This is a genomic window from Thauera sp. 63 (assembly GCF_000310165.2).
GTDB classification, from domain to species: domain Bacteria; phylum Pseudomonadota; class Gammaproteobacteria; order Burkholderiales; family Rhodocyclaceae; genus Thauera; species Thauera humireducens.
Genome location: NZ_AMXC01000019.1, coordinates 1 through 56,526, shown reverse-complemented (window position 1 = coordinate 56,526; position 56,526 = coordinate 1). Strand labels below are relative to the sequence as shown.

The 56,526-nt window shown below is 67.3% G+C and carries 52 protein-coding genes and 1 tRNA gene (1 of these 53 only partly in view); 25 read left to right on the top strand and 28 right to left on the bottom strand.

Annotated elements, in window-relative coordinates:
* Positions 1-931, top strand: the final stretch of a protein-coding gene (locus C664_RS14605) for an ATP-binding cassette domain-containing protein (protein WP_004262841.1). The gene continues 989 nt to the left of window position 1, outside the view; 931 of the gene's 1,920 nt are visible here — the last part of the coding sequence; the start codon falls outside the window, past its left edge; its stop codon occupies positions 929-931.
* A gap of 6 nt (positions 932-937) precedes the next feature.
* Here the strand turns inward: C664_RS14605 and C664_RS14600 are convergent, their stop codons facing one another.
* From C664_RS14600 to C664_RS14590, 3 genes are all read right to left on the bottom strand, one after another.
* A complete protein-coding gene (locus tag C664_RS14600) occupies positions 938-1,840 on the bottom strand; it encodes a hypothetical protein (protein WP_004262837.1) in 903 nt (300 codons plus the stop codon).
* Positions 1,841-1,868: 28 nt separating this feature from the next.
* A complete protein-coding gene (locus tag C664_RS14595) occupies positions 1,869-2,444 on the bottom strand; it encodes a LemA family protein (RefSeq protein WP_004262833.1) in 576 nt (191 codons plus the stop codon).
* A 94-nt stretch (positions 2,445-2,538) separates the two neighbouring features.
* Positions 2,539-3,402: an HDOD domain-containing protein gene (locus C664_RS14590; protein ID WP_004262829.1), complete on the bottom strand. Its 864-nt coding sequence runs from the start codon at positions 3,400-3,402 to the stop codon at positions 2,539-2,541.
* Positions 3,403-3,564: 162 nt separating this feature from the next.
* Here C664_RS14590 and C664_RS14585 point away from each other — a divergent pair, with 162 nt between their 5' ends.
* The 3 genes from C664_RS14585 to C664_RS14575 all read left to right on the top strand — a co-directional run bounded on the left by C664_RS14585 (position 3,565) and on the right by C664_RS14575 (position 7,762).
* Positions 3,565-4,560, top strand: coding sequence for an oxidoreductase (locus C664_RS14585; protein ID WP_004262825.1), 996 nt, complete (start codon positions 3,565-3,567; stop codon positions 4,558-4,560).
* A gap of 12 nt (positions 4,561-4,572) precedes the next feature.
* A complete protein-coding gene (locus C664_RS14580) occupies positions 4,573-5,772 on the top strand; it encodes a GGDEF domain-containing response regulator (RefSeq protein WP_004262821.1) in 1,200 nt (399 codons plus the stop codon).
* A 97-nt stretch (positions 5,773-5,869) separates the two neighbouring features.
* On the top strand, positions 5,870-7,762 hold the full coding sequence (locus C664_RS14575) for a propionate--CoA ligase (RefSeq protein ID WP_004262817.1): 1,893 nt from the start codon (positions 5,870-5,872) through the stop codon (positions 7,760-7,762).
* Between the two features lie 119 nt (positions 7,763-7,881).
* Here the strand turns inward: C664_RS14575 and C664_RS14570 are convergent, their stop codons facing one another.
* The 4 genes from C664_RS14570 to C664_RS14555 all read right to left on the bottom strand — a co-directional run bounded on the left by C664_RS14570 (position 7,882) and on the right by C664_RS14555 (position 13,966).
* Positions 7,882-9,684: an SLC13 family permease gene (locus C664_RS14570; protein WP_004262813.1), complete on the bottom strand. Its 1,803-nt coding sequence runs from the start codon at positions 9,682-9,684 to the stop codon at positions 7,882-7,884.
* A gap of 160 nt (positions 9,685-9,844) precedes the next feature.
* The gene (locus C664_RS14565; RefSeq protein WP_004262810.1) at positions 9,845-10,174 is read right to left on the bottom strand and encodes a YMGG-like glycine zipper-containing protein; all 330 of its coding nucleotides are present in this window, start codon (positions 10,172-10,174) and stop codon (positions 9,845-9,847) included.
* Positions 10,175-10,246: 72 nt separating this feature from the next.
* The gene (locus C664_RS14560) at positions 10,247-12,679 is read right to left on the bottom strand and encodes a Lon protease family protein (protein ID WP_004262797.1); all 2,433 of its coding nucleotides are present in this window, start codon (positions 12,677-12,679) and stop codon (positions 10,247-10,249) included.
* A 69-nt stretch (positions 12,680-12,748) separates the two neighbouring features.
* The gene (locus C664_RS14555) at positions 12,749-13,966 is read right to left on the bottom strand and encodes a glycoside hydrolase family 2 TIM barrel-domain containing protein (protein WP_004262794.1); all 1,218 of its coding nucleotides are present in this window, start codon (positions 13,964-13,966) and stop codon (positions 12,749-12,751) included.
* Positions 13,967-14,138: 172 nt separating this feature from the next.
* Between C664_RS14555 and groES the strand changes: the two genes are divergently transcribed.
* From groES to C664_RS14525, 6 genes are all read left to right on the top strand, one after another.
* A complete protein-coding gene (gene groES, locus C664_RS14550; protein ID WP_004262792.1) occupies positions 14,139-14,429 on the top strand; it encodes a co-chaperone GroES in 291 nt (96 codons plus the stop codon).
* 52 nt (positions 14,430-14,481) lie between these two features.
* The gene (gene groL / locus C664_RS14545) at positions 14,482-16,131 is read left to right on the top strand and encodes a chaperonin GroEL (RefSeq protein ID WP_004262789.1); all 1,650 of its coding nucleotides are present in this window, start codon (positions 14,482-14,484) and stop codon (positions 16,129-16,131) included.
* Positions 16,132-16,508: 377 nt separating this feature from the next.
* Entirely contained in the window at positions 16,509-17,195 is a 687-nt protein-coding gene (locus tag C664_RS14540; protein WP_004262786.1) for a response regulator transcription factor, read from the top strand.
* Positions 17,170-18,654: a sensor histidine kinase gene (locus C664_RS14535; RefSeq protein WP_038011974.1), complete on the top strand. Its 1,485-nt coding sequence runs from the start codon at positions 17,170-17,172 to the stop codon at positions 18,652-18,654. Before C664_RS14540 ends, C664_RS14535 begins: the two co-directional genes overlap by 26 nt.
* 148 nt (positions 18,655-18,802) lie before the next feature.
* On the top strand, positions 18,803-19,111 hold the full coding sequence (locus C664_RS14530) for a DUF485 domain-containing protein (RefSeq protein ID WP_004262781.1): 309 nt from the start codon (positions 18,803-18,805) through the stop codon (positions 19,109-19,111).
* On the top strand, positions 19,108-20,826 hold the full coding sequence (locus tag C664_RS14525) for a cation acetate symporter (RefSeq protein WP_004262779.1): 1,719 nt from the start codon (positions 19,108-19,110) through the stop codon (positions 20,824-20,826). The genes C664_RS14530 and C664_RS14525 overlap by 4 nt, the downstream gene beginning before the upstream one ends.
* A 75-nt stretch (positions 20,827-20,901) precedes the next feature.
* Here C664_RS14525 and C664_RS14520 read toward each other — a convergent pair whose 3' ends face one another.
* Both C664_RS14520 and C664_RS14515 read right to left on the bottom strand, forming a co-directional pair.
* The gene (locus tag C664_RS14520; RefSeq protein WP_004262777.1) at positions 20,902-22,341 is read right to left on the bottom strand and encodes a sensor histidine kinase; all 1,440 of its coding nucleotides are present in this window, start codon (positions 22,339-22,341) and stop codon (positions 20,902-20,904) included.
* On the bottom strand, positions 22,331-22,999 hold the full coding sequence (locus C664_RS14515) for a response regulator transcription factor (protein ID WP_004262774.1): 669 nt from the start codon (positions 22,997-22,999) through the stop codon (positions 22,331-22,333). The genes C664_RS14520 and C664_RS14515 overlap by 11 nt, the downstream gene beginning before the upstream one ends.
* Before the next feature lie 170 nt (positions 23,000-23,169).
* On the opposite strand from C664_RS14515, the gene C664_RS14510 reads away from it, so the two are divergent.
* The 5 genes from C664_RS14510 (at position 23,170) to grxD (ending at position 27,072) form a co-directional block, all read left to right on the top strand.
* Positions 23,170-23,245, top strand: a tRNA-Phe gene (locus C664_RS14510).
* Between the two features lie 159 nt (positions 23,246-23,404).
* Positions 23,405-24,658 (top strand): glutamyl-tRNA reductase, encoded by a 1,254-nt coding sequence (hemA, locus tag C664_RS14505; RefSeq protein ID WP_004262771.1) that lies wholly within the window; start codon positions 23,405-23,407, stop codon positions 24,656-24,658.
* Between the two features lie 54 nt (positions 24,659-24,712).
* The gene (gene prfA / locus C664_RS14500; protein ID WP_004262764.1) at positions 24,713-25,792 is read left to right on the top strand and encodes a peptide chain release factor 1; all 1,080 of its coding nucleotides are present in this window, start codon (positions 24,713-24,715) and stop codon (positions 25,790-25,792) included.
* Positions 25,789-26,652: a peptide chain release factor N(5)-glutamine methyltransferase gene (prmC, locus tag C664_RS14495; RefSeq protein ID WP_004262763.1), complete on the top strand. Its 864-nt coding sequence runs from the start codon at positions 25,789-25,791 to the stop codon at positions 26,650-26,652. The genes prfA and prmC overlap by 4 nt, the downstream gene beginning before the upstream one ends.
* A gap of 90 nt (positions 26,653-26,742) precedes the next feature.
* Positions 26,743-27,072 carry a Grx4 family monothiol glutaredoxin gene (gene grxD / locus C664_RS14490; RefSeq protein WP_004262761.1) on the top strand — a complete coding sequence of 110 codons (330 nt, stop codon included), beginning with the start codon at positions 26,743-26,745 and terminating at the stop codon, positions 27,070-27,072.
* A 64-nt stretch (positions 27,073-27,136) separates the two neighbouring features.
* Here grxD and C664_RS14485 read toward each other — a convergent pair whose 3' ends face one another.
* The 7 genes from C664_RS14485 to argH form a co-directional block, all read right to left on the bottom strand.
* Positions 27,137-28,240, bottom strand: coding sequence for a nucleotidyltransferase domain-containing protein (locus C664_RS14485; protein ID WP_004262760.1), 1,104 nt, complete (start codon positions 28,238-28,240; stop codon positions 27,137-27,139).
* Positions 28,237-29,106, bottom strand: coding sequence for an HprK-related kinase A (locus C664_RS14480; protein ID WP_232435112.1), 870 nt, complete (start codon positions 29,104-29,106; stop codon positions 28,237-28,239). Before C664_RS14480 ends, C664_RS14485 begins: the two co-directional genes overlap by 4 nt.
* Positions 29,103-29,384: a hypothetical protein gene (locus tag C664_RS14475; RefSeq protein WP_038011969.1), complete on the bottom strand. Its 282-nt coding sequence runs from the start codon at positions 29,382-29,384 to the stop codon at positions 29,103-29,105. The genes C664_RS14480 and C664_RS14475 overlap by 4 nt, the downstream gene beginning before the upstream one ends.
* 11 nt (positions 29,385-29,395) lie before the next feature.
* Entirely contained in the window at positions 29,396-29,932 is a 537-nt protein-coding gene (locus C664_RS14470) for a hypothetical protein (protein WP_054963740.1), read from the bottom strand.
* Positions 29,933-30,150: 218 nt separating this feature from the next.
* Positions 30,151-31,056, bottom strand: coding sequence for a fructosamine kinase family protein (locus C664_RS14465; protein WP_004262754.1), 906 nt, complete (start codon positions 31,054-31,056; stop codon positions 30,151-30,153).
* Complete coding sequence (locus C664_RS14460) at positions 31,053-32,339, bottom strand: serine/threonine protein kinase (protein ID WP_004262743.1); 1,287 nt, start codon at positions 32,337-32,339, stop codon at positions 31,053-31,055. The genes C664_RS14465 and C664_RS14460 overlap by 4 nt, the downstream gene beginning before the upstream one ends.
* Positions 32,340-32,350: 11 nt before the next feature.
* Complete coding sequence (gene argH, locus C664_RS14455) at positions 32,351-33,784, bottom strand: argininosuccinate lyase (protein WP_004262742.1); 1,434 nt, start codon at positions 33,782-33,784, stop codon at positions 32,351-32,353.
* An 86-nt stretch (positions 33,785-33,870) separates the two neighbouring features.
* On the opposite strand from argH, the gene C664_RS14450 reads away from it, so the two are divergent.
* Together C664_RS14450 and C664_RS14445 are read left to right on the top strand one after the other, a co-directional pair.
* Positions 33,871-34,899, top strand: a complete 1,029-nt coding sequence (locus tag C664_RS14450) for a sensor histidine kinase (RefSeq protein ID WP_038011966.1) — start codon at positions 33,871-33,873, stop codon at positions 34,897-34,899.
* Entirely contained in the window at positions 34,896-35,669 is a 774-nt protein-coding gene (locus C664_RS14445; RefSeq protein WP_004262737.1) for a LytR/AlgR family response regulator transcription factor, read from the top strand. The genes C664_RS14450 and C664_RS14445 overlap by 4 nt, the downstream gene beginning before the upstream one ends.
* Here the strand turns inward: C664_RS14445 and ppc are convergent, their stop codons facing one another.
* Positions 35,670-38,420, bottom strand: a complete 2,751-nt coding sequence (gene ppc, locus C664_RS14440; RefSeq protein ID WP_004262735.1) for a phosphoenolpyruvate carboxylase — start codon at positions 38,418-38,420, stop codon at positions 35,670-35,672.
* Between the two features lie 60 nt (positions 38,421-38,480).
* Positions 38,481-38,936, bottom strand: a complete 456-nt coding sequence (locus tag C664_RS14435) for a thioredoxin fold domain-containing protein (protein WP_156480694.1) — start codon at positions 38,934-38,936, stop codon at positions 38,481-38,483.
* Between the two features lie 94 nt (positions 38,937-39,030).
* Here C664_RS14435 and hemC point away from each other — a divergent pair, with 94 nt between their 5' ends.
* The 4 genes from hemC to C664_RS14415 are packed head-to-tail and all read left to right on the top strand — an operon-like array spanning position 39,031 to position 43,251.
* On the top strand, positions 39,031-39,963 hold the full coding sequence (gene hemC, locus C664_RS14430; protein ID WP_038011964.1) for a hydroxymethylbilane synthase: 933 nt from the start codon (positions 39,031-39,033) through the stop codon (positions 39,961-39,963).
* A 20-nt stretch (positions 39,964-39,983) separates the two neighbouring features.
* Positions 39,984-40,787 (top strand): uroporphyrinogen-III synthase, encoded by an 804-nt coding sequence (locus C664_RS14425; RefSeq protein ID WP_004262728.1) that lies wholly within the window; start codon positions 39,984-39,986, stop codon positions 40,785-40,787.
* 9 nt (positions 40,788-40,796) lie between these two features.
* Positions 40,797-42,026, top strand: a complete 1,230-nt coding sequence (locus tag C664_RS14420) for a uroporphyrinogen-III C-methyltransferase (RefSeq protein ID WP_004262726.1) — start codon at positions 40,797-40,799, stop codon at positions 42,024-42,026.
* Positions 42,027-42,036: 10 nt separating this feature from the next.
* Complete coding sequence (locus C664_RS14415; protein ID WP_004262725.1) at positions 42,037-43,251, top strand: heme biosynthesis HemY N-terminal domain-containing protein; 1,215 nt, start codon at positions 42,037-42,039, stop codon at positions 43,249-43,251.
* A gap of 82 nt (positions 43,252-43,333) precedes the next feature.
* Here C664_RS14415 and hemF read toward each other — a convergent pair whose 3' ends face one another.
* From hemF to dusB, 6 genes are all read right to left on the bottom strand, one after another.
* On the bottom strand, positions 43,334-44,242 hold the full coding sequence (hemF, locus tag C664_RS14410; protein ID WP_004262722.1) for an oxygen-dependent coproporphyrinogen oxidase: 909 nt from the start codon (positions 44,240-44,242) through the stop codon (positions 43,334-43,336).
* Between the two features lie 6 nt (positions 44,243-44,248).
* The gene (locus tag C664_RS14405) at positions 44,249-44,581 is read right to left on the bottom strand and encodes a YegP family protein (protein ID WP_038011962.1); all 333 of its coding nucleotides are present in this window, start codon (positions 44,579-44,581) and stop codon (positions 44,249-44,251) included.
* Positions 44,582-44,712: 131 nt separating this feature from the next.
* Entirely contained in the window at positions 44,713-45,990 is a 1,278-nt protein-coding gene (gene purD, locus C664_RS14400) for a phosphoribosylamine--glycine ligase (protein WP_004262718.1), read from the bottom strand.
* Positions 45,991-46,021: 31 nt separating this feature from the next.
* Complete coding sequence (purH, locus tag C664_RS14395) at positions 46,022-47,611, bottom strand: bifunctional phosphoribosylaminoimidazolecarboxamide formyltransferase/IMP cyclohydrolase (protein ID WP_004262715.1); 1,590 nt, start codon at positions 47,609-47,611, stop codon at positions 46,022-46,024.
* Between the two features lie 112 nt (positions 47,612-47,723).
* Positions 47,724-47,963 (bottom strand): helix-turn-helix domain-containing protein, encoded by a 240-nt coding sequence (locus tag C664_RS14390; RefSeq protein ID WP_004262710.1) that lies wholly within the window; start codon positions 47,961-47,963, stop codon positions 47,724-47,726.
* Positions 47,960-48,994 (bottom strand): tRNA dihydrouridine synthase DusB, encoded by a 1,035-nt coding sequence (gene dusB / locus C664_RS14385; RefSeq protein WP_004262698.1) that lies wholly within the window; start codon positions 48,992-48,994, stop codon positions 47,960-47,962. Before dusB ends, C664_RS14390 begins: the two co-directional genes overlap by 4 nt.
* Positions 48,995-49,213: 219 nt before the next feature.
* Between dusB and C664_RS14380 the strand changes: the two genes are divergently transcribed.
* From C664_RS14380 to C664_RS14370, 3 genes are read left to right on the top strand one after another with little or no spacing between them, the layout of a single operon-like run.
* Entirely contained in the window at positions 49,214-50,242 is a 1,029-nt protein-coding gene (locus tag C664_RS14380; RefSeq protein ID WP_004262694.1) for a methionine ABC transporter ATP-binding protein, read from the top strand.
* Positions 50,242-50,901 (top strand): methionine ABC transporter permease, encoded by a 660-nt coding sequence (locus tag C664_RS14375; protein ID WP_004262690.1) that lies wholly within the window; start codon positions 50,242-50,244, stop codon positions 50,899-50,901. Before C664_RS14380 ends, C664_RS14375 begins: the two co-directional genes overlap by 1 nt.
* A gap of 23 nt (positions 50,902-50,924) precedes the next feature.
* Positions 50,925-51,725 (top strand): MetQ/NlpA family ABC transporter substrate-binding protein, encoded by an 801-nt coding sequence (locus C664_RS14370; protein WP_004262687.1) that lies wholly within the window; start codon positions 50,925-50,927, stop codon positions 51,723-51,725.
* Between the two features lie 104 nt (positions 51,726-51,829).
* On the opposite strand, the gene C664_RS14365 is transcribed toward C664_RS14370, so the two are convergent.
* From C664_RS14365 to C664_RS14350, 4 genes are all read right to left on the bottom strand, one after another.
* Entirely contained in the window at positions 51,830-53,041 is a 1,212-nt protein-coding gene (locus C664_RS14365) for an FAD-dependent monooxygenase (RefSeq protein WP_004262683.1), read from the bottom strand.
* Positions 53,034-54,389 carry an aminopeptidase P N-terminal domain-containing protein gene (locus tag C664_RS14360; protein WP_004262679.1) on the bottom strand — a complete coding sequence of 452 codons (1,356 nt, stop codon included), beginning with the start codon at positions 54,387-54,389 and terminating at the stop codon, positions 53,034-53,036. The genes C664_RS14365 and C664_RS14360 overlap by 8 nt, the downstream gene beginning before the upstream one ends.
* A gap of 92 nt (positions 54,390-54,481) precedes the next feature.
* The gene (gene murU, locus C664_RS14355) at positions 54,482-55,162 is read right to left on the bottom strand and encodes an N-acetylmuramate alpha-1-phosphate uridylyltransferase MurU (protein WP_038011978.1); all 681 of its coding nucleotides are present in this window, start codon (positions 55,160-55,162) and stop codon (positions 54,482-54,484) included.
* A 17-nt stretch (positions 55,163-55,179) separates the two neighbouring features.
* Complete coding sequence (locus tag C664_RS14350; RefSeq protein WP_004262671.1) at positions 55,180-56,208, bottom strand: aminoglycoside phosphotransferase family protein; 1,029 nt, start codon at positions 56,206-56,208, stop codon at positions 55,180-55,182.
* Between the two features lie 117 nt (positions 56,209-56,325).
* Here C664_RS14350 and C664_RS21020 point away from each other — a divergent pair.
* Positions 56,326-56,526 (top strand): hypothetical protein (locus tag C664_RS21020; RefSeq protein WP_232435110.1); only part of this gene is annotated, 201 nt, incomplete at its 3' end.

The following is a 56,526-nucleotide window of genomic DNA, read 5'->3' as shown; positions in this document are numbered from 1 at the left end:
TGACCGCACGGTGGTGCGGGACTTCTCCACCCGCATCCTGCGCGGCGACCGCATCGGCTTCATCGGCCCCAATGGCGCGGGCAAGACCACGCTGCTCAAGCTCATCCTCGGCGACATCGAGCCCGACGAGGGTTCGGTGCGGCGCGGCACGCGCCAGAGCGTGGCCTATTTCGACCAGCTCCGTGCCCAGCTCGATCCGGAACTGCCGCTGACCGAAGTGATCAGCCCGGGCTCGGATTTCGTCGAGATCGGAGGCGAGAAGAAGCACGTCATCGGCTACCTCGGCGACTTCCTGTTCGCGCCGCAGCGCGCGCGCTCGCCAGTCAAGTCGCTGTCCGGTGGCGAGCGCAACCGCCTCTTGCTGGCGCGGCTGTTCGCGCGGCCGGCCAACGTGATGGTGCTGGACGAGCCGACCAACGACCTCGACATCGAGACCCTCGACCTGCTCGAGGAATTGCTGGCGGGCTACGACGGCACGCTGTTCCTCGTCAGCCATGACCGCGCCTTCCTCGACAACGTCGTCACCCAGGTCATCGCCGCCGAGGGCGACGGTGTCTGGGGCGAGTACGCCGGCGGCTATGGCGACTGGCAGCGCGTGCAGGCGGCGCGCGCCGAGGAGGCCGCTGCGCGCGAAAGTGCCCGGCGCAGCCCGGCGCCGGTCGACAAGCCGCGCGCTGCCGAGGCGAAGACGGCCCGCCCCGCCAAGATGTCCTTCAACGACAAGCGCGAGCTCGAGGCCCTGCCCGACCGCATCGCGGCGCTGGAGGCGGAGCAGGGCGCGCTGCATGCGCGCATGGCCGATCCGGCCCTCTACCAGCAGGCACCGCAGGAAGTCGCGCAGGTCAAGGCCCGGCTGGAGGCGCTGGAGGCCGAGATCGAGGCGGCCATGCTGCGCTGGGAAGAGCTGGAGGCGCGCGCTGCGGCGTCCTGAGCCGGATCAGATGATCCCGGTCTGGCTGAACCAGGCCAGGCCCGCGATGGCCGCGAGGAACAGCACGATGTGGAAGAGCGCGAGCCAGCGATAGCGGCGGGCGATGCGCCCGGGGTCGAAATCCGAGATCAGGTAGAGGCGGCCAGCGCTGGGCCGGCGCACGAGGTGCGCTTCGGGCGCCGCCATGGCCTCGTCGCGCCGGCGCTCGACTTCGCGCCTGGCCTGCTGGCGGGCGAGCTCCCATTCCTGCAGGTCCAGTTCGCCATTGCCGTCGAGATCGAAGCGTTCGAGCAGGCGCGGGTGGTCCTTCTTCCAACTCGCGAGCAGTTCGCGCACCTGCTCGCGAACGTTGAAGTCCGGGTCGATGCTGCCGATCGTGGTGAAGTCGCCGAGCACGTAGACCGTGTCGTTGCGGATCAGCGCATGCTGGGTGTAGCGGGTGTCGCCGCGCAGGGTGACGTCGCGTCGCCCCACCATCATCTCCGCGCCTTCGGGATCGACGGCACACGTGCCGCTGCCGTCCTCGAGCAGGAAGGACGTGTCGCTCTCGTCGGTCGAGACGCGATGCCACTTGCCGTCGCTGCGCTTGCGCTCGGTCACCACCCGGTACCACAGCACCGGCAGGCCATCGACCGGCGACAGCAGCGGGGTGCCGTCCAGCGCTTGCGCACGGCCGCGCAACTCCACATAGCCTTGTGCGGCCGAAGCGATCCGCGACGTGGGCGTGTCGTCGATCAGGCGGGCGTGGCGGATGGCGCGCAGCCAGCCGAAGAACCCGGTCGCCAGCAGGACCGCCAGTGCCGCGACGCTGCCCCAGCCGGTGTCGGCATGGACTGCGAGCGCAATCGCGGCGAACTGGATCAGCGGCAGGACGGTTTCGAGCCGCCGCTGCCTGAGGCGAACCAGCATGCGTGTCGGGCCCTGGCGCCGGTGTCGGTCAGGCGTTGAAGAGCGCCTTCAGGTCCACGTCGGCCTTCTCGGCCGTTGCGAATTGCAGCAGGGCCTGCGCGTCGAACCCGAACATGCGCGCGATGATGAGATCGGGGAATTGCTCGATGCGCACGTTGTGCACATTGACCGCCTCGTTGTACCACTCGCGCCGGTCGGCGATGCCGTTCTCGAGCGCGGTGATGCGGGTCTGCAGTTGCATGAAGTGCTCGTTGGCCTTGAGCTCCGGGTAGGCCTCGGCAACGGCGAAGATCTGCCCCAGCCCGGCGCGCAGCAGTCCTTCGGCAGCGCCCAGCGCGGACACATCATGCGCCTCGCGCGCCTGGGCGACGCGGGCGCGGGCCTCGGTGACGCGGGTCAGCGTGGATTCCTCGAACTGCTTGTACTGGCGGCAGACCTCGACCAGCTTGGGCAGCTCGTCGTGGCGCTGCTTGAGCAGCACGTCGATGTTGGCCCACGCCTTGGCGACGTTGTGCTTGAGGCTCACGAGGCCGTTGTAGACCAGCACGCCATAGGCCAGGGCCACTGCGGCCAGGCCGAGAATGATTGCAGCGGTGATGCTCATCGAATGGGCTCCGGATTTGAGAGCGACATGCTACACGGGCTCACGTTCCACGACTGTTGCATGGCGCACGCTGCGGCGTGCGTGCGGTAACGCTTCAGTCGGGTTCGGGGGGCGCCAGCAGCCGTGCGCGCGCTTCCTCGGGCGCGCCCAGCCGTGCGAGCAGGCTCTCGCGCGGCACGCGCAGCAGCGCTTCGAGGTCGGCAAGGTCGTCGGGCAGGCCGGCGTCGTCCCAGCCACGGGCAAGGTGGCGGGCGGTGCGTGTGGCGAGCAAGACGGTGCGCACGCGCGGGTCGTCCTTGAGCGAGGGATCGAGGAGTTGCACCAGCAGCGCCGGCAGGCGCCAGGCGCGAATGAGCTCGAGCTGGATCTCGGCGGCGGTGACGCCGAACACCTGGCGCTGCGCGTCCCCCGAGCGCAGCGTGCGGTCGGCCAGCTGCAAGGCATAGACGCGCTCGGTGAGCGTGGGGGCGAAGATCCAGCACACGATCTCGGTCGCTTCGTGCAGCGCGGCGGCAACGGTGATCTCCTGCACGTCGAGATCATGACGGGCGATCGCGAACTCGCGCGCGAGATCGGCCGCGCGCCGGGCGCGCGCGATGACGCGCAGCACCTTCAAGAGTGCCTGCGGCGAAGCCTTCAGCGCGTCCTCGACGGTGGGGAGCTGATCGAAGAGACGGAAGAACGGATCCACGCCCAGCATCATCACGGCGCGTTCGATCGTCGTGATGTCGTGGTTCTGCGACTGACGGCGATGGGTCTCGAGATGGGTCAGCAGCCGCATCGTCATCAGCGGGTCGCTGAGGACCACGGCCGCGATCTGGCGGCCCCCCACCCGGTCCATGTCGGCGCGCAGCGCGTCGAGCTCGCGCACGGTCCGCCGCAGCACCGGCAGCGGCTGGTGCGAGAAGTGGGCGACATAGTCGTCGACGGTCGGCAGGGGCGATACCAGCTGGCTCATGTTCAGCGACCTGAGTGGATGGGTTGCGCGGATTATCGTCCAAACGCGCGCGAACTGAAGCGGCCCGCAGCGACACCACGGGGCATACCGGGGATGTGGCTATAATCATGCTGAATCGCAGCACAAGCAACGAATGCGTCACGCCACGAGGAGATTGCCTGCATGAGCCCGTTCAAGGCCTACCTGATCGACCAGGACGAGAACAGGAAGCTCGTCAGCCGCATGGTGACGCTTGCGCCCGAACAGCTGGACGAGGGCGAGGTCACGATTCGCGTGCATTACTCGAGCATCAACTACAAGGATGCGCTGGCGGCGACGGGGGCGGGCAAGATCATCCGGCGCTTCCCGTGCGTGGGTGGCATCGACCTGTCGGGCGAGGTGGTCGACAGCACGGACGCGCGCTTCAAGGCGGGCGACAAGGTCATTGCGACCAGCTTCGACATCGGCGTGGCGCATCACGGCGGCTATGCAGAGTACGCACGCGTGCCCGCCGGCTGGGTGGTGCCACTGCCCGCGGGGCTGGACCTGTTCGAGGCAATGGCGCTGGGTACGGCGGGCTTTACCGCCGCGCTGGGCGTGGTGCGGATGGAAGACAACGGCCTTGCGCCCGCGAACGGTCCGGTCATCGTCACGGGCGCGACCGGTGGTGTTGGCGGTCTTGCCATCGACATGCTGTCGCAACTCGGTTACCACGTGGTCGCTCTTACCGGAAAGGCGTCCGAGGCCGACTATCTGCGCGAACTGGGTGCAGCCGAGATCAAGCTGCGCGCCGAGATCGACTTCGACAAGGTGCGCCCGCTCGAGGCTGCGCAGTGGGCCGGGGCGGTCGACAACGTGGGCGGGCAGATCCTGCACTGGGTGCTGGCGACGATGAAGCAGGCCGGCACGGTTGCGAGCATCGGCAACGCCGCCAGCTTCAACATCAACACCACGGTATTTCCCTTCATCCTGCGCGGGGTCAGCCTGCTCGGCATCGATTCCGGCTACATGGGTTTCCCCACCCGCCAGCGCGTGTGGGACCGTCTGGCCTCCGACCTCAAGCCGCGCCACCTTGCAAAGGTCACGCGTGTGATCGACTTCGATGCGTTGCCGGGCGCTTTTGATGATTTCGTCCAGGGTCGCGTCAAGGGCCGTACGGTCGTGCGGATTGGTGCCTGAGGTGTTCGGGAGATGTGGCCAGTGACGACTGAAGACGACAAGGTGGCCCGCGTACTCGTCGTGGACGATTCGCGCATGGTGCGCGCATCGATCATCAAGCATATCCGCGGGCGCTTTGACGCGCGTGAGGAGCCGGACGGGGAGGCGGGCTGGGAGGCCTTGCTGGTCGATCCGGCGATCGACCTTGTCGTCACCGACATCGGCATGCCGCGTCTGGATGGTTTCGGCCTGCTGCAGCGCATTCGCGAATCCAAGGTCGCGCGGGTACGCAACCTGCCTGTCGTGATCATCTCGGGTGACGAGGACGAGAACGCTCGCGAGCGCGCGCTCAAACTGGGCGCGAACGGCTTCATTCCCAAGGGCGTGGGCACCGTCGAACTGCTGGCGACGCTGGATTCCCTGGTGCGACTGGCCAAGACGCAGAACGAACTTGAGGAGAGCCGGGCCGCGCTGGCGCGGCAAAGCCCGCAGGATCCGGAGACCGGGCTCGTCACCGGTGGCTATCTGGAGCATCGCGGGGAGCAGGCGCTCGCGGAGTCGCGTCGCCGTGAAACCGACATCGCGGCACTCGTCATCGAACTCGATCAGTTCGATCAGCTGGTCGAGCGGTATGGCCTGCATGTGGTCGAGCTGATCGGCCGCAAGATCTCGAAGATCGTGACCGGGCGCATCCGCGCCGAGGACAGCCTGTCCAAGCATTCGCCCTCGCAGTTCGCGCTGTTGTCGCCCGGCATCGACATGTTGTCGAGCTGTGCGTTCGCGCTGCGGCTTCGCGCCAGCCTCGAGAAGCTGGTCATGGCCTACCGCGAGGAGCGCATTCGGATCACCGTCACGATCGGGGTGGCCAACTCCGCCGTTGACGGCAAGGGCAAGGTCAGTGAGTTGCTCGCCGCGGCGCGCGCGCGCTTGCAGCAGGGGCAGCGTGTGGGTGGCAACTGCGTGGTGTCCGACCGCGGCCTGGTCGACCAGGCGACGCTGGCTGGAAACACGACGCGGCTGTGCAGCATCGACGCCGCCCTGCGTCACCTGCGTGCCGGTACGACCAAGGAGGTGGAGGCCCGCTTGCCCGACATCGTCGGTACGCTGATGCCGCTACTCGAGTTGATAGAATCACGCCTGCACTGCGGGTTGCCGCTGGAGCAGCTCGAACAATACCAATATAAGCCGGAAACCGGCAGTGACGAGATGGATGGCACACAGACCACCATCTGAGTCGAAATGGCTGCGCGTGGCGCAGGCGCTTTCCCGGCGCAGCGTCTCGGGCAGCACGTCATTTGCAAGACAGGGAATCGAAAAGGGAGAGGAAGCAATGACCGATTACCAGCAGTTTCACCGCCGCTCGATCGAGGACCGTGACGGGTTCTGGGCCGAGCAGGCGCAGCTCGTGCACTGGAACACGCCCGCCGAACAGATCTGCGACTTCTCGAAGCCGCCTTTCGTGAAGTGGTTCAAGGGCGGTGAAACCAACCTCTGCTACAACGCAGTGGACCGCCATGCCGCCAAGCGCCCCAATGACCGTGCGCTGGTGTACATCTCGACCGAGACCAACGAGGAGAAGGTCTATTCCTTCGCCGAGCTGCAGCGCGAAGTCGAGCGCATGGCGGCGATCTATCAGGATCTCGGCGTCAAGCGCGGCGATCGCGTGCTGATCTACATGCCGATGATTGCCGAGGCCGCGTTCGCGATGCTGGCCTGCGCGCGCATCGGCGCCATCCACTCGGTGGTGTTCGGCGGCTTCGCCGCCGGCTCCCTCGCCACCCGCATCGACGACGCCAAGCCGGTGCTGATGGTCAGCTCGGACGCCGGCATGCGCAACGGCAAGCCGGTGCCGTACAAGCACCTGGTGGACGAAGCCTGCAAGCTCGCCGAATTCCCGCCCGCCAAGGTGCTGATCGTCGATCGCGGCCTGGACAAGGGCTTCCCGCGTGTCGAAGGCCGTGACGTCGATTACGCCGAGCTGCGTGCCAAGCACATGGGCGCGAAGGTGCCGGTCGAGTGGCTGGAGTCCTCCGAGCCGAGCTACATCCTCTACACCTCCGGCACCACCGGCAAGCCCAAGGGTGTGCAGCGCGACACCGGCGGCTACACCGTGGCCCTGGCGGCGTCGATGAAGCACATCTTTACCGGTGGCGAAGGCGAGACCATGTTCTCGACCTCAGACATCGGCTGGGTGGTCGGGCACAGCTACATCATCTACGGGCCGCTGATCGCCGGCATGGCCACGATCATGTATGAAGGCACGCCGCTGCGCCCGGATGCCGGCATCTGGTGGCAGATCGTCGAGAAGTACAAGGTCAGCGTGATGTTCTCTGCGCCGACCGCGGTGCGCGTGCTGAAGAAGCAGGACCCGGCCTTCCTCAAGAAGTACGACCTGTCCTCGCTCAAGCACCTGTTCCTGGCCGGCGAGCCGTTGGACGAGACCTCGCACCAGTGGATCATGAGCGAGCTGGGCATCCCGGTGATCGACAACTACTGGCAGACCGAGACCGGCTGGCCGATGCTCGCCATCTGCCGCGGTGTCGAGGACAGCCCGATCAAGCTCGGTTCGCCCGCCTTCCCGGTCTATGGCTACGACCTGCGCATCTTCCGCGAGGACGGCACCGAGTGCGGCGCCAACGAGAAGGGCATTGTCGGCATCATGCCGCCGCTGCCGCCGGGCTGCCTGTCGACCGTGTGGGGCCAGGACGAGCGCTTCGTCAGCACCTATTTCAGCCTGTTCACCGAGCCGGTCGTCTATTCGTCGTCCGACTGGGGCATCAAGGACGAGAAGGGCTACCACACCATCCTCGGCCGCATGGACGACGTGATCAACGTCGCCGGCCACCGTCTCGGGACCCGCGAGATCGAGGAAGCGGTGCAGACCCACCCGGCGATCGCCGAAGTGGCCGTGGTGGGCGTGGCCGACGAGCTCAAGGGCCAGATGCCGATGGCCTTCGCGGTGGTCAAGAATGCCGCCGATGTCGACACCGCCGAGAAGCGTGCCGCGCTCGAGAAGGAGGTGATGAAGAAGGTCGACGAAAGCCTGGGGGCGATCGCCCGTCCGGCCCGCGTGCACTTCATCAACGGGCTGCCCAAGACGCGCTCGGGCAAGATGCTGCGGCGCTCGATCCAGGCGCTGGCCGAGGGCCGCGATGCCGGCGACCTGACCACGATCGACGATCCGAGCACGCTGGAGCAGATCAAGTCGGTGCTGAAGGGCTGATCGCAGGCGGGCGCCAGCTCTGGCTGGCGCCTTGCGCGACGGGCATCAGATGAAGACGGGGGCACATGTGCCCCCGTCTTGTTTTTCGAGCGCCGGGTTGCCGCCGTCGCGTGCCGGTCTCAGGGCTGGAACGGCCAGAACAGCGGAATCAGGACGCTGCACAGCAGCCAGGTGATGATGTTCATCGGTACGCCGAGGCGTGCGAAGTCGCTGAAGCGGTAGTTGCCGGCGCTATAGACGAGCGTATTGGTCTGGTAGCCGATCGGCGTGGCGAAGCTGCAGCTGGCGGCAAACATGACGCCGACGACGAAAGGGCGCGGATCGACCCCCATGTGCTGGGCGAGGCCGATCACGACCGGTGTGAACAGCACCGCGATCGCGTTGTTGCTGAGGGCCTCGGTGGCGAGCGAGGTGATCAGGATCACCAGCGACAGCATCATCCACGGCGACAGGCCGTCGCCAAGGCTTGCGAGCTGCCCGGCGAGCAGGATGTCCAGCCCCGAATTGCGCATGCCGACGCTGATCGCGAGCATCGCGAAGATCAGGGTCAGGATCGGCCACTCGATCGACTTGTAGGCCTCGTCGCTGGTAATGCAGCCGGTGACGATGACGGCGACGGCGCCGATCAGTGCCAGTCCTTCGATCGGCATCAGGTCGAGGGCGGCAAGCAGCATCACGCCCACGATGGTGCCGAGCGCGACGGGCGCCTTGTGGCGCCGGCTGGTGAGCTGGCGCCCCTCGGTGATCGCGAACAGGTCGCCGTTGTCGCAGAAGCGCTTGATCTGCGCCGGCGTGCCCTCGACCAGCAGCACGTCGCCGCCCAGCAACTGGAAGTCGTCGCCGATCTGCGAGAAGGACGCGTCCCGCCGATGTACCGCGATCAGGTGAATGCCGTAGCGTGCGAGCAGGTCGAGGTCGCAGATCGGCCGCTGGATGTAGCGCGAGGTCTGGCCGACGATCGCCTCCACCATGACGACGTCGCGCCGCCGGAGGGTCTCGAGTTCGTGCGGGTCGGTGCCGGGCTGGGCCTGCAGGCCGACGAGGTCGGTGCTGCGCAGTTCCATCATTGCCTTGCTGCGGCTGCGCACGACGATGCGGTCGCCGACCTCGATCCGGGTCGCGGGATCGGGCGAGTGAAGCTCGGTTTCGCCGCGCACCAGGTTCAGCACCTGGATGGTGCCATTGCTCAGGCGGGCCTCGCGCAGCGACTTGCCGGGCAGGTGCGAGCCTTCGGGCACGAACAGCTCGGTCATGAACCAGCGGTCGCCGCTGCCGGTGAACTGCTGGGTCAGCGTCTCGCGCACCGGCAGCAGGCGCGGCGCGAAGATGAGCATGAAGGCACTGCTGACCAAGGCCATCAACATGGCCGGCAGGCTGATCTCGAACATCGTGAACGGCGTGAGGCCCTGGGCGCGGGCAACGCCGTCGACGAGGATGTTGGTCGAGGTGCCGACCAGGGTCACCAGGCCGCCCATGATCGTGGCGTAGGAGAGCGGGATCAGCAGGCGCGAGGGCGCAAGGCCGTTGCGGCTGGCGACGGCGATGACGGCCGGGATCATCACCATCACGACCGGCGTGTTGTTGATGAAGGGCGAGACGAGCAGGCTGGTGGCGATCAGTGCAAACAACAGCTTGCGTTCGCTGCCGCCCGCGGCCGCGGACAGCCATTCGCCCAGGGTGTCTACGCAGCCGGTGCGCGACAGTGCGCCGCTGATGATGAACAGGCAGGCAATGGTGATGGGGGCGCTGTTGCCGAATACGCCCACGACGTCACGGGCGCTGAGCACACCGCCTGCCAGCAACACGGCGACGGCCGCCATCGCCGCAACGTCGGGCTTGAGCCATTCGCGCACGAAGGTGACGAACAGCACGACGAGGACGAGGCCGACGAAAGGCGCGGCGAGGGTTTCCGGCAGGAGCATGGTGGCGGTAAGGCACGACAGAGCGCCGAAGCTTACCGCCAGGCTTATGACTGTTTTAGATTAAAAAGTGGATTGCTTATTCATTCGAGTGCAATGCGCCACCCGTTTCGGCTGACTCGGCAAATGAGCGCGACGACGGCGAATCGACGCGGAAAGGGGCTCAGCAGTGCCCTTTCTTGGCCTGTCCCGGCGGGCAGAAGTGGCCGCGATTCGGAGCGTGGCGGCGGTCCTCGTAATAACGGCGCTCTTCGTGTCGCACTGGCTCGCGTACGCGGCGCTCTTCATTGTCGTAGCCGACCGCAGCACCCACGCCGCCGCCTACGGCACCGCCAATGATGGCGCCTTCGCGTCCGCCAATCGCCTCGCCGATCACGGCGCCGGCGCCACCACCGATCGCGCCGCCGAGCGCGGTCGAACCGCCGGCCTGGGCCGTGCCGGCGATCAGGAGCGAGAAAAGGGCTGGCAGCAGGGGCTTGAGGCGGGTGAGCATGGCGATTCCAATCAGGTTGTGATGATGCGTGGATGTTACTGGGCGCGTGACCGGGCTGTCGATTGCCCGGTGTCAGGAAATGTTGCGTTTGTCACTGCGGCGGCCTGCGAGCGATGCGTTGAATTCGCGTCGCAACTGCGCAAGCTTCTTCAGGCCCCCGGCCACGCGGCCATTGACCGAATCCTCGGGTTCCATCCGGCCGTTCGCGTCCGGCGCGCCAGCGGGCAGGCCAGTCAGGCGTTCCAGCGCCTCATCCACGTCGGTCACGGCCCAGATCCGGAAGCGGCCGTCGCGCACGGCGACGACGACGTCCTCTCGCAGCATCCGGTGGCACACGTTGGCGTGCGGAATCAGCACGCCCTGCTCGCCGGTCAGGCCGCGCGCCGCGCACAGGTCGAAGAAGCCTTCGATCTTCTCGTTGATGCCGCCCACCGGTTGCACGATACCGAACTGGTTGATTGATCCGGTGACGGCGATCGACTGACGGACCGGCACGCCGGCCAGTGCCGACAGCAGTGCGGCGAGTTCGGCCAGCGAGGCGCTGTCGCCCTCGATGCCGCCGTAGGATTGCTCGAACACCAGGCTCGCCTTGAGCGACAGCGGCAGGGTCATGCCGAAACGCGAGGCGACGAAGGACGACAGGATCAACACGCCCTTGGCGTGGATCGGGCCGCCAAGCTTGACCTCGCGCTCGATGTCGATCACTTCGCCTTCGCCCACGCGCACCGTGGCCGTGATGCGCACCGGATGGGCGAAGCTGTCTTCGCCCAGCGGTATCACCGCCAGGCCATTGACCTGGCCGACGTGCTCGCCGTCGGTGTCGACCAGCAGTTGGCCGCGCTGGATCTCCTGCTGGTAGTGCAGGCGGATGCGCTCGTGGCGCTGGCGGTGTGCGGTGAGGGCGGCCTCCACGTGTTCGCGCTCGATCTGCGGGCTGCCCGCCGCGGTGGCGAAATGCGCCGCTTCGCGCAGGCGGTCGTCGAGGGCCTGGGTGCGCGCGCTCAGGCGCTCGGCGTCGCCCGCCTGGCGCGCGGCATCGTCGATCAGCCGCGCCACGGCGGCGGCCGACAGCGGGGGCAGGGCCTCGTGCCGGGCGCGGCCGGCGATCAGGCGCGCATAGGCTGCGGTGTTCTCCTGCGTGCGCACGATCTCGCTTTCCATGTCGGCATTGATGCGGAACAGTGGCGCGAACTCCGGATCGTACTGGGTGAGCAGGTAGTAGATCAGGCGCTCGCCGATCAGGATGACCTTCAGGTCCAGCGGCAGCGGTTCGGGCTCCAGTTGCACCGAGCCGGTGACGCCGATCAGCTCGGACAGGGACTCGATGCGCAGCCGCCCCGACTTCAGCGCGCGCTTCAGGCCTTCCCAGGCGAAGGGCTGGGACAGCAGCTTGACGGCGTCCACCACCAGGAAGCCGCCGTTGGCGCGGTGCAGGGCGCCGGCCCTGATCAGCGTGAAGTTGCTGACCAGCGTGCCCATGTGCACGAGGTGGTCGATGCGGCCGACGAGGTTCTGCAAGGTCGGATGGTCCTCGCACACGACCGGTCGCGTGCCGTCGGCGGGGTTCTCGACGAGCAGGTTCACCAGATAGCGCTGCACGGTGATCGTGCCGGAGTAGGTGACGGTGTCCGCATCCTCGTCGGCGTGCGGGGCGGCGTGGAGCGACTCGCCGCTGGCGATGATGTCCTGCAGGACCGCGTCGAGGTGGGCGCTGACCTCGGGGAGGTCGGCATAGGCGGGTTTGAGCTCCTCGATCATGTGCCGCACCGTCACGCCGAGCGCGTCGCGTCCGGCGTCGCGGATGCGGTTCTGCAGCTCCCGCCGCCAGCGCGGGAAGTCACCGCCCATCAGGCGATGCATGCGTTCGTGCAGCAGCTTGATGTTGTCGCCCAGTTCCTTCTGCCGCGCCTCGGGCAGTTTCTCGAACTCATCCTGCGACAGCGTGCTCTCGGCGTCCTTCATCGGAAGGAAAGCGAAGCCGTGCGGCGTGCGCAGCAGGGCAATGCCGAGTTTCTGCGCTTCGTCGCCGAGTGTGCGCAGGGCGGCCTCCTCGCGCTGCTTGGCGTCTTCCTGCAAGGCCTCGATGCGGTTGCGGTAGTCGTCGCTCTCGAACACCGCGCCGATCGCAGGCATCAGTTCTTCGACGAAGCGCTCCATGTCGCTGCGAAAGCCCGCGCCGCGCCCACAGGGCAGGCGCAGCAGTCGCGGCTGCGAGGCCTGGGCGAAGTTCCAGACATAGCACCAGTCCGCCGGCGGCGCGCCGCGATGGCGTTCGTTCTCCAGCAGACGGGCGACGATGTCGTGCCGCCCGCTGCCCGTGTCGCCGAGTACGAAGAGGTTGTAGCCGGGGCCTTCGATGTCCAGCCCGAGCCGGATCGCACCGATCGCGCGGGCATGGATGAAGCCGACGTCGGCGTCGTCGATCTCGGCGGTGGATGAGAAGCCGAGGGGAGAAGGGTCGCAAACGGTACGGAGGCGTTCCGGCGGCAGCGGGGCGACGTGCATCGGCAGGACCTTGCTGTTCTTCTTGCGCCATCATAGACCGCGCGGGGCGAGGCGGGATGCAACGCGTGTTCAGCGCACCAGGAAGGGCAGGTTGGCGGTAGCCGCCTTGCCGTGACGGTCGCGCACGGTGATGAACAGGCGGTAAGGGCCTGACCGTGCGGGAGCGATGAAGCGAACGCTGGCAGCATCCTCATGCAGCACGCGGACGTTGGCGGCATCAGGTGGCGTTTCGGCATCGCCACCCTTGCGCAGGTCGGTGGCTTCGGCGAGCACCTGCCATTCGGTGCGCAGGGGCGTGCCGTCGGAGGCGGCTGCGTCGATGCCGGCCGATACCTCCGCCCCCGGCGCGAAGACGTCGGCGGCGATGCCGATGCCGCGCACGACCGGCGCCGGCGTGCCGGGCTGCCCGCCCCAGGCGGTGGTCACCGCGTCGCTCATCGCCGTGGCACTGCCGTCGGCCAGCAGTAGTCCGTGCCAGGTGCCCGTCTGTTCCTGCTTCGCACCCCACAGGAAGGGGAATGCACCGCGAATCTGAGGGTGCGTCTTCAGGAAGGCCAGGGCGTCCACGAAGAAGCGCGCCTTCTCGGTGCTGGTCAGTTCGACTGGCGCGCCCCAGGGCTTGCGCCCGGCCTGCCACTGGCCGAGGGGGCCCAGTTCGGCGACCACCACCGGTTTCGTGATGCCGGCGGCGCGCAGCCGCTGCGGCAGGTCGAACACCGCGCCGGCATAGACATTGATGCCGAGCAGGTCCACGTTCGGGCAGCACCCGGCAAGGGCGCGGAAGGCGTCCATGCCGGTGTCGGCGACCACCATCATCGTCGGATGGGCCGGATCGACCCGCCGGACGAGGCCGGCGAGGCGGTCGACCTCGCGCCACAGCGGCATCGGGTCGGTCACGCCGGTCTCCACCTCGTTCCCAACGCCCCACGCGAGCAGGGCGGGGTGGTGACGATGGCGCGCGACGAAGTCGAGCACGGCCGCCTCCTGTCGCCTCACCGCGGCCGGGTCGTCGTAGCGGAAGCCGTGGCGCGGGTGTTCCAGCCACAAGCCCATCACCACCTTCATGCCGAGCCGCTGGGCTTCGTCGAGCACCCATGCGTCGGCCTGCCGATAGACGCGAACGACCTCGGCCCCCGCCGCCGCCAGGCGCGCCAGGCTGTCCCGATCGCCTTCGAACGCGGCGCCCTGCCACGGTGTGCCGCTGGCCGTTGCGCACGGGCTCAGCAGGGTTACGCCCAGTGACAGCAGCCCGAGCAGATGACCTGAAAACTTTTTAGTTCGAAGCACCCTTGAAATCCCCCCAACCCGTCCCTATTATTAGCACTCGTTGGCAGTGAGTGCTAACAAGCTTCGTGCGATAGCGATATCGCCGCGCAGAAGCAGACTGCGAATTTATCCGCGGGCCCGGCCCGCAACTCAATCAACCCAAACAGTTGAACCGTAGATAGGAGAGAACTCGATGAAGATTCGTCCCCTGCACGATCGCGTGATCGTCAAGCGTCTGGAAGCCGAACGCAAGACCGCCAGCGGCATCGTGATCCCGGACAGCGCCGGCGAGAAGCCCGATCAGGGCGAAGTGCTGGCCGTCGGCAACGGCAAGATCCTGGACGACGGCAAGGTGCGTCCGATGGCCGTCAAGGTGGGCGACAAGGTGCTGTTCGGCAAGTATGCCGGCCAGGCCGTCAAGGTCGAAGGCGAAGAGCTCCTCGTGATGCGCGAGGAAGACATCATGGGTGTGGTCGAGGCCTGAGCCTCCGCCAATCCCTGAAACGCTAACCGAAACATTTACGGAGTTCTGAAGAATGGCAGCTAAAGAAGTCAAGTTTGGTGATTCCGCCCGCGAACGCATGGTCGCCGGCATCAACATCCTCGCCAACGCAGTCAAGGTGACCCTGGGCCCGAAGGGCCGCAACGTGGTGCTGGAGCGCTCGTTCGGCGCCCCGACCGTGACCAAGGATGGTGTCTCCGTCGCCAAGGAAATCGAACTGAAGGACAAGTTCGAGAACATGGGCGCGCAGATGGTCAAGGAAGTCGCTTCCAAGACCTCGGACATCGCCGGTGACGGCACCACCACCGCCACCGTGCTGGCCCAGTCGATCGTGCGCGAAGGCATGAAGTTCGTCGCCGCCGGCATGAACCCGATGGACCTGAAGCGCGGCATCGACAAGGCCGTCATCGCCACCATCGACGAGCTGAAGAAGCTGTCGAAGCCCTGCTCGACCAACAAGGAAATCGCCCAGGTCGGCTCGATCTCGGCCAACTCCGACAGCGACATTGGCGACATCATCGCTAACGCGATGGACAAGGTCGGCAAGGAAGGCGTCATCACCGTCGAAGACGGCAAGTCGCTGCAGAACGAACTCGACGTCGTCGAAGGCATGCAGTTCGACCGCGGCTACCTGTCGCCCTACTTCATCAACAACCCGGACAAGCAGGTTGCGATCCTCGACAACCCCTTCGTCCTGCTGTTCGACAAGAAGATCTCGAACATCCGTGACCTGCTGCCGGTGCTGGAGCAAGTCGCCAAGGCCGGCCGTCCGCTGCTGATCATCGCCGAAGACGTCGAAGGCGAAGCCCTGGCCACCCTGGTGGTGAACAACATCCGCGGCATCCTGAAGACCTGCGCCGTCAAGGCCCCGGGCTTCGGCGACCGTCGCAAGGCCATGCTGGAAGACATCGCCATCCTGACCGGCGGCCAGGTCATCGCCGAGGAAGTCGGCCTGACGCTGGAGAAGGCCACCCTGGAAGATCTGGGCCAGGCCAAGCGCATCGAAGTCGGCAAGGAAAACACCATCATCATCGACGGTGCTGGCCAGGCCGAGCGCATCGAAGCCCGCGTCAAGCAGATCCGCGTGCAGATCGAGGAAGCGACCTCCGATTACGACCGCGAGAAGCTGCAGGAACGCGTGGCCAAGCTGGCCGGCGGCGTGGCCGTGATCAAGGTCGGTGCCGCGACCGAAGTCGAAATGAAGGAAAAGAAGGCCCGCGTCGAAGACGCCCTGCACGCCACCCGCGCTGCAGTGGAAGAGGGCATCGTCCCGGGCGGCGGTGTTGCGCTGCTGCGTGCCCGCGCCAACCTGGGCGGCCTGAAGGGCGACAACCACGACCAGGACGCCGGCATCAAGATCGTGCTGCGCGCCATGGAGCAGCCGCTGCGCGAGATCGTCGCCAACGCCGGTGACGAAGCCTCGGTGGTGGTCAACAAGGTCGTCGAGGGTTCGGGCAACTTCGGCTACAACGCTGCGACCGGCGAGTACGGCGACATGGTCGAGATGGGCGTGCTGGACCCGACCAAGGTCACCCGCACCGCGCTGCAGAACGCCGCGTCCGTCGCCGGCCTGATGCTCACCACCGACTGCATGGTCGGCGAGCTCGCCGAAGACAAGCCGGCCGGCGGCATGCCGGGCATGGGCGGCATGGGTGGTATGGGCGGCATGGACATGGGCATGTAATGCCCGGTCCGCAGCCCCGGTTCATCGGGGCTGCACTGGCTTCAAGACAAAAGCCTCGCGCAAGCGGGGCTTTTGTCGTTTACGCGACGCGTGTTGGTCCTCGGTGGGCCGCGCGCAGCGATCACGGAAGGCTGCGCAAACCGTGGGATAATCTTCGGAACTTGGGACGATCGACGACCTCGCCCGGCACGTGATCTGCGCAGGGAAAGAGGCAAGGGCGGTCGGAGAAAAGTCGGCAGGGAGCGGCGACGGCTTGAGCAGGCCGCTCCCTGAAGCGCGCAAGCCGTGCTGGCGCGCTTCCGATGACCGAGCAAAAGGAGAACAGCGGGACCGATGCTAGGCGCGACCGCTTACACGTAACTTACATCCGGAATTTCATGCGCATTCTTCTCGCCGAAGATGACCCAGTGATCGCCGACGGCATTGGTCGTGCCCTCAAGCGCAGCGGATATGCGGTAGATCACGTGGATAACGGCGTCGAGGCCGATGCGGCGCTGGCCTCGCAGCCTTACGATCTGCTCATTCTCGACCTCGGCATGCCGCGCCTGGGGGGCATCGAGGTGCTCAAGCGGCTGCGCGCGCGCAAGTCGGCGCTGCCGGTGCTGATCCTGACTGCGCAGGACGGCGTCGATGACCGGGTGCGAGGTCTCGATGCCGGGGCCGACGACTACATGACCAAGCCCTTTGCGCTGCCGGAGCTCGAGGCGCGGGTGCGGGCGCTGACGCGCCGCGGCACCGGGCAGGCGCGTTGCCTGGAGCTGGGACGGCTGTCCTACGACCAGGCTGACCGCGTGGTGAAGGTGGATGGACAGGTGCTGGAGCTGTCCGCGCGTGAGATCGGGCTGCTGGAGGTCTTCCTGCTGCGTGTCGGGCGCCTCGTCAGCAAGGATCAGTTGGTGGACCATCTGTGCGGATGGGGCGAAGAGGTCTCGAGCAATGCCATCGAGGTGTATGTCCATCGCCTGCGCAAGAAGCTGGAGGCCAGTGGGGTGCGGATCGTGACCGTTCGCGGGCTGGGGTACTGCCTGGAAAACTCGGATGCGGTCCCGGCGACGAAAGCCTGAGAAGGTGGCGCCCGGCGCCAGGCGCACCGGGCCGCCGAATTCGCTCTTCGGCGAGATCCTCGACTGGATGCTCGCGCCGCTGCTGTTCCTGTGGCCGATCTCGATCATCGTCACCCACAACGTCGCCGACAACATCGCGAACCAGCCTTACGATCTTGCACTGGCCGACAGCGTGCGTGCGCTTTCGCGCCTGGTGACGCTCGCCGACGGCCAGGTCGTCGTGCATTTCCCGGCACCGCCGCGGGCGCTGTTCCGTGCCGACCAGGACGACGTGCTGTACTTTCAGGTGGCGGACGAGCAGGGCGTGACACTGACTGGCGACCCGGAGATTCCGCGACCGCAGCAGTTGGTCAGTCCGGTGGGCGAGGAGGTGCTGTTCCGCGACGAGATCATCCACGGTGAGGAGACGCGTGTTGCCTATCGTCTGCTGCGTCCGGGTGAGGGTGACGCATCGCCCCTGGTGCTGGTGCAGGTGGCCGAAACGCGCAACAAGCGCAGCGACCTCGCGTCGCGCGTCGTGACCGGGGTGTTGCTGCCGCAGTTCGCGATCATCCCGCTTGCGGTGGTGCTGGTATGGGTGGGCCTGTCGCGCGGCATCGCGCCGCTGAACCGCTTGCAGAGCCTGATCCGCCGCCGGCGTCCGACCGATCTGTCGCCCGTCCCGCCGGCCAGCGTGCCCGAGGAGGTGCGTCCGCTGATCATCGCCTTCAACGACATGATGGCGCGGCTGGAGGAGAACCTCCAGGCGCAGCAGCGCTTCATCGCCGACGCCGCGCACCAGATGCGCACGCCGCTGACCGGCCTGAAGATGCAGACCGATCTTGCGCTGCATGAGACCGATCCCGAGCAGTTGCGGCAGTCGCTTGCCCATATTGCCGAGAGCACGGACCGTGCCGCCCACCTCATCAACCAGTTGCTGTCACTGGCGCGGGCCGAGGCGAGCTTTGAAAAGCTGTACGCGGTCGAGCCGGTGGATCTGGGTGCGGTGGTGCGCGAGGTGGCGCTGGAGTTGTTCCCACGCGCGCAGACCAAGAGCATCGATCTCGGCGCGGAGGGCGGCGAAGGCGAACTGCTCGTCGAAGGCAATGCGGTGCTGTTGCGCGAACTGGTGAAGAACCTGGTGGACAACGCGATCAAATACACGCCGCGCGGTGGCCATGTCACCGTACGCACGCGCTTCGCAGGTTCTCCGGTGCTGGAGATCGAGGACTCCGGTCTCGGGATTCCGGATGCCGACCGCGAGCGCGTGTTCGAACGCTTCTACCGTGTGCTCGGCAGCGGTGTGGACGGGTCTGGGCTCGGCTTGCCGATCGTGCGCGAGATTGCGGAGTTGCACCGCGCGACCGTCACGTTGGATGCCAACCCGGCGGGGCAGGGCACCCTGGCGCGCGTGGTGTTCCCGCGCTCCCATCTGCAGCTGCCGCCGGCGGTGCAGGGCGATGTCTATCCCCTGGGTTGATGCGTTCAGCTGGCGTTAAGATTGCGTTAAGTATTTGTTATTAAAAGATATTTTTATGAGCACGTAAGCCGAATGTAAGTCTTCGACCCTACCTTGTGCCGGACTGGGCGCCTGCCCGGCCGGTTCACTAAAGGCGAGGAGGGGAAACATGGAAGACGATCTGGTGAAGAAAATCACCGCCAATCCGAAATACCAGAAGCTCGTGGGGGTTCGCACGTCCTACGGCTGGCTGCTGACGATCATCATGCTGGTCGTGTACTACGGCTACATCGCGGTGATCGCGTTCAGCAAGGAGTCGCTGGCCGTCCGGCTCGGCGAGGGAGTGATGACCGTCGGCATTCCTGTCGGCCTGGGCGTCATCGCGTTCACCGTCATCATCACCGGCATCTACGTGCGCCGCGCGAACTCCGAGTTCGATGCGCTGACCGCCGATATCGTCAAGGAGAGCGGCAAATGAACGCTCATCTCGCACGTATCGCCACGGGCCTGGCGCTGGCTGCACTGTCCGCCGTTGCGCTCGCCGCCGGAGGCGACCTCGGCCAGGCCGAGAAGCAGGCGACGAACTGGACCGCGATCATCATGTTCGGGGTGTTCGTCATGGGCACCTTGTACATCACCAAGTGGGCTGCGGCGAAGACCAAGTCGGCGGCGGACTTCTACACGGCCGGCGGCGGCATCACCGGCTTCCAGAACGGGCTCGCGATCGCCGGCGACTACATGTCGGCCGCGTCCTTCCTCGGCATCTCGGCGGCGGTGATGATCAGCGGCTACGACGGCCTGATCTACTCCATCGGCTTCCTGGTCGGCTGGCCGGTGATCACCTTCCTGATGGCGGAGAAGCTGCGCAACCTCGGCAAGTTCACCTTCGCCGACGTCGCCGCCTACCGCTTCAAGCAGACGCCGATCCGCGCCTTCGCGGCCTCGGGTACGCTGGTCGTGGTGGCCTTCTACCTGATCGCGCAGATGGTTGGCGCGGGCCAGCTCATCAAGCTGCTGTTCGGGCTCGAGTACTGGATGGCGGTCGTGATCGTCGGTGCGCTGATGATGGTGTATGTGCTGTTCGGCGGCATGACGGCGACGACCTGGGTGCAGATCATCAAGGCCTGCCTGCTGCTGGGCGGCGCCTCCTTCATGGCCTTCATGGTCCTGCTTGCCTACGGCTTCTCGCCCGAGGCGCTGTTCGCCGACGCGGTGCGCATCAAGACCGAGGGCGCGATCGCCGGAGGCAAGACGGCAGAGGAGGCCGGACTGCTCGGCCAGGCCATCATGGGACCGGGTTCCTTCATCAAGGACCCGATCTCGGCCATCTCCTTCGGCATGGCGCTGATGTTCGGCACCGCGGGCCTGCCGCACGTGCTGATGCGTTTCTTCACCGTGCCGGACGCCAAGGAGGCGCGCAAGTCGGTGTTCTGGGCGACGACCTGGATCGGCTACTTCTACATCCTGACCTTCATCATCGGCTTCGGTGCGATCGTGCTGGTGTCCACCAACCCCAGCTTCCTCGATGCCAAGGGTGGCCTGATGGGCGGTGGCAACATGGCGGCGATCCACCTGGCGAACGCGGTCGGCGGCAACGTCTTCCTCGGCTTCATCTCGGCGGTCGCCTTCGCCACCATTCTGGCGGTGGTTGCCGGCCTGACGCTCTCCGGCGCCTCGGCGGTGTCGCATGACCTGTACGCCACGGTGTTCAAGCAGGGCAAGGCCGACTCGGCGGCCGAGCTGAAGGTGTCGCGCATCACCACGCTGGTGCTGGGCTTCGTTGCCGTCATCCTGGGCATCGCGTTCGAGAAGCAGAACATCGCCTTCATGGTGTCGCTGGCCTTCGCGATCGCCGCTTCGGCCAACTTCCCGGTGCTGTTCATGTCGGTGCTGTGGAAGGATTGCACGACGCGTGGCGCGACCATCGGTGGCTTCATCGGCCTCATCACCGCGGTGGCGCTCACGATCGTGTCGCCGTCGGTGTGGGAGGCCACGCTGGGCAATCCGAAGGGGTCGGCGCTGTTCCCCTACACCTCGCCCGCGCTGTTCTCGATGGCGGCCGGCTTCATCGGCATCTGGCTGTTCTCGATTCTCGACGGCAGCGCGCGTGCCCGTGAGGACCGCGCCGGTTATCTCGCGCAGCGGGTGCGTGCGGAAACCGGCATCGGCGCCGCGGCGGCATCGAGCCACTGAGTCGCGTCCCCGGCCCGTTCCCGAAGCGGGAAGGGCCAAGGGCCTGCGGCCGGACAGGGGGCGGTGAGCGAGGGCTCACCGCCCCCTGTCGTTGGAGGCGGGCAGGCTGACGCGAACGACCGTGCCATGCCCGTGAGCGCCGCCGGCGAGGGTGATGTGGCCGCCGTGGCAGTGCACGATCTCGCGCGCGATCGGTAGCCCGAGCCCGCTGCCACCCACGGTCGTGCCGGTGTGGCGATAGAAACGCTCGAAGACTTGCGCGCGTACGGATTCGGGGATGCCCGGTCCGGTGTCCGCGACCTCGATCTCGATGTGACGACCGTCGGCTGCCTGGCTGCAATGGAGGGTCACGCTGCCGCCGGCTGGCGTGTACTTCAATGCGTTGTCCATCAGGTTGGAGATCAGCTCCTGCAGCAGGGTAGGGTCGCCGACGAGACTCACCGCCTCGCGCTGGATGCCGAGATCGATGCCGCGGCGGTCGGCGACTTCCAGCCAGCCTTCGACCAGATCGTCGATCAGTGGCGCCAGTTCGACCGGCGTGGCGTCCGCGAGCATGCGACCGCCGGACTCGGCGCGCGCCAGCGCCAGCAGCTGGTTCGCCAGCCGGGTGACGCGATCGACCGAACTCCGCAGGCGGGCCCGCGCGGTCTCGTCCAGTGGCCGGGCTTCGAGCAGCTCGAGCTGCATCTGCAATCCGGCCAGCGGCGTGCGCAACTGGTGCGCTGCGTCCTGCAGGAATTCGCGCTGCCGGGCGCTGGCCTTGCGCAGGCGTTCGAACAAGGCATTGAGTGCGCCGACCACTTCGCGGATCTCGTCCGGTACGGCGGCGAGGTCAATCGCGGACAGGTCGGTGCCGGCGCGTCTGCGTAACGAGGCGGCCAGGCGTTGCAGCGGGGCAAGGCCGGAGGGGATGCCGAAGCGCGCGGCGACGGCAGCGGCGAGCGCCAGCAGTACGCTGGCCGAGACGAAGCCCAGCAGCAGCCGATCCATCGCGTCCCGGCGCTTGTGCAGGGTCTCTCCGACCGTGACGTAGATGCCGCCGTCGCCCACGCTTCGGTACAGGCGCACGGCGCGCACCGGTTCGCCCCGATATTCCAGCTCGCGAAACACCGCTGTCCGCGGGGGCTTCGGCGGCTGGGTGTTCGCGCCGGCCGCGGGCTCGGCCTGGTAAGGGATCGGCAAGGTCGAGGCCGGATCAAGGTCGTCCAGGATGGGGAAGTCGGCATCCCCGCCCAGCACGCGGTTCCGTTCGTCGCGCACCCGGAAGAAGATCTCGTCCTGGGTGTCGGTTCGTAGCATGCGTTCGGCTTCGGCCGGGAGGTCCAGCTCGGGCCAATTGCCGATCGGGTGGACATGGCTGGCGACGCCGTGCGCGAGGTTGAGCAGGTTCTGGTCGTACGCGCTGTTGACGACACTCTTGGCCGTGCCGTAGGCCACGGCACCTGCGGCGAGCATCAGCAGCGTGGTCGGGCCGGCAAGCGCCTGCAGCAGGTTGCGGCGAAGGCTAGGCTGCACCGTCGCGTCGATCCTTCAGTCGTTCGAGGCGATAGCCGAAGCCGCGCACCGTGCGGATCAGGAGCCCTGCCGCCTCAAGCCGGGGACGGAGACGCGACACGTACACTTCCAGCGCGTTGCCGCTACCGTCGCCCTGCAGGCGTTCCCGTGCCACCGTGCGCCCGTCGGCGCGCACGAGGGCTTCGAGGATGTCCCATTCGCGCCCAGTCAGCGCCAGGGCCTCGCCGTCGAGCTCCGCCAGTCGTCCTTCGGCGTCCAGCAACAGCGGACCAAAGCTCAGCGGCGGCGCACCCGTGGCGCCCCCTCGTCGCTGCACGGCGCGCATGCGTGCGGTCAGTTCCGCGAGCTGGAAGGGCTTAACGAGATAGTCGTCCGCGCCGAGATCGAGTCCGTAGATCCGGTCGTCGAGTGCGTCGCGCGCGGTGATCAGGATCGCCGGAAGCCGCTGGCCACGACTGCGAATCCGGCGCACGACCTCGTAGCCCCCGAGTCCGGGCAGCCCGACGTCGACCAGCACGAAGTCGAAGCCCTCGTCCTGCAGGCGCCGGTCGGCGGCGAGGCCGTCCACCTCGTGGCAGACTTCGTCCCCCTGGCCGCGCAGGAATTCAGTGATTCCGCCCGCCAGGGTCGGGTCGTCTTCAACCAGCAGTACGCGCATCTTGTCCTCTATCGACCGGGCCCTCGGTCCGTGCGAACGACATCGTAGCGCGCAGCGGGCGGGGCTGTGTGGCCGGCCGCACAGTTTGAGCCGGGGCGGGCGCGGCATGGAAGAAAGTGAAAAATTTATCTTGACGGAGCCTTCGTTCGGGCTATAATGCGGACCTCTTCGGCCAGGTAGCTCAGTTGGTAGAGCAGCGGATTGAAAATCCGCGTGTCGGCGGTTCGATTCCGTCCCTGGCCACCAAGAATTTCGCGAACGGGTCGACCATGTGTCGGCCCGTTTTGCTTTCAGCTGTCCAATCGTCGTTAGAAAGTGGCTGATTCCGCTCAAGTTTTGGGCGGAAACCGCGATGCTATAATCCGCGGCATCGCGTCGCAGTGCGCCGACTTAGCCAGATCTCGAATGCAGCTTTACGCCCTCGGCCTGAATCACCACACGGCACCGCTCGCCATCCGCGAACGCGTTGCGTTCCAGCCTGAGCGGCTGGGTCAGGCCCTGCACGATCTGACGCATGCGGATTCGGTACGCGAAGCTGCGATCCTGTCGACCTGCAACCGCACCGAGTTGTATTTCGCCGCCGAGCAGCCGCAGCATGCGGCCGACTGGCTGGCACGCTTCCATCAGGTTCCGCTCAACGACGTTTCGCCCTACCTGTACGCCTATCCGCAGCGCGATGCCGTGCGGCACGTCTTCAGGGTCGCCAGTGGGCTCGACTCGATGGTGATCGGCGAGCCGCAGATCCTCGGCCAGGTCAAGGATGCCGTGCGTCACGCCGAAGAGGCGGGCACGATGGGCACGCTGCTGCACAAGCTGTTCCAGAACACCTTTGCGGTGGCGAAGGAAGTTCGCTCCACGACCGCGATCGGCGCCAACACCGTGTCGATGGCCGCTGCCGCGGTGCATCTGACCGAGCGCATCTTCGAAAGTGTGGCCGACCAGCATGTGCTGTTCATCGGCGCTGGCGAAATGATCGAGTTGTGTGCCGCGCACTTCGCCGGCGCGCAGCCGAAGTCGATGACGGTGGCCAATCGCACGGCCGAGCGTGCGCTGGTCCTCGCGCAGCGCTTCGGGGCGCAGACCATGCGCATCGATCAGATCGGCGAAATGCTGCCGCGCTTCGATGTGGTCGTCTCCTGTACGGCCGCGCCCCTGCCCATCGTCGGGCTCGGCATGGCCGAACGCGCCGTCAAGGCTCGCCGGCACCGGCCGATGGTGATGGTGGACCTCGCCGTGCCGCGCGACATCGAGCCCGAGATCGCCGCGCTCGACGACGTCTTCCTCTACACGGTCGACGATCTCGCCCAGGTCGTCGAGGCTGGCATGGAGTCCCGCCAGCAGGCGGTGATCGAGGCCGAGCAGATCATCGACACGCGCGTCGACGGTTTCCTGCACTGGATGGCCGGCCGCGTCACGGTGCCCGCGATCCGTGCGCTGCGCGACCACGCCGAAACGCTGCGACAGGCCGAGCTCGAGCGTGCCATGCGCCTGCTTGCCAAGGGCGAGAACCCGCAAAAGGTGCTCGAAGCGCTGTCGCACGGACTCACCAACAAGCTGATGCACGGGCCGACCCGCTACCTCAACCAGGCGGAAGGCGAGCACAAGGCCGAAGTCGGCCAGCTCGTGCACCAGCTCTTCAACCTCCCGCGCCAGGGCTAGCCCCGGCCGACCGCCGTGCCCGCCTGCGGCGCTGCGGCAGCTCACCATTCATCCATGAAACAGAGCATTCGCGACAAACTCGAGCATCTCGCCGCGCGCCTTCAGGAACTCGACCGTACCCTCGCGGCCGAGGAGTCCGCTCGCGACATGAACGCCTTCCGCGACTTGTCGCGCGAGCGCGCCGAGATCGAGCCGGTCGTCCTGCTCTATGCCGCTTACACCCAGGCCGAGGCTGACTGTGCCACGGCGCGCGAACTGCTGGGCGACCCGGAGATGCGTGAGTTGGGCGAGCTCGAACTGGTGGCGGGCGAAGCGCGGATCGCCGAACTGGAGGAGGCGTTGCAGCGTGCCCTCCTGCCGCGTGATCCCAACGACGAGCGCAACCTCTTCCTCGAGATCCGCGCCGGCACGGGCGGCGACGAGGCGGCCCTGTTTGCCGGCGACCTGCTGCGCATGTATACCCGCTACGCCGAGCGCCAGCGCTGGAAGGTGGAGATCGTGTCGGCCAGCGACTCCGATCTCGGTGGTTACAAGGAGGTGATCGCCCGCATCGTCGGTAATGGCGCGTATTCGAAGCTCAAGTTCGAGTCCGGTGGGCACCGGGTGCAGCGCGTGCCGGTGACCGAGACGCAGGGTCGAATCCACACCTCGGCGTGCACCGTGGCCGTGCTGCCCGAGGCTGACGAGGTCGCCGCGGTCGACATCAACCCGGCCGACCTGCGCATCGACACCTTCCGTGCTTCGGGCGCGGGCGGGCAGCACATCAACAAGACCGACTCCGCGGTGCGCATCACCCACATCCCGACTGGCATCGTGGTCGAATGCCAGGACGATCGCTCGCAGCACCGCAACAAGGCGCAGGCCATGTCGGTGCTGGCGGCGCGCCTGTACGACGCGAAGGTGCGGGCGCAGCAGAGCGCGGAGGCCGCGCAGCGCAAGAGTCTGGTCGGCAGCGGCGACCGGTCGGAGCGCATCCGTACCTACAACTTTCCGCAGGGGCGGATCACCGACCATCGCATCAATCTCACCCTGTACAAGCTCGAGGCCGTCATGCAAGGCGAACTCGATGAGCTCGTCGCCGCGCTGACCCTGGAGCATCAGGCCGATTTGCTCGCGGCGCTGGCGGACGAATGATGACGGAACGGACGCCGACGAGCGCGCCCGACAGCGTCGATATCGCCGGTGCGCTGGCCTGGGCGAGGACGCAGATCGATCTGATGGATGCGCGCGTGCTGCTGCGCCACGTGTTGCAGTGTCCGGCTGCGCGGCTGGTGGCCTGGCCGGAGCAGCGCCTGGCGGGCGAGGATTGGGCGGCCTATCGCGAACTGGTTGAACGCCGTCTGGCGGGCGAGCCGGTCGCGTATCTGACCGGAGAGCGCGAGTTCTTCGGCCGCGAATTCATCGTCACGCCGGCGGTGCTGATTCCGCGTCCCGATACCGAACTGCTGGTCGAACTGGCTCTTGCCCATGTTTCCGGCCGCAAGGGGGCGCGCGTGCTGGACATGGGCACTGGCAGCGGTGCGCTGGCGATCACGCTGGCGCTCGAGCTCGATGCGCCGGACGTGACCGCGCTGGACCGGTCGCGTGAGGCACTGTGGGTGGCGATGGCCAACGCCGCGCGACTCGGGGCGAGCGTGTCCTTCGTGCAGAGCGACTGGTTCTCCGCGTTGGGCGAGGAGCGCTTCGATCTGATCGTCGCCAACCCGCCCTACATCGCCGCGGCCGACCCGCACCTGGAGCAGGGCGACGTGCGCTTCGAGCCACCTGGAGCGCTGACGGCAGGGCCGAGCGGTCTCGATGATCTGGAGGAGATCGTCATGCAGGCGCCGTCGCGGCTGGAAGACGACGGCTGGCTGTTCCTCGAGCATGGTTACGACCAGGCGGCTGCGGTGCGCAGCCTGCTGGCCGATACCGGCTTCGCAGCGATCGCCTCGTGGAAGGACATTGCCGGTATCGAGCGTGTCTCGGGCGGGCGCTGGCTCGGCCGCGACTGACCTGCCACCGAGTTGTCGATATTGACGCACTCGTGTTGCGTTACTAGAATTACCCGACTATTAAACTCAACTTTTCAGGCCCCAACCATCATGAGCATCGAAGACGTCATCCGCGACCAGGTCACCAGCAACGACGTGGTCCTCTACATGAAGGGTTCGCCCCAGTTCCCGCAGTGCGGCTTCTCGTCTGCCGCCGTGCAGATCCTGAAAGCCTGTGGCGTGAAGGAAGTGCTGGCCGTCAACGTGCTTGCCGACAACGACATCCGCCAGGGCATCAAGGAGTATTCCAGCTGGCCGACCATCCCCCAGCTCTACATCAAGGGCGAGTTCGTCGGCGGCAGCGACATCATGCGCGAGATGTACGACAGCGGTGAACTGCAGCAGATGCTGAAGGATGCGGGCGTCGTCGACGCCGCCTGAATTTGATCCGCCGGTAGGGCGCAGGCGGTTTCGTGCCGCGTCCGGTATTGATGGAAAACCAGCCTCAGGGCTGGTTTTCTGCATTTTGTGCGGGTGTGTGGGTAAAGCGCTCGCGCAGACGCACTGTCGCCTTCCGGGCGAGGTGTGGCAGCAGCATGGACGGCGGCATGCGTTGCAGGTGGTAGCGTGCCAGCATGGCCAGCCGTGCGACGCGTACGGATGCGGGTGGCGGATGGTCGGGGTCGGGCGGCAACATGACCAGCGGGACCAGCCGGTCCATCAGTCTGCGTGCCAGGGCGGACGGGGCGGGCAGAGCGGTCAGCGCACTCTGCGGCAGGGGGGTCTCCATCCATGCATGAGCGAAGTGCAGGCCGTACCAAAGCGGACGCTGCAGACCCAGTTGTCCGGCACGTCCGACCAGTCGCGTCCAGAAGCCGTGCTGTGTGGCCGCCGCGCGCACGAGTCCGTCGATATCGACCACTTCACGCACCCTGAGGGCGAGGTCGCCGTCCTGGAAACAGTGCACGCAGGCATGCAGCACCTGGTCCTCTGCCGACAGGGTACGGAATGGGGAGTCCGCCAGCGGCACGCTGGCGTCGAACAGCGGCGCCGGGTCGAAATGCAGGCTTCCGGTGACGGGCGTTATCGCGTGATGCAGGTCGACCTCGAGGAAGCGCCCCGGGAAGCGCATGGGCGGGGTCTCGTGGCTCCAGTCCCGGTAATAGCGCTCGTCATACGGATCGAGCTGGGCCGGTACCCACCCCGCCGCCCGCAAGCCTTGCTCCATGGTCCGCAGGTGTTCGCGCGGAACGAGCAGGTCGACATCGGAGACGAAACGTCCGTGCCCGACACGCTGGTTCTGAAGGGCATAGGCGCCGCCTTTCAGGACCAGCACGGGGAACGACCCATCGCATAGCGCCGCGAGCGCGGCGAGTTCTGCCCGCAGCATCTGGTTGTTGAAGGCGCAGACCCGTTCGGCCGAGAGCAGGTGACGCCGGACCGGCGCCGGCACCGTGGGGTTGTCCCGGTTGGCCGCAGCCAGCCTTCCATGCAGCGCAGTCATGCGCGCCAACCGCAGCAGGCGTTCCCAGGTGGCGCTGTCGGTGTCCAGGGGTTCGCTCAGTGCGCGCAGGAGCAACTGAAGCTCGCGGGAGAGGGGTGGCGTCATGCGTGTTCCGCGAACAAGGTGTCGATGTGCGCGATCGCAGTGGACAGGTGGCCGTACTCAAGCTCGAAGGCGCGTGTCGTGCGGGCAAGGCGCACCACGGCATCGAAACCGACCGCGCCGAGCGTGCGGTAGTTGAAGCTGTTCAATCCCAGCCGCATGGCGGTATTGGCGGCGTCCAGCGGCGTACATTTCAGCGTGCCACCGTCGCGGTATCGCGGAAAGATGACCAGCCGCGGGCGAGCGTGGCGGTGGCGCTCGACAATGCTGTCGCGCAGTGGAACAAAGTGGGCCACATCGCCTTTTCGCGTTCCGGGAAAGACGGGTCCAAGCCTGGCCTGCGGGTGCGCGCCGATGATGGCGATGGAGCGGTTCTTGAGCGCGGCGGGTTTGAGCAGCGGCAGCAGATTGCCACTGTCCGGGTCCAGCACACCGAACTCGTCCGACATAAAACGCCAGCCGGCGAGATGCAGCGCGCAGGTCAGCGTGCTTTTCCCTGAGCCGGGTGCTGCGGGCAGGATCAGGGCGCGGTCGTCCCGCGCGACCACCCCTGCGTGCAGCAGCAGATAGGCGTTGAGACGTTGCGCCAGCAGCCAGTTGCTTCCCCACTCGAAAAGCGGCAGCGCGCTACGCATCGGGTAGGGTTCAAAAGGGCACGTCGCCTCGGACCACAGCGAAACCCGGCCTTTCCAGAACCGCATTCCCTTGCTCGGGAGCAGGCTCACGCGGACATCGGCAAAGCTGAGCGGATCTCCGTCGCCGTGATGTTGATAGACCAAGTCGAGGTGGGCGTTGAAGTCGTTCAGCGGGGAGTTGACTGCAACGCGGGCTGCACCGAGGTCGATCAACCGATAGGCGGACGGGGTCACTCGGGCTGGCCTTTGGTCGTGGAGCGACCCGGCAGGGTGGCCAAGGCATGAGCCAGTCGTTCCAAGCCCGGTGGCCAGCCGCCTGCTGCTTCGACATCCTGAAGGAAAGCCTCGAAGTGGTCTGATTCGATTGCGCGTGCAGCTTCACGCAGCACCTCGACGGCGCCGTCGCTGAGAAGGTGCGTGTCCCACCACTGCGGGTCCAGAAAAACAAACTGCCCGTCGAGCAACGGGCAGTGAGCGTTCATCCAGTCACGGGGGCTGTCTGGAAACGGCATCAGGTATCGGGTCAGCCACCGAAGGTGAAGTTGCCGGCGGCGCCCGGATTGACCGAAGCGAGGCAGGACTGAGCAGCAGGCGTGGCGCCGGGTTCAGCGAGTTGTTCGCTTGGGTAGGTCGAGACTAAAGCGCCGCTATCGTCAAAATAAGCGAGCACCCAGGCGTCCTTTGGATAGCCATTTTGATTCTTTGCGAGGCTTGCGCCGACCACCTCGACATCGGGCGCAGACGTCTTGTAGATCTTCCCGCCAGCCTCGAATGCGTCGAAAGCTGGGCCCTTCTTTAATAAATCATAGCGCCTGACGTCAACCCGTAGCCAACCCCAGTTCGTCTTAGCTTGAGTGGGTTTCGGCTCAATCATGGTGAACTGCGCCGTGCCTGCGGGGGGACCGCCGGACGCCAGATCCCTCACCTTGGCGACGCATGAAATCGACGCTGCGGCTGCGTTGCCACCATAGCCGAGCGTGACCACCGTCGATGCACCGAGCACACTCTTGAGCAAGCGCCGTCGTGTTTCGGACGAGTTGTTTTGCGGTGTCTTGCTCATGATTCTTTAACCTTGAGATCGTTGGCGCCAATCGAATTATAGCCATTTAGGCGCGGACGGAATTCGTATGCTTGTACAGCCGTAGCAAATTTCACGCCGGAGTGAAAGTCGCGAGTTAAACAATTGCCTCTTAAGGGGTTTTTCTGCGGCAGATTGTTCCTTTGGCATGCGACTGTAAGATTATCCGACAGTCCTTTTGCTGCTTTGCCGTCACGGCCTCAAGCCGGTCGCCGCCCCAATTCCTCATTCAGTCGTGTCGCCAACCGCGTCGCCTCCCGCAGACAGCCTCGCCCGAACAGGTTCATGTGATTAAGTATGTGATACAGGCTGTATAGCAGTTTTCTCTTTTCGTAATCGTCCTGCATCGGCCACGCCTTGCGGTACTCGGCGTAGAAGCTGCCCGGGAAGCCGCCGAAAAGCTCGCTCATCGCCAGATCGGATTCGCGGTCGCCGTAATGAACCGCAGGGTCGAAGATCGCGGGTGTGCCATCCTCGAGGACGGCTGCGTTCCCGTGCCACAGGTCGCCATGCAGCAGGCTCTCGGTCGGGCGATAGTCGAGGAAGAGGGCGGGTACGCGCTCGAACAGGCGCTCGCCCTGTTTCTGGAGCTCGCCGCTGAAGCCATGCTGACGGGCGAGCGCGAACTGGGGGCGAAGTCGGTGTTCGACGAAGAACCGCGCCCAGTTGTCCGCCGGCGTGTTGCGCTGCGGCGTGCTGCCGATGAAGTTGTCGCGGCGCCAGCCAAAGTGCGCGCCGCGCGTGCGGTGCAACCGGACGAGGGCGTCGGCGAAGCGTCCGCCCTCGTCGGCCGAGTGAAGAGGCCGGAGCGTAAGGTGCTCCAGCACGAGGAAGGCGTGTGCGTCGTCAGCGCCACAGGCGATCGGGGTTGGCGTGCGGAAGCCGTCCGCTGCGGCGAGCGCGAGCAGCCCGTCGACTTCGGCTTCGAACATCGGCAGTCGTGCGGCATTGCCCAGCTTGACGAAGAAGCGTTCGCAGTGACCCGTGACGACGACGGCTTCGTGGATGCATCCGCCGCTGACGGGGGCGATGTCGCGGATGCTGAACTGGTTCCCGACGCGCTGACGAATGGCGTGCTCGATGAGCGGAAGCGCAGGGTGGCTCATAGGTTGCTGATGCGGGCAGTGGCGAGTGACAGGCGGGTCGCCAGGACTTCGAGGAAGGCCTTGTAGAGGCGCATGCGGCAGGTGTCGCTGGCGCGGCGTAGTGCGTGGGCGCGAATCGTGATGAGGCTGACTTCGGTGGCGGCCTCCACTGATGCGGACCGCACGCCCCCAGCCGCGGAGAAGACGGCGACTTCGCCAAAGCACTCGCCTGCCGTCAGGATGTTGAGCAGGTGGCCGCGGCGCTTGACGTGGGCCTCGCCCTCGAGGATGAAGCTGAAGGAGTCGCCGCCTTCGTCCTCGCGCATGATCAGGGTGCCGGGCTGGACGCGGCCGAACTGGCTCAGGCCGATGACCTCCCACAGTTCGGCATCGGCGAACTCACGGAAGAAGTGCATCGTGCGCAGGGCTTCGAACTTCTCGGTGTCCGGTATCGAACCGCGCGTGATCTCGACGCTGTGGTTGCGGAAGGCGAGGGCGAGGTCGTGCGAGAACTCGGCCCAGCTCTGGTAGCGGTGTTCGACGTCGCGTTCGGTGGCACGTCGCACGATGGTGTCGAGGGCCTCGGGCACTTCCGGGCGCAGCTCGGAGGGCTTGGGCGGGGTGTCGTTGGCGATGCGGTAGAGCAGGGTGTAGTTGTTGTCGCTCTCGAACGGCAGGCGCCCGGTCAGCAGCTCGAACATGACCACGCCGAGCGAGTAGATGTCGGTGCGATGGTCGAGCGGCACTTCACGCACCTGCTGCGGCGACATGTAGGCCGGCGAACCGACGCCGGCGATCTGCGTGGTTTCCTGGGCGGTGTGCAGGGCGGCGCCGAAGTCGGAGACGCGGATGTCGCTACCTTCGGGGGTCATCAGCAGGATGTTGGCCGGCTTGATGTCGCGATGCGTGATGCCCTGGTGAAAGGCGTAGTCCAGTGCCCGGCTGGCCTTGAAGATGATCTCGATCACGCGTTCGAAGGCCGCGAGCGAGCTTGGGCGTGTCAGTCGTTCGAGCGTGCCACCCGGGACGTAGTCCATGACCACGTAGGCGTTGTGATCGTCCACCACTGCGTCGTGGGTCTGCACGATATGCGGATGGTGCAGCCGCCCGGAGAAGGCGGCTTCGTTCAGGAACAGCTGACGATGCAGCCGGCCGCGCTCCCGGTCACGCAGGATCTCGGGGCGCAGCTGCTTGATGGCCACTTCGCGCAGGTTGAAGGGGTCCCAGGCCAGATAGACGACACTGGTGGCCCCTGCGCCGAGCTGGCGGCGAACCTCGTACTTGCCGATCCGTTCCGCCGCCATGGCGGGGCCCGTCAGGCGATCTGCTGGCGCGCACGCACGATCGCGGCGCGCACCTGTTCGGGTGCGGTGCCGCCGATGTGGCGGCGCGAGGCGAGCGAGCCCTCGACCGTCAGCACGGCGAAGATGTCGTCGCCGAGCCGCTCCGCTGCGCCCGGCACATGCGCCATCGCGATGCGAAGTTCGTCCAGGGAGAACTGCGGCAGGTCGCAGCCCTTGACGTCTGCCGCCCGCACCGCCAGCGCGACTGCCTCGTGCGCGTCGCGGAAGGGCAGGCCCTTCTTGACCAGGTAGTCGGCGAGATCGGTGGCGGTGGCGTAGCCCTGCGTCAGCGCACCGCGCATCGCATCGGCCTTGACCCGGATGCCGGTCACCATGTCGGCGTAGATGCGCAGCGTGTCGATGACGGTGTCCGCGGTGTCGAACAGCGGTTCCTTGTCTTCCTGGTTGTCCTTGTTGTAGGCCAGCGGCTGGCCCTTCATCAGGGTCAGCAGGGCGATCAGACTGCCATTGACGCGACCGGTCTTGCCGCGCACCAGCTCGGGCACGTCCGGGTTCTTCTTCTGCGGCATGATCGAACTGCCGGTGCAGAAGCGGTCGGCGAGGTCGATGAAGCCCACGCGCGGGCTCATCCACAGGATCAGCTCTTCCGACAGGCGCGACAGGTGGGTCATCAGCAGCGCGCTGGCGGCGCAGAACTCGATGGCGAAGTCGCGGTCGCTGACGGCATCGAGCGAGTTGTAGCAGACCTCGTCGAAGCCCAGCTCCGCCGCCACGAACTCGCGGTCGATCGGATAGCTGGTGCCGGCCAGCGCGGCCGAGCCCAGCGGCAGACGGTTGACGCGGCGGCGGCAATCCGCGAAGCGTTCGGCGTCGCGCCGGCTCATTTCGTAGTAGGCCATCAGGTGGTGGCCGAAGGTGACCGGCTGGGCGACCTGCAGGTGGGTGAAGCCGGGCATCGGGGTGTCGGCGTTGGCCTCGGCGACGTCCAGCAGGTTGTGCTGGAACGCGCGGATCAGCTCGAGGATCTGGTCGATCGCGTCGCGCAGCCACAGGCGGATGTCGGTCGCCACCTGGTCGTTGCGGCTGCGGCCGGTGTGCAGGCGCTTGCCCGCGTCACCCACCAGCGCGGTGAGGCGCTTCTCAATGTTGAGATGGACGTCCTCGTCGTCGAGGTTCCAGCTGAATTCGCCGCGCTCGATCTCGCCCAGGATCTGGGCCATGCCGCGCTCGATGTCGGCAAGGTCGGCTGCGCCGATGATGCCTTGGCGCGCGAGCATCTTTGCGTGCGCGAGCGAACCGCGGATGTCCTGGCGCGCCATGCGCTGGTCGAAGAAGACCGAGGCGGTGTAGCGCTTGACGAGGTCGGAAACGGGTTCGGTGAAACGGCCGGACCAGGCCTTGGCGGGTTCGTTGCCGCCAGCGGCCGGCGTCGTGGTGTCTGTCATAATGCGTGTCGGAAGAAGATGTCGGCTGGCCGGGTCCGGCTGGCCTGGCATGAGGGGCTCCGCCGCCGTCGCGGCAGGAAGAAACGATGAAAAGTATAAAGCAAAAGACCATGCCGCTCGGCGCTGGTGCCATGCCCGACTTTCGCAACCTCGGTGTGATTCTGCGGCTGTTGCTGGCCGTGAATCTGTTCGCTCTCGTCACCGTGCTGATCCGGGTGGACGAAGGCCCGCGCTTTGCAGCCGAGCTGACGCTGATGGCCGGCCGCGTCGAGTTCCCCCTGCTGCTCGCGGTGCTGATGCTCTATCTCGTATCGCCGCGCCTCGCGTCCCTGCCGCCGCGTGCGGCGACCGGGGTGCTGGTGGGCGTCGTGGTCCTGGCCGTGGTGCTGAGTTACCCGTTGCTGGGCGGGGGCGACAGCCTGTTCCGCCACCTCGTCTGGGCGCTGGCGGCGACGGCCTTGTGCCTGATGTATTTCGAGTATCGCAGCCGGCGGTTTTCACCGGCGCTGGCCGAGGCGCGATTGCAGGCGCTGACGGCGCGCATCCGGCCGCATTTCCTGTTCAACAGCCTGAATGGCGTGCTGGGCGTGATCCGTTCCGATCCGCGCCGCGCCGAACGCGCACTGGAGGAACTGGCGGACCTGTTCCGCGCGCTGATGCAGGAGAATCGTGAGCTGGTGCCGCTGGGTGACGAGCTTGTATTGTGCGAGCGCTACATCGACCTCGAGCGCCTCAGGCTGGGTGACCGCCTGAGCGTGCGCTGGGAGATGCCGCTTGCCGGGTCGGTCGAACACGCCGCCCTGTTGCAGGCGCGAGTGCCGGCGCTGTTGCTGCAACCCCTGCTCGAGAACGCCGTGTATCACGGCATCGAACCCTCGACCGGTCCGGGCGAAGTCGTGGTTCGTGTCGCCCGGCAGGGCGACAGCCTGCGCGTCGAGGTGGACAACCCGGTCTGCGATGCCGGACGCCATCACAGCGGCAACCGCATGGCGCTCGACAACATCCGCGAACGCCTGACACTGTTCTTCGACCTCGAGGCGGGACTCGACATCGACTGCGCCGATGGGCGCTATCGCGTGCGCATCCGCCTGCCTTTCCGGAGTGCCAAGGGATGACGATCTCACCCCCGAATGATGTCCTGCGCGTGCTCATCGTCGACGACGAGGGGCCTGCGCGCAGCCGGCTGCGCGACCTGCTGAGCGATATCGCCGACGCCCAGCCGACGATGGTCGTCGGCCTGGCTGCCAATGGGGTCGAGGCCTTGCGCCTGCTCGAACTGCAGCCGGCAGACGTGGTGCTGGCCGACATCCGCATGCCGGGCATGGACGGTGTCGAACTCGCGCGTCATCTGCCGCGCCTGTCGTCACCCCCCGCAGTGATCTTCGTGACGGCTTACGACCAGTATGCCGTCGAGGCCTTCGAGCTGGCGGCGGTGGATTACCTGCTGAAGCCGGTGCGCGCGGAGCGGCTCGCTGCGGCGCTGGAGAAGCTGCGCGCGCGTCGGCCCGCGCCAGCGCCTGATCTCGCCGCGCTGGCGCCAGGCGAGCGCCGGCACTTCAGTGTCAGCGAGCGCGGACGCATCCTGCTGCTGCCGGTGGCCGATGTTCTCTACCTGAGGGCCGAGCTGAAGTACGTGACCGCGCGTACGGCCGAGCGCGACTACCTGCTCGACGAGTCGCTGGTGCAACTGGAGCAGGAGTTCCCGCAGCGCCTGCTGCGCGTGCATCGCAACTGCCTGGTGGCGCGCGACGCGGTGCAGGGGGTCGTGCGTGTCGGTGAAGGCGACAGCGAGGGCCGCTGGGAGGTGCTGCTGAGGAGCGTGGACGAGCGCCTGCCGGTCAGCCGCCGGCAATGGCCGGTGGTGAGGCAGGCGCTCGGCCTCTGATCAGCCGCTGTTGCGCAATCCCGCGGCTATGCCGTTGATCGAGATGTGGATGCCGTTGCGGATCCGCGGGTCGTCGCCGTGCTCGCGGTGACGGCGCAGCAGCTCGACCTGCACGTGGTTGAGCGGATCGAGGTAGGGGAAGCGGTTGCGGATCGAGCGCTTGAGCAGCGGGTTGGCCTCGAGCAGTTCGCGCTGGCCGGTGATCTGCAGCAGCGCCTCGACCGTGGCCTGGTGTTCGGCGCGGATGCGCCCGAAGATCGCCTCGCGCAGCGCCACGTCCTTGACCAGGTCGGCGTAGCGGCTGGCGATCGCGAGGTCGCTCTTGGCGAGCACCATGTCCATGTTCGACAGCAGCGTGGCGAAGAAGGACCACTCGCGGTGCATGCGCTGCAGCAGCGCCAGGCCGTCCTGCGGATGCCGGGCGAGGAAGGCCTGCACTGCGCTGCCAAAGCCGTACCAGCCCGGCAGCATCACCCGGCACTGCGACCAGCTGAAGACCCAGGGGATCGCGCGCAGGTCCTCGATCGCGGTGCTCTTCTTGCGCGAGGCGGGGCGGCTGCCGATGTTGAGCGCGGCGATCTCGCTGATCACCGTGGATTCCCAGAAGTAGCGCTCGAAGCCCTCGGTGTCGTACACCAGGCCGCGGTAGGCGGTGAAGGCCGCGTCCGACAGCGTCTGCATCGCGTCCATGAACGCGGGCGGCGTGGGCTCGGCCCCGGCCGGGCGCAGGCTGGTCTCGAGCGTGGCCGCGACCAGCACCTCCAGGTTGCGCCGGCCCACTTCCGGGTTGCCGTACTTGGCGCCGATCACTTCGCCCTGTTCGGTGAGGCGGATCTGGCCCTGCACCGCCCCGTCGGGCTGGGCGAGGATGGCCTGGTAGCTCGGCCCGCCGCCGCGGCCCACCGAGCCGCCGCGACCGTGAAAGAGCCGCAGGCGCACGCCGTGGCGCGCGAAGGTCGCCACCAGCTCGCCCTCGGCCTTGTACAGCGCCCAGCCCGAGGTCAGGAAGCCGCCGTCCTTGTTGCTGTCCGAGTAGCCCAGCATCACCTCCTGGGTCTGGTCGCGGGCGGCCAGCAGGTTCCGGTAGATGGGCAGCGAGAACAGGCGCTCCATGACCCCGGCGGCGTTCTCCAGGTCGCCGATGGTCTCGAACAGCGGCACGATGTCGACGTCGAGCGCGTTCTCCAGCGGGCGCAGCAGGCCGGCTTCCTTCAGCAGCACCGCCAGCTCGAGCAGGTCGGAGACGTCGTCGGTCTTGGAGATGATGCAGTGGCGGATGGCGGCGCGGCCGTAGCGCTGGTGTGCGCGGCGCGCCGTGCGGAAGATCGCCAGCTCACCTTCGGTCTCGTCCGAGTAGCGCACGTGGGGTGAGGCGAGCGGGCGTGCGGTGGCCAGTTCCTCGAGCAGCAGCGCGCAGCGGCCGGTTTCGTCCTGGGCGCGGTAGTCGGTGCCGGGGCGGGCGGTCTCGAGCAGTTCGGCGACCACCCGCTCATGCACGTCCGAGTTCTGGCGCAGGTCGATCGGTGCCAGATGAAAGCCGAACACCTTCACCGCGCGACGCAGCTGGCGCAGCCGCCCGCGGCTGAGCGCGGCAGAACCGTTGGCCACCAGCGAGCGGTGCAGGGTGTCGAGATCCTCGGACAGCGCGGCCGCATCGGCATAGGGTTCGGCGCGGGCGACGGCGTGGCGTGCGGGCTCGTGGCCGAGCAGTTCGCGGTAGGTGGCGGCCAGCCGGGCGTAGAGGCCGGACACCGCGCGGCGGTAGGGCTCGTCGCTGCGGTGCGGGGAGTGGTCGCCCGAGCGCTCGGCCAGCGTCAGCAGCGCGTCCGAGGCGCTCACGAAGCCGTGGCTCATCGACAGCTGCGAGCCCAGCGTGTGCAACTCGTTGAGGTAGTACTCGAGCGCCACTGCGGCGTGCATCGCCAGCGCCTTGTCGAGCACCTCGGCGGTGACGAAGGGGTTGCCGTCGCGGTCGCCGCCGATCCAGCTGCCGACCTGCAGGAAGTTGGCCAGCTCGGTGCCGGTCAGGCCCGGCGCGGCGGTGGCGAGACGGTCCTCCAGACTGGCGTAGAGGCGGGGCAGCTCGCGCAGGAAGGTGGTGTCGAAGTAGGACAGGCCGTTGTTGACCTCGTCGATCACCGACAGCTTGGCCGTGCGCAGGATGCGTGTCTGCCACAGCGTGAGCACCGCGCGGCGCAGCGCCTCGAGGTTGGCCTCGGATTCCTCCGGGGTGAGCTGCATGCGGTCGCGCTCGTCGAGCAGGCGGGCGATCACCGTCTCGCAGTTGAGGATGCTCTTGCGCTGCACCTCGGTGGGGTGGGCGGTGAGCACCGGCGAGACGCGGGCGGTGTCGAAGAACTCGACCAGCCCGGCGGCGTCGGTCGTGCCGCTGGCGAGCGCCGCCTCGAGCGCATGGGCGAGGCTGCCTTCGCGCGGGGCGGAGCCTGCGATCAGGTGCGCGCGCGAGCGGCGGATGTGGTGCTGGTCCTCGGCGATGTTGGCCAGGTGCGAGAAGTAGCTGAAGGCGCGCACGACCTGGATGGTCTGGTCGCGCGACAGCGCATCGAGCATGTCCTCGAGCTCGCGCCGCGCGGCGATGTCGTCGTCGCGGCGAAAGCGCACGGAGTTCTGGCGGATGCGCTCGATCAGCTCGAAGGCGGCGGCGCCCTGCTGGTCGCGCACGGTGTCGCCGAGCAGGCGCCCGAGCAGGCGGATGTCTTCGCGCAGCGGCGCGTCTTTGTCCTGGGTCATCTCGAATGGGGCAGTGAGGTTGGTGGGCCGCAGGCGCCCATCGGGGACCTGGCGGAATATTCAGTCGGTGGCGCCCATGCGGCTGCGCGCCTCGTCGATCGCGTTCTCGACATACTGGCCGTAGAAATCCTCGAGCCGCATGCCGACGATATCGTCACCCACGGCGCGGCCGTCGGCGTCGAACACGCGGACGGTCGGCGTGAAGCGTGCCTTCTGCGTCCTTGCCACGGCCCGGTGCGTTGACCGGGTGCCCGTGAAATCCACCAGCGCGGCATCCGAGTCGATGTCGATCTGACGGAACAGGGCACGTCGGCCCTGGGCCTCGGGGGCCGACATCGGCACCAGGTAACTGCGCGCGGTTTCGCAATAACTGCAGCCGGCCTGACTGTACAGCACCACCATCGGCATGCGCTCGCTGCGCATGGTTGCCGCATCGCGTGCGAGGTCGCTTGCCTTGGGCAGGGCCGGCGGTGCCGCCGAAAGTGCGATCGGCACGCATGCTAGAATCGCGGCCATCCTGCGCACCATTGGTGCGAACCCTGATGCTGCGGTGCGGCGAAAGTCGAGCCTCCCCGGCATGGTCGAATCCTGTACTTGAGTGATCCCAATCGTGAGCCAAGCGAACCCCGAGCGCATCGTCATCGCCACCCGTGAAAGCCGCCTCGCCCTCTGGCAGGCCGAGCACATCAAGGCTCGCCTCGAGGGATTGTATCCCGGCTGCCGCGTCGAGCTGCTCGGCATGACCACCCGTGGCGACCAGATCCTCGACCGGCCGCTGGCAAAGGTGGGTGGCAAGGGGCTGTTCGTCAAGGAGCTCGAGACCGCACTGCTCGACGGCCGTGCCGACATCGCCGTGCATTCGATGAAGGACGTGCCGATGGTGATGGGCGAGGATTTCGTGCTGCCCTGCATCACCGAGCGCGAGGTACCGCTCGACGCCTTCGTCTCCAGCCGTTACGAGAGCCTCGCCGACATGCCGCCGGGAGCGGTGGTGGGCACCTCCTCGCTGCGCCGCGAATCCCAGATCCATGCCCAGTATCCCTTCCTCGGCGTGACCAGCTTGCGCGGCAACCTCGATACCCGCCTGCGCAAGCTCGACGAAGGCCAGTACGACGCCATCATCCTCGCCGCTGCGGGTTTGACCCGTCTGGGCCTGGGCGAACGCATTCGCTCGGTGATGCCGGCCGAAGTGTCGCTGCCGGCAGCCGGGCAGGGCGCGCTCGGCATCGAATGCCTGGCCGCGCGCAAGGACGTGATCGGCTGGCTCCAGCCCTTGGTCCACGCCGACACCACCGCCTGCGTGCTGGCCGAACGCGCCGTGGCGCGCGCGCTCGCCGGCAGCTGCGAGGTGCCGCTCGGTGCCTATGCGCTGATCCGCGAAGGCAGGGTCTGGTTGCGCGGCTTCGTGGCCAGACCGGATGGCAGCGAGATCGTGCGCGCTGAACGCGAGGGCTCGCCGGCCGAGGCCGAGGCCCTGGGCCGAGCGCTGGCTGAAGACCTGCGGGCGCAGGGGGCAGAGGCGATCCTCGCCGACCTCGGCTGAGCGGCGCACCCGCATCCGGCATGCACATCGATAACCTGGCGGCCGCCCACGGCGAGTCCCGCCCCCTCGCAGGGCGCACGCTGGCCGTGACACGGCCGCTGGAGCAGGCCGGCAGCCTGTGCCGCCGCATCGAGGCGGCGGGCGGAACGGCGATCCGCTTTCCGGTGCTGGCCATTGCACCGGCTCCCGATCCCGCGCAGCTGGAGGCGATCGTGCCGCGCCTGGACGAGTTCGACCTGGCCTTCTTCGTCAGCCCCAATGCGATACACCATGCGCTAGAGTTCGTCCTTGCACGTCGGGCCTGGCCTGCCGGCTTGCGCGTGGCGACGGTGGGCAAGGGGAGCGAGCGGGTGCTGCTGGAACGCGGCTTTCGCGACCCGGTGGTGCCGCAGGACGGTTTCGACAGCGAATCGGTGCTGGCCTTGCCCGAGTTTTCCGCCGGGGCGATCCGTGGCCGCAAGGTGCTGATCTTCCGTGGCGATGGTGGACGCGACCTGATTCGCGACACCTTGCGCGAACGCGGCGCGCACGTGGAATATGTCACCTGTTACCGGCGCTACTGCCCGAAGCTCGACCCCGCGATCCTGCTGCAGCCTGCCGCACACGGCAAACTCGACGGCTTGTTGCTCACCAGCAGCGAGGGCGTACGTAATCTGTGCAGCATGTTCGGTGCCGAGGACTTGCGTGTGCTGCAGGCGGTGCCGGTGTTTGCGTCCCATGCGCGCATCGCCGCGGAAGCGCGTGAGGCAGGCTTCGCCGTGGTCATCGAGACGCCGGCCGGTGACGAAGGACTGCTGCAGGCATTGACGAGGCACTTTGGTTAAACTCTGGCCATGAACGACGAAACCCCCGCACTGACTCAGCCGCCGGGCGCGGCCCAAGCTTCCCGCAAGGACGATGACATGCCCGAACGATCGACCGGGAACGCCGCGCCTTCCGCGCCGACACGCCAGACCGTGGCCTGGTGGGCTTTGCTTGTTGCGCTGCTAGCCTGTTGCGCCGCGGCATGGGCTGCCTGGCAGGCACGCGATACCCATGAACAGGCGGTGCAGTTGCGCGAGACGCTTGCCAGCCGGCTTGCCGAAGGCGAGAGCGTTGCCACCGAGGCGCGGGGCATCGTGCGCCAGCAGCAGGAGACCATCGCCTCGATGCAGGGCAAGCTCGGCGCGCTCGAGGCAAAGGTGGAGGCGACCGAAGGTCAGGCTTCGGCGCTGGAAGCGATGTATCAGGAGTTCTCGCGTTCGCGCGAGGACAGCGTGGTGGCGGAAGTCGAGCAGGCGGTTGCGCTCGCCGCCCAGCAGCTGCAGCTGGCGGGCAACCTCGAGGCCGCCCTGATTGCCCTGCAGCAGGCGGATGCACGTCTTGCGGCGCATGACCGCGGACAGTACGCGAGCTTGCGGCGGGCGCTTGCGCGCGACATCGAGACGCTGAAGCTGCAGCCGGTCATCGATGTGCCCGGGCTTGGCCTGCGGCTCGAGCGGCTGCTGGAACGCGCAGACGCCATGCCGCTCGCATTCGAAGGCCAGCTCTCGGCGACGGTGGTCGAGACGCCGGCAGCGAAGGCTCAGACTGACGCGACGACCGATGCGTGGACGACGAAGGCGCTCGGCTATGCGCGCGAGCTGATTGGCGACGTGTGGCACGAGGTTCGCGGGCTGGTGCGCATGGAGCGGCTGGATCAGGACGATCCGGTGCTGCTGGCGCCGGCGCAGAACACTTTCCTGCGCGAGAACCTGAAGATCCGCCTGCTCACGGCCCGCCTTGCATTGCTTGCGCGGGATGGGCGCACCTATTCCGCCGACCTGGCTCAGGCCAGGGTGTGGATCGAGCGCTTCTTCGACCGTCGTGACGAGCGCGTGCAGATGGCGCTGCAGGAATTGCGGGAGCTTGAGTCGGTTTCGATTCGCACCGAGCTGCCGACGCTGACCGAGAGTTTTGCTGCGCTGCGGACCATGCAGGTGCGTCCGGAGCGCCCGCTTCAGCCGGCGATTCCGCGTGCCGAGCCGAGCGTGCCCACGACGGAACAAATCCCCGCCGGCGCAAATCGCGCGCCAGCGCGTTGAGGGGGTCACGATGCGTACCCTGATCTGGCTGATCGGCATTTTCGCCCTGGCCGTCGGCGTGGCCATGGTAGCCGGGCTCAACGATGGCTACGTGCTGCTGGTGGCGCCGCCATGGCGCGTGCAGTTGTCGCTCAACCTGCTCGTCGTCATTGTCGTCGTGGGGTTTGCGCTCGCATATGCGCTGATCCGCATCATCAGCCGCACCCTGCAGCTGCCCGGTCGGGTGGCGCAATGGCGGGAACGCCGCCGTCGCGCACGGGCTGGTCGTGCGTTGAACGATTCGATCAATGCGCTGTTCGAAGGGCGCTTCTCGCAGTCGCTGAAATCGGCTTCGCGCGCTTACGAGACGGGCGAGGGCTCGTCGATGGCCGCACTGATCGCGGCCCGTGCGGCACATGCGTTGCAGGACGAACCGCGGTACCGGGAATGGCTTGGACATGCGGCCGAGCACGGTGCGCAGGGTGAGGTGGCGCGGCTGATGACCGAGGCCGAACTCGCCATCGAGGCCCGCCAGTTTGACGAGGCCGCGGCCAAGCTGGCCACGCTGCGCGCGGGCGGAAATCGTCACATCGCCATGCTGCGTCTGGAGGCGCAGGTGGCCTCGGCCCTGGGTCGATGGGAAGAGCTGGTGCAGACGGTGCGCCAGCTGCGCAAGCACAAGGCATTGACCGACGAGCAGGCCGCGCCCATGTTGCGCCGCGGTCATGTCGAACGCATGCGCGAGCTGGCGGGCGACGGTGATGCGCTGGCCGCGTACTGGAAAGACATCCCTTCCGTTGAGCTGCAGGACCGGGGGCTGATCGAGCGCGTGTTGCCGCTGCTTGCCGCGGTCGGGCGGGGTGAGCTTGCCCGCAAACAGGTCGAGCGCCTGCTCGACGAGCGCTGGGACTCGGGGCTGGCGCGCCAGTACGCGTACTGTGCGGCGACCGAAGGCGATGTGCGCGCCTGTCTGCAGAAGGCCGAGAGTTGGCTGCCGCAGCAGCCGCGCGATGCCGGCCTGCTGTACGCGCTGGGGCAGCTCTGCCTGAACGCGCAACTCTGGGGCAAGGCGCAGAGCTACCTGGAGGCCTCGGTCCAGCATGGGGCGACGGTCGACGCCCACCTTGCGCTTGCCCATCTGCTGGAGAAGCTGGAGCGCACCGACGCAGCCCAGGGGCAGTATCGTGCGGCGGCCGAAATGGTGGCCGGCAAGCAGAAGACCGCGGTGGCATTGTTGCCGGCGTAAAACAGCCGAGTTTTGCTCGGGCGGGCGCGCCTGTCGCGGCGCGCGCGTTCGAGGCGACAGCGCCCGGGTTCGAGTCGAGGCCTCAGGTCCAGTCGCGTGGCTTCAGGTATTCGTCGTAGAGCCGGGCTTCGGGCGAACCGGGCTCGGGGTGCCAGTCGTAGCGCCACTTCACGATCGGCGGCATCGACATCAGGATCGACTCGGTGCGCCCGCCCGACTGCAGGCCGAACAGCGTGCCACGGTCGAACACGAGGTTGAACTCGACGTAGCGCCCGCGCCGGTAGGCCTGGAAGTCGCGTTCGCGTTCGCCGTAGGGGGTGTCCCGGCGGCGTTCGATGATCGGCAGATAGGCGTCGAGAAAGGCGTTACCCACCGACTGCGTCAGGCCGAAGGCAGTGCTGTAGTCCGTCTTGCCGTCGGCACCGAGATCGTCGAAGAACAGCCCGCCGACGCCGCGCGGCTCGTTGCGGTGCTTGAGGAAGAAGTAGCGGTCGCACCAGTCCTTCAGGCGCGCATATTCCGCTTCGCCGCCGAACGGCACTACGGCGGCCTTGCAGGTGGCGTGGAAGTGGCGCACATCCTCTTCGAACGGGTAGTAGGGCGTCAGGTCCATGCCGCCGCCGAACCACCATACGGGCGGCTTGCCTTCGGCAATCGCGACGAAGCAGCGCACGTTCATGTGCACCGTCGGGCAATAGGGGTTGCGCGGGTGCAGTACCAGGGACACGCCCATGGCCTCGAACCGCCGGCCGGCGAGTTCCGGGCGGTGCGCGGTGGCGGACGCCGGCATGCCGTCGCCCATTACGTGCGAGAAATTGACGCCGCCGCGTTCGAAGAAGTTGCCGTCCTCGATGACGCGGGTGAGCCCGCCACCGCCTCCTGGTCGCTCCCAGCCGTCCGCCTTGAAGGCCACGCCATCGAAGGCCTCGAGACGGCTGACGATGCGTTGTTGCAAATCGGTGAACCAGGGTTTGACGGTGGCAGGATTCATCGTGGATCAGCTCTTGTCATCGACCGGTGCGTCGGCGGCGCCGGCCTTGGTCGCGGCGACCGCCGCTTCGCAGGCAGCAGCATCGGCGAACATCGGGCTGGTGCCGATGACCTGGCCGTTGCTCGCCTTGAGGTTGAAGTAGGGGCGACCGTCCGAGGCCGTCTTCAGGTCATAGCGTTTGTCGTCGGCCGCGTTCTTGCGTACCGACTCGACACCGTTCGTGCAACTCGTCTTGGCGTTGTAACCCTCGCTACGCAGCAGCGTCTTGGCGTCGCCGTTGAGCAGCTTGAAGTGGAACTCGCCCTTTTCGTTCTTCGTAATCTCGAATCTGACGGACATCGGTGTCTCCATGACTGATCACTCGGGATGCGCGCGCCCTATGCGTGCGCAGCGATAGGATAGTCGTGAAGGTGGCGGATGTCAGCGCATGCGGACATCCGCGGTCGACCGCCGTCTGCGGTGCGGAGGGGTCAGCTCTTGCGCGAGAGCGCGCGATGACCGATGTCGCGGCGATACTGGCGACCGTCGAAGCTGATGCCGTCAGCCACCTCGTAGGCGCGCTTCTGTGCGGTGCGCACGTTGTCGCCGAGGGCGGTGACGCACAGCACGCGGCCCCCTGCGGTAAGGATCTGACCGTCCTGTTCGGCGGTGCCGGCATGGAAGACGTGTGCATCCTCCAGCTCGCCGCCGGGCAGGCCGGTGATGACGTCACCCTTGCGCGGGCTGTCGGGGTAGCCCGCGGCGGCGAGCACCACGCCGAGGGCGAAACGGCGATCCCATTCGGCTTCGGTCTGGTCCAGCTTGCCCGCGATCGCTGCCTCGACGAGGTCGGCGAGGTCGGTCTTGAGCCGCATCATGATCGGCTGCGTTTCCGGATCGCCCATGCGGCAGTTGAATTCGACCACGCGCGGCTTGCCTTCGCCGTCGATCATCAGGCCTGCATACAGGAAGCCGGTGTAGGGCAGGCCGTCGGCGGCCATGCCGGCCAGCGTGGGGTTGATGATCTCGCGCATCACGCGCGCATGCACGTCGGGCGTCACCACCGGGGCGGGCGAGTAAGCACCCATGCCGCCGGTGTTGGGGCCTTCGTCGCCGTCCTTCAGGCGCTTGTGGTCCTGGCTCGTCGCCAGGGCCATCGCATGGCGGCCGTCGGCCATGACGATGAAGCTGGCTTCCTCGCCTTCCATGAACTCCTCGACGACGACGCGCGCGCCTGCATCGCCCATCCTGTTGTCGAGCAGCATCATGTCGATCGCGGCGTGCGCCTCGTCGGCGCTCATGGCCACGACCACGCCCTTGCCGGCGGCGAGGCCATCGGCCTTGATGACGATCGGCGCGCCTTCGGCGTCGATGTAGGCGTGCGCGGCCGCTGCGTCGGAGAAGGTGCGGTACTTGGCGGTCGGGATGTTGTGGCGGACCAGGAACTGCTTGGCGAAGTCCTTCGAGCTTTCGAGCTGGGCGGCGGCCTTGGTCGGGCCGAAGATCGGCAGGCCGGCGGCGCGGAAGGCATCGACCACGCCGGCCGCGAGCGGCGCCTCGGGGCCGACCACGGTGAACCCGACCTGCTCGTGGCGGGCGAGTTCGACCAGGTCGGACACCGCGGTGACGGCGACGTTGTGCAGCTTGGGCTCGCGCGCGGTGCCGGGGTTGCCCGGTGCGACCAGCACGCGGGTGACCTTGGGCGACTGGGCGAGCTTCCAGGCCAGCGCGTGTTCGCGGCCGCCGGAACCGATGACGAGGACTTTCATGAGGCGCTCCGTGTTTCTGCGGGGACGATGCTTAGTGGCGGAAATGGCGGAAGCCGGTGAACACCATGGCGATGTTCTGTTCGTCGGCGGCGGCGATCACCTCGGCGTCGCGCATCGAGCCGCCGGGCTGGATCACCGCGGTGGCGCCCGCCTGGGCGAGCACGTCGAGGCCGTCGCGGAACGGGAAGAAGGCATCCGAGGCGACCACGCAGCCGGCGATCTGCAGGCCGGCGTTCTCGGCCTTGATCTTGGCGATGCGGGCCGAGTCGACACGGCTCATCTGACCGGCGCCGACGCCGATGGTCATGCCGTCCTTGCAATACACGATGGCGTTCGACTTGACGTACTTCGCCACGCGCCAGGCGAACAGCATGTCACGCAGCTCGGCTTCCGTCGGCGCACGCTTGGTGACGACCTTGAGGTCGGCGATCTGGATGCGGGCCTCGTCGGCGCTCTGCACCAGCAGGCCGCCGCCCACGCGCTTGTAGTCGAAGGCACCGGCGGGCTGGCCGAGCGCACAGGTGAGCACGCGCACGTTCTGCTTGGCGCGCAGCAGCTCGAGTGCTTCGGCGGTGTAGGCGGGCGCGATCAGCACTTCGAGGAACTGGGCGGAGACGGCCTCGGCCGCGGCGCGGTCGACTTCGCCGTTGAAGGCGATGATGCCGCCGAAGGCCGAGGTCGGGTCGGTGGAGAAGGCCTTCTTGTAGGCTTCCAGCGGGGTGGCGCCGAGGGCCACGCCACAGGGGTTGGCGTGCTTGACGATGACGCAGGCCGCGGCCGGGCCGTCGAAGGCCTTGACGCATTCCCATGCCGCATCGGCGTCGGCGATGTTGTTGTACGACAGCTCCTTGCCCTGCCGCTGGGTGTAGCCGGCGACGCCGCCCTCGGCTGCGCCGGGCTGGCGGTAGAAGGCGGCGGTCTGGTGCGGGTTCTCGCCGTAGCGCAGATCCTGAACCTTGTCGAAGGCGAGCTGAAGGCGCTCGGGGTAGGTCTGCAGCGACACGTCGCCGGCCTCGTTGGTGACCAGCGCGGTGAGGTAGTTGGAGATTGCCGAGTCGTAGCGCGCGGTGTGGGTGAAGGCCTTCACTGCCAGCGCGAAGCGGGTCCTGTGGCTGAGCTTGCCGGCGTTGGACTTGAGCTCGGCGACGATGCCGTTGTAGTCGTCGGGGTCGGTGACGATGCCGACGCCGCCGTCCTCGTTGCCGTGGTTCTTGGCCGCGGCGCGCACCATGGTCGGGCCGCCGATGTCGATGTTCTCGATCGCGTCTTCCAGCGTGCAGTCGGGCTTGGCTACGGTCTGCTGGAAGGGGTAGAGGTTCACCACCACCAGGTCGATGCGGCCGATGTCGTGTGCGGCGATCGTGTCCATGTGCTCGGCGAGGTCACGACGAGCGAGGATGCCGCCATGCACCTTCGGATGCAGGGTCTTGACGCGGCCGTCGAGCATCTCGGGGAAGCCCGTGTGCTCGGAGACGTCCGTCACCGGCAGGCCGGCTTCGCGCAGCAGGCTGGCAGTGCCGCCGGTCGACAGCAGCTTGATGCCAAGGCTGGCGAGTTCGCGCGCGAAATCGAGCACGCCGCGTTTGTCGGAAACACTGATCAGGGCTTGGGTGACGTTCATCGTGGGACCGGAAGCAAGTTTGAAGGGGGAGCGGAAAAGTCTTGGACTGCGAGGTGCATGAAGTGCAGGAATTGCACGCGCGCGGCACGAGACGGCCGCAACGCCGGTTTTCTTACAGCAGTTCGTAGTCGGTCAGTTTGCGACGCAGCGTGTTGCGGTTGATGCCCAGCATTTCGGCTGCGACGGTCTGGTTGCCCTTGGCCTGCTCGAGGACGAACTGCAGCATCGGGCGCTCGACGTTGCGGATCACCATGTCGTGGATGGCGGCGGGCTTCTCGCCGTCGAGGTCGCGGAAGTACTGGTCCAGCGTGCGGACGACGGCGTCCGCGATCTCGTTGCTGCGGCTGGTCATGCTGCGAGTTCCTGCGGGCATTCGGCTTGCGGGTCCGTCTCGTAGCTCAGGCGGGCGTCGGCCTCTGCGAGCAGGCCGAAGAATTCGTCCACCGCGGCGAGCTGGGAGGGAATGTCGGGAATCTGGTTCATCGCGCGGCGGAAGGCCGCCGAGCCCACCAGACCCTTGGTGTACCAGGAGATGTGCTTGCGCGCGATCTTCACGCCGCGCTCGTCGCCATAGAAGCCGTAAAGGTCGGCGAGGTGCTCGCGGCAGACCTGATGGATCTCGCTGACCAGCGGCGGCGGCATCAGCTCGCCGGTGGCGAGGTAGTGCTCGATCTCGCGGAAGATCCACGGCCGGCCCTGCGCGGCGCGGCCGATCATGACGCCGTCGGCGCCGGTGTAGTCGAGCACGTGCTTGGCTTTCTGCGGGCTGGTGATGTCGCCGTTGGCGATCACCGGGATCTTCACCTGCGTCTTGACGTGGGCGATGGTGTCGTACTCCGCTTCGCCCATGTACTGGTCGGCGCGGGTGCGGCCATGGATGGCGATGGCGCGGATGCCGGATTCCTCGGCGATGCGGGCGATCGTCGGTGCGTTCTTGTTGGCGCGGTTCCAGCCGGTGCGGAACTTGAGCGTGACCGGGGTATCCGGCACGGCCTTGACCACCGCCTCGAGGATGCGCGCGACCAGCGGCTCGTCCTGCATCAGCGCCGAGCCGGCCATCACGTTGCACACCTTCTTGGCCGGGCAGCCCATGTTGATGTCGATGATCTGTGCGCCGTTGTCGGCGTTGTACCGGGCGGCCTCGGCCATCATCGCCGGGTCCGCGCCGGCGATCTGCACCGAGATCGGATCGACCTCGCCGGTGTGGTCGGCGCGGCGGCGGGTCTTCTCGCTGCCGTAGAGCAGCGAGTTGGAGGTGACCATCTCGGACACGGCCACGCCGGCGCCCAGTTTCTTGCACAACTGGCGGAAAGGACGATCCGTCACGCCCGCCATGGGAGCGACGAAAAGGTTATTGCGCAAGGCGAAGCCGGCGAACTGCATGGGCGGGTCAGGCGAGGGAAAAGGCGGCATTTTACCTCATCGCTCAAGTGCTTGGGCGCGCTTGCCGTTGCGTCGGTGCAACCCCGCTGCTGCGGGCGGGCGTCTGCCGGCGCAGTCGGACATGGAGGAAGCTGCCGTGCGCCTTGTGCGCACGCATGGTGCCGAATCCTGTGCACAGGTAAAATCCCGACCCTTTTTCCCGTTCGGGACCTGGTCGCCGTGATCCGCATCGAAAACCTGCGCAAGACGTATCGTGCCGCCGACGGCCGCGAGGTCGAGGCGCTCGCCGACATCAACCTCGAGATCGGTGCCGGCGAGGTGTTCGGCATCATCGGTCGATCCGGCGCCGGCAAGAGCACGCTGATCCGTACCCTGAATCTGCTCGAGCGCCCCTCGGCGGGGCGCGTGCTGGTCGAGGGCGAGGACATCACCACGCTCGACAGCGAAGGCCTCTACGCACTGCGCCGCCGCGTCGGCATGATCTTCCAGCACTTCAACCTGCTCAATGCCAAGACGGTCGCCGACAACATCGACTGGCCGCTGAAGGCGACCGGGCATACCAACGCCGCCGAACGCGCCGCGCGGGTGCAGGAGTTGCTGGCGCTGGTCGGCCTGTCCGAGCATGGGCACAAGTATCCGTCGCAACTCTCGGGCGGGCAGAAGCAGCGCGTCGGCATCGCGCGCGCGCTGGCCAACCGCCCCCAGCTGCTGCTGTGCGACGAGGCGACCTCGGCGCTCGATCCCGAGACCACGCAGTCCATCCTCAAGCTGCTGCTCGACATCAACCGCCAGTTGGGGCTGACCATCGTGCTGATCACCCATGAGATGCAGGTGATCCGCACGATCTGCGACCGCGTCGCGGTGATCGACGGCGGGCGCATCGTCGAGTCGGGCAGGGTGGCCGACGTCTTCCTGCATCCACAGCATCCGGTCACGCGCAGCATGGTGGCGCAGAGCGACGCGCTCGCGGCGGCGAGCCTCGACCCCGCGCACGCCTACATGAGCGACAAGCTGCGTGGCACGCTGGTGCGCCTGACCTACATCGGCGATGTGACCTACCAGCCGATCCTGAGCCGCATCATGGCCGGGGCGAAGGTGCAGATCACGATCCTGCAGGGCGAGGTGTCGAGCATCAAGGATGTGCCCTTCGGCCAGCTGCTGCTCGAGCTCGAGGGGAGCGAGGACGACATCCGGGGCGTGTTCGCCGAGCTCGACCGCCACCAGATCCACCATGAGGTGCTGCAGTAATGGACCTGTCCGTCATCGACTGGAGCGACATCTGGCTGGCGACCTGGGAAACCCTGGTCATGACCGGGGTGTCGCTGTTCTTCACCATCCTGCTCGGGCTGCCGCTGGGCATCCTGTTGTTCGTCACCGCCAAGCGCCAGCTGCTGGAGCAGGGTTTTGTCTATACGGTGCTGTCGTTCGTGGTCAACGTGCTGCGCTCGGTGCCCTTCCTGATCCTGCTGATCGTGATGATCCCGGTCACGGTGATCCTGATCGGCACCTCGCTCGGCGTGGAAGGCGCCATCCCGCCGCTGGTGGTAGGCACTGCGCCTTTCTTCGCGCGCCTGGTCGAGAACGTGCTGCGCGAGGTCGATCGCGGCGTCATCGAAGCCTGTCAGGCGATGGGCATCCGCACCCACCGCATCATCTTCGGCGCGCTGCTGCCGGAGGCGCTGCCCGGGCTGATCGCGGCGATCACCGTGACGGCGATCACCTTGATGTCCTATGCTGCGATGTCCGGCGTGATCGGCGGCGGTGGCCTCGGCGACCTCGCGATCCGTTTCGGCTATCAGCGCTTCCAGACCGAGGTGATGGTGATCACCGTCGCCCTGCTGGTCGTGCTCGTCCAGATCATCCAGTACTCGGGCGACCGCCTGGTGCTGTATTTCACCCGCAAGTGATCCCCACGAAGGAGACTTCAACGATGTCGTTTACCCTGCGCAAACTCTTCGCTGCCGCCCTCGGCACCCTGGCCCTGACCGCCGGCACCGCCGCGGTCGCCGCCGACCGCCTGGTCATCGCCGCCACACCGGTGCCGCATGCCGAGATCCTCGAGTTCGTCAAGCCGATGCTGGCCAAGGAAGGCGTGGAACTGGAGGTGAAGGTGTTCACCGACTACGTCCAGCCCTCGATGCAGACCAACGAGAAGCGCGTGGATGGCAACTTCTTCCTGCATCAGCCCTATCTCGACGAGTTCAAGAAGAAGCAGAAGAACGACATCCAGACAGTGGTCGCCAAGGTCCATGTCGAGCCGCTCGGCGCCTACTCGGGCAAGCACAAGACGGTGGCCGACATCCCCGAGGGCGCGACCGTGGCGATCCCGAACGACCCGTCCAACTCCGGCCGCGCGCTGCTGCTGATGGCCAAGAACGGGCTGATCACGCTGAAGGACCTGAACAACATCTCGGCCACCCAGAAGGACATCGCCGGCAACCCGAAGAAGCTCAAGATCCGCGAACTCGAGGCCGCCACCTTGCCGCGCATCCTCAACCAGGTCGACCTGGCGGTGATCAACACCAACTACGCGATCGAGGCCAAGCTGAACCCGCTGACGGATTCGCTCTTCATCGAGGATGCCAGCTCGCCCTACGCCAACCTGCTGGTGGCGCGCGAGGACAATGCCAATAGCCCGGCGATGAAGAAACTGGTCGCTGCGCTGAACTCGCCGGAGGTGAAGCAGTTCATCGCCGACAAGTACAAGGGTGCGGTGGTGCCGGCGTTCTGATCGCACTCAGGCGCGCGTCGCGCAATCGCGGCGCCCCTGAAGCGAAAGGCCTGCTCCCGGTCACGGGTCGCAGGCCTTTTTGCATTGGCGAACGTCGGGTGGGCTCAGGGCCAGGCGCGTGCGCCGAACATCATCCGCCGCGCGATGAAGCCGCGCAGTGGCGGCAGCAGGTCGAGCGCGAGCAGCGCGGCGCCGCGGGCGTGACGCAGCGGGGCGAAGTCGGTGCTGAAGACCCGCACCAGCGTGTCGGTGAAGCGGATCGTGCCGAGGCGGTCGAGCCCGCGGGCGTCGGCATAGGCGGCGAGGATGCGCGCCGCACCGGCATCGAAGGCCGCGCTGGTCGCGCCGGATGGCGCGCGCGCGCTGTCGTCACGGGCGCGCAACAGCGTCTCGGCGAGTGCCCAGACATCGCGCAGCGCGAGGTTGAAGCCCTGGCCGGCGACCGGGTGCAGGGTCTGGGCGGCGTTGCCCAGCCAGACCGTGCGTGGGGCAATGGTCGAGCGCCGGTAGCGCAGCACCAGCGGATAGCGCAGGCGCGGGCCGACGCCGGTGAGCCGCGCGCGGCCACCGATGTGCGCCTGCAGGCGGGCGAGGTAGGCGGTGTCGTCGAGGGCGAGTAACTCGTCCGCCGTCTCCGGCCGGGCGACATGCACCAGGGCGTAACCCTGTCCCTTGGGCAGCAGGGCGACCGGGCCTTGCGGCGTGAAGCGCTCGAATGCCGTATGGCGGTGGCCACCGGCAACCTGCACGTCGGCGATCAGCGCATGTTGGCCGTAGTCATGCTCGACGACGTTGGCGTCACCGGCGTGCAGTCCGCCCTCAGCGCAGGCGGCGAGGCGGGCGCGCAAGGTGCCTGCCGGCCTGCCCGGGCCGGCGAGGCTGGCGATTACGTCGTCGTCGCCCGCGGCCAGATTGGTGACCTCGGTTTCGTCCAGGACCGGGATGCCGGCGGCGTCGACCGCTTCGCGCAGGGCGGCGGCGAGCGCGCCGACGGAGGCGACGTAGCCGAGCGCCGGCAGCTCGTGTTCGGCAGCGTCGATCAGCGTGCGGCCGAGCCCGCCCTGATGCGAGATGTGGATGTGCCGGATCGCCGTCGTCGGCAGGGTGTCGCGCACGCCGAGGCGCTGCAGCGTCAGCCGGGTGCCGTGCGCGAGCGCGAGGTCGCGCGGGTCCTTCGTCACCGCCTCGCGCGGGCGGGTGTCGGCGAGCACGATGTCGAGTCCCGCGTCCTTGAGTGCCAGCGCCAGCGCCAGACCGACCGGGCCGGCGCCGACGATCAGCAGATCATGCACGCGCTCCGGCGCCGTCTCAGCCATGGCGCACCTCGCGCATCAGCGCCTCGATGTCGTCGATCGCCTTGGGGACGCCTTCGGTGATCAGCTCGCAGCCGTCGGCGGTGACGACCGCGTCGTCCTCGATGCGGATGCCGATGTTCCAGAAGGCCTCGGGGATGTCGTCGGCGGGGCGGATGTAGCAACCCGGCTCGATGGTCAGCACCATCCCTTCGACGAGCGGCCGCCAGTCGCCGCCGAGCTTGTACTCGCCGGCGTCATGCACGTCCATGCCCAGCCAGTGCCCGGTGCGATGCATGTAGAAGCGGCGGTAGTCGCCGTTCTCCAGCACGGCGTCGAGGCTGCCCTTGAGCAGGCCGAGGTCGAGCATGCCCTGGGCGAGCACCTTGACGGCGGCCTCGTGCGGCTGGTTCCAGTGTGCACCGGGGCGGGTCGCGTCGCGTGCGGCAGCCTGTGCGGCGAGCACGATCGCGTAGACCTCGCGCTGCGCGGCAGAGAAGCGGCCACTGACCGGGAAGGTCCGGGTGATGTCCGAGGCGTAGCCGTCGAGCTCGCAGCCGGCGTCGATCAGCAGCAGGTCGCCGTCCTGGAGGCGCTGGTCGTTCTCGACGTAGTGCAGCACGCAGGCGTTGGCGCCGCCGGCGACGATCGAGGTGTAGGCCGGCGCCTGGCTGCCCGCGGCGCGGAAGGCATGCAGCAGTTCGGCCTCGATCTCGTACTCGAAGCGGCCTGGCCGGGTGGCGCGCATCGCGCGGCAGTGGGCGTCGGCCGAGATCTGCGCGGCGCGGCGCATGGTGGCGAGCTCGGAGGCGTCCTTGACGAGGCGCATCTCGTCGAGTTCGGCGCGCAGGTCGCGCACCGAGTGCGGTGGGGTGAGGCCGGTGCGCGCCTTGTCGCGCACGGCGTTCAGCGCGCCCAGCACCTTGGCGTCCCAGTCGTTGTCGTAGCCCAGGCCCGACCACAGCAGGGGCTGATCGGCCAGATAGTCCGGCAGGCGCCGGTCGAGGTCGCCGATGGTCCAGGCCTCGTCGAAGCCGAAGACCTCGCGCGCGGCCTCGGGGCCGTAGCGGTAGCCGTCCCAGATCTCGCGCTCCTCGTTCTTCTCGCGACAGAAGAGGATCTGCCTCGCTTCCTTGCCGGCGACGAGCACGACGACCGCCTCGGGTTCGCGGAAGCCGCTGAGGTAGTAGAAATAGCTGTCGTGGCGGTACGGGTAGTGAGCGTCGCGGTTGCGGATGCGCTCGGGCGCGGTCGGCAGGATCGCGACGCCGCCGCCGGCGGCCTGCATGCGGGCGAGCAGGCGGTCGCGGCGGGCGCGGAAGGGGGCGACATCCACGGCGGTCTTCAGATTCGGAATCGTGGGAGTGTTCATGGGCGGCATTATGGCACTGGCAGTGGGACGGACGTGCGCAGGGGTTCCGGCGCGGTGTCCTCTGCGCTTCGATGGGCTATCCGGTGCGAGGTTCAGCGTGCGCGGGCGAGTTGGCAATCGATTTCCGCCAGGCGCTCGGGGGTGCCGACGTCGATCCACCGACCCGTGTGGTGCTGGCCGGTCACCTTGCCGGCATTCATGGCTTCGCGCAGGAGGGGGGCGAGCCTGGCCGGCGTGTCGTCGGCCAGGCCGGCGAACAGAGCCGGGTGGTAGGCGCCGAGGCCCGTGAAGGTGAGGCGCGGATTACCGTCGGCGTGGATGTGACCGTCAGCGGCGAGGCGGAAGTCGCCCTCGGTGTGGTGCGCAGGGTTGTCGACCAGCAGCAGGTGGGCGAGGGGGCCTTCGGCGCTCAGGCTTTCGGCTGCGGTGCGCAGAGCGGCGAAATCGGCATCGCAGAAGACGTCGCCATTGATGACGACGAAGGGCTCCTCGCCCAGCAGCGGCAGCGCATGCCGGATGCCCCCGGCTGTCTCGAGCGCGGTGGCTTCGGGGGACCAGGCGATGCGGACGCCGAACGCCGAGCCATCGCCCAGCGCATCTTCGAGACGGTGGCCGAGGTGAGCGTGGTTGATGACGAGCTCGGTGAAGCCGGCGGCGCGCAGGCGCTCGATGTGCCACACGATCAGCGGCTTGCCGCCCACGGGTAGCAGCGGCTTGGGCGTGTGGTCGGTGAGCGGACGCATGCGCTCGCCGCGACCGGCGGCGAGGATCATTGCGCGGGTGCAGGTCATCAGAAGGTGTATCCGACCTGTACGTCTTCGGGCTCGAGGCGGTCGAGCAGCTTCAGCAGCGGGCCGAGGTCGCGGTAGCGCTTGCAGGCGCGACGCAGGTAATCCATCACCAGCGGCATGTCGGCGAGGTAGCCGTCCTTGCCGTCGCGGTGGTAGAGGCGGGCGAAGATGCCGAGCACCTTGATGTGACGCTGCACGCCCATCCACTCGAAGTCGCGGTGGAAGTCGGCGAACTCCTCGCGTACCGGCAGGCCGAGCTTCTTCGCGGTTTCCCAGTAGCGGATCAGCAGGTCGAGGATGAAGGCCTCGTCCCAGCGGATGTAGGCGTCCTTGAATAGCGACACCAGGTCGTAGGTGATCGGGCCGTAGACCGCGTCCTGGAAGTCGATGATGCCGGGGTTGGTGCCGAGGCCGGCGGCGGGCTCGAGCAGCATCAGGTTGCGCGAATGATAGTCGCGGTGCACGAAGACCTGCGGTTCGGCGAGGTTGGTCGCGAGGATCTTGTCGAACGTCGCGTTCAGCGTCGCGGTCTCGGCCGCGGTCAGCGTGACACCCTTGTGGCGGGCGACGTACCACTCCGGGAAGAGCTGGAGTTCGCGCAGCAGCACCGCACGATCGTATTCCGGCAGCACCCCCGGACGGCTGGCGCACTGGATTGCGGCCAATGAGCCGAGGGCGTCGGCGTAGAGGTGGGCGGCGCGGTGTTCGTCGGGCTGCACCTTCAGCGCCTGCAGGTAGGTCGTCGAGCCGAGGTCGGAGAGCAGCAGGAAACCCTGCCCGAGATCCTGGGCGAGCACCTCGGGCACATGGGCGCCGGCGACGCGGAAGAGCTCGGCCACGTGCAGCCAGGGGCGCAGGTCCTCCTTCTCGGGCGGGGCGTCCATGACGATGCGAGAGGGGCTGCCGTCGGCAAAGGTGGCGCGGAAGTAGCGGCGGAAACTGGCGTCGGCCGAGGCCGGCGCGAGATCGAAGGCCTGGCCGGGCAGGGTGGAAGCGAGCCAGGCGCGCAGTTGTTCGAGGCGTTGCAAACGGGTTCTCCACGGGGTTCGTGTACAATCCGCGAGTTTATCAACACGGTCGTGCGCCAGGGGACGAGCCTGCGTGCGACGCGAGCCGCGAAGCCTGTCATGCCCCTGAATACGCGCATGCGTCTGATCCCCCTGTTGCTGTGCTTGATGTCCGGCCCGGTCCTTGCCGCCGGACTGCCGCCGCTGCTGGTTTCGCCCGACCTGGTCCGCGATGGCCGTGCGGCCGCGACGCCCCGGCCGGCCGCGGCTGCGCAGCCCGCGCCTGCGACGCGATCCGCGCCGGCCCCCCGTGCTGCGCCGGCCTCCGCAGCCACGGAC

Bases quoted from the DNA above. Each gene is read 5' to 3' on its own strand.
- C664_RS14365 (WP_004262683.1), bottom strand. From the start codon at position 53,041: ATGGCTGAGACGGCGCCGGAGCGCGTGCATGATCTGCTGATCGTCGGC.
- C664_RS14535 (WP_038011974.1), top strand. From the start codon at position 17,170: ATGCGGTCCCGGCGACGAAAGCCTGAGAAGGTGGCGCCCGGCGCCAGG.
- C664_RS14405 (WP_038011962.1), bottom strand. From the start codon at position 44,581: ATGTCCGTCAGATTCGAGATTACGAAGAACGAAAAGGGCGAGTTCCAC.
- C664_RS14570 (WP_004262813.1), bottom strand. From the start codon at position 9,684: ATGCTCCTGCCGGAAACCCTCGCCGCGCCTTTCGTCGGCCTCGTCCTC.
- C664_RS14470 (WP_054963740.1), bottom strand. From the start codon at position 29,932: ATGAGCAAGACACCGCAAAACAACTCGTCCGAAACACGACGGCGCTTG.
- groL (WP_004262789.1), top strand. From the start codon at position 14,482: ATGGCAGCTAAAGAAGTCAAGTTTGGTGATTCCGCCCGCGAACGCATG.
- C664_RS14560 (WP_004262797.1), bottom strand. From the start codon at position 12,679: ATGCACGTCGCCCCGCTGCCGCCGGAACGCCTCCGTACCGTTTGCGAC.
- C664_RS14435 (WP_156480694.1), bottom strand. From the start codon at position 38,936: ATGGCCGCGATTCTAGCATGCGTGCCGATCGCACTTTCGGCGGCACCG.
- C664_RS14530 (WP_004262781.1), top strand. From the start codon at position 18,803: ATGGAAGACGATCTGGTGAAGAAAATCACCGCCAATCCGAAATACCAG.
- murU (WP_038011978.1), bottom strand. From the start codon at position 55,162: ATGATCCTCGCCGCCGGTCGCGGCGAGCGCATGCGTCCGCTCACCGAC.
- argH (WP_004262742.1), bottom strand. From the start codon at position 33,784: ATGACAGACACCACGACGCCGGCCGCTGGCGGCAACGAACCCGCCAAG.
- C664_RS14485 (WP_004262760.1), bottom strand. From the start codon at position 28,240: ATGACGCCACCCCTCTCCCGCGAGCTTCAGTTGCTCCTGCGCGCACTG.
- C664_RS14450 (WP_038011966.1), top strand. From the start codon at position 33,871: ATGAAAAGTATAAAGCAAAAGACCATGCCGCTCGGCGCTGGTGCCATG.
- C664_RS14370 (WP_004262687.1), top strand. From the start codon at position 50,925: ATGTCGTTTACCCTGCGCAAACTCTTCGCTGCCGCCCTCGGCACCCTG.
- prfA (WP_004262764.1), top strand. From the start codon at position 24,713: ATGAAACAGAGCATTCGCGACAAACTCGAGCATCTCGCCGCGCGCCTT.
- C664_RS14445 (WP_004262737.1), top strand. From the start codon at position 34,896: ATGACGATCTCACCCCCGAATGATGTCCTGCGCGTGCTCATCGTCGAC.
- hemF (WP_004262722.1), bottom strand. From the start codon at position 44,242: ATGAATCCTGCCACCGTCAAACCCTGGTTCACCGATTTGCAACAACGC.
- dusB (WP_004262698.1), bottom strand. From the start codon at position 48,994: ATGCAGTTCGCCGGCTTCGCCTTGCGCAATAACCTTTTCGTCGCTCCC.
- C664_RS14595 (WP_004262833.1), bottom strand. From the start codon at position 2,444: ATGAGCATCACCGCTGCAATCATTCTCGGCCTGGCCGCAGTGGCCCTG.
- C664_RS14375 (WP_004262690.1), top strand. From the start codon at position 50,242: ATGGACCTGTCCGTCATCGACTGGAGCGACATCTGGCTGGCGACCTGG.
- C664_RS14460 (WP_004262743.1), bottom strand. From the start codon at position 32,339: ATGGCGGCGGAACGGATCGGCAAGTACGAGGTTCGCCGCCAGCTCGGC.
- C664_RS14390 (WP_004262710.1), bottom strand. From the start codon at position 47,963: ATGACCAGCCGCAGCAACGAGATCGCGGACGCCGTCGTCCGCACGCTG.
- hemA (WP_004262771.1), top strand. From the start codon at position 23,405: ATGCAGCTTTACGCCCTCGGCCTGAATCACCACACGGCACCGCTCGCC.
- C664_RS14590 (WP_004262829.1), bottom strand. From the start codon at position 3,402: ATGAGCCAGCTGGTATCGCCCCTGCCGACCGTCGACGACTATGTCGCC.
- purD (WP_004262718.1), bottom strand. From the start codon at position 45,990: ATGAAAGTCCTCGTCATCGGTTCCGGCGGCCGCGAACACGCGCTGGCC.
- grxD (WP_004262761.1), top strand. From the start codon at position 26,743: ATGAGCATCGAAGACGTCATCCGCGACCAGGTCACCAGCAACGACGTG.
- C664_RS14575 (WP_004262817.1), top strand. From the start codon at position 5,870: ATGACCGATTACCAGCAGTTTCACCGCCGCTCGATCGAGGACCGTGAC.
- purH (WP_004262715.1), bottom strand. From the start codon at position 47,611: ATGAACGTCACCCAAGCCCTGATCAGTGTTTCCGACAAACGCGGCGTG.
- prmC (WP_004262763.1), top strand. From the start codon at position 25,789: ATGATGACGGAACGGACGCCGACGAGCGCGCCCGACAGCGTCGATATC.
- C664_RS14565 (WP_004262810.1), bottom strand. From the start codon at position 10,174: ATGCTCACCCGCCTCAAGCCCCTGCTGCCAGCCCTTTTCTCGCTCCTG.
- C664_RS14360 (WP_004262679.1), bottom strand. From the start codon at position 54,389: ATGAACACTCCCACGATTCCGAATCTGAAGACCGCCGTGGATGTCGCC.
- C664_RS14600 (WP_004262837.1), bottom strand. From the start codon at position 1,840: ATGCTGGTTCGCCTCAGGCAGCGGCGGCTCGAAACCGTCCTGCCGCTG.
- C664_RS14475 (WP_038011969.1), bottom strand. From the start codon at position 29,384: ATGCCGTTTCCAGACAGCCCCCGTGACTGGATGAACGCTCACTGCCCG.
- C664_RS14425 (WP_004262728.1), top strand. From the start codon at position 39,984: ATGCACATCGATAACCTGGCGGCCGCCCACGGCGAGTCCCGCCCCCTC.
- C664_RS14415 (WP_004262725.1), top strand. From the start codon at position 42,037: ATGCGTACCCTGATCTGGCTGATCGGCATTTTCGCCCTGGCCGTCGGC.
- C664_RS14525 (WP_004262779.1), top strand. From the start codon at position 19,108: ATGAACGCTCATCTCGCACGTATCGCCACGGGCCTGGCGCTGGCTGCA.
- C664_RS14585 (WP_004262825.1), top strand. From the start codon at position 3,565: ATGAGCCCGTTCAAGGCCTACCTGATCGACCAGGACGAGAACAGGAAG.
- C664_RS14465 (WP_004262754.1), bottom strand. From the start codon at position 31,056: ATGAGCCACCCTGCGCTTCCGCTCATCGAGCACGCCATTCGTCAGCGC.
- C664_RS14420 (WP_004262726.1), top strand. From the start codon at position 40,797: ATGAACGACGAAACCCCCGCACTGACTCAGCCGCCGGGCGCGGCCCAA.
- C664_RS14580 (WP_004262821.1), top strand. From the start codon at position 4,573: ATGTGGCCAGTGACGACTGAAGACGACAAGGTGGCCCGCGTACTCGTC.
- ppc (WP_004262735.1), bottom strand. From the start codon at position 38,420: ATGACCCAGGACAAAGACGCGCCGCTGCGCGAAGACATCCGCCTGCTC.
- C664_RS14540 (WP_004262786.1), top strand. From the start codon at position 16,509: ATGCGCATTCTTCTCGCCGAAGATGACCCAGTGATCGCCGACGGCATT.
- groES (WP_004262792.1), top strand. From the start codon at position 14,139: ATGAAGATTCGTCCCCTGCACGATCGCGTGATCGTCAAGCGTCTGGAA.
- C664_RS14515 (WP_004262774.1), bottom strand. From the start codon at position 22,999: ATGCGCGTACTGCTGGTTGAAGACGACCCGACCCTGGCGGGCGGAATC.